The following is a 57,671-nucleotide window of genomic DNA, read 5'->3' as shown; positions in this document are numbered from 1 at the left end:
GGCTACAAGCGGTAAGAGCTAGTAGACAGACAGAGGCAAGTAGAAATTTTTTCATATATACTCCTTATAGGTTAATGGTGTTCGATCTTGTATGAAACAAGTTTTGAACAGGTTTCATTATACGATAAAAGTTTTAAAAATGAAAAAATATACAAAAATCTTCAAAATTTGCTTTTAAAAACACCTAAAATCAACAATTTTTATCTATGTGTTGAGTTAATATAAAAGGACAGAGTGTCTTCTTTTCTTCTCAGAAATAATACTAGTTGGAGACTACTGGGGCAAGGAATTCAGAAAATATATTACAGATTTATGACAAAATGTTACACAATTGTAACAAAGTTACAATGTTTTATCAGTTAGCCCTCTAAACTTGACATTCTGGCAATATTTCATTAAGATATTTTTAAGTAAATAATACAAACAGGGAGCAAAAGGTAAAATATACAGTTATCTGGCATTTTACTAATTCGTACTAAAATGTATTGTTTATGAAAAAAATATAAGGGTATCAGCCCAAAAGGAGAAACATATGGCTCAAATTAAATTAACTCCAGAAGAACTACGTCAATCAGCACAACGCTATGCACAAGGTTCTCAAGAAATCGATCAAATCCTTAACACTTTGACTCATGAACAACAAGTCATCGACGCAAACTGGGATGGATCTGCATTTGATAGCTTTGAAGCACAATTCAACGAATTGTCTCCAAAAATCAAACAATTCGCTCAATTGTTGGAAGACATCAACGCTCAATTGATCAAAGTTGCTGATATCGTTGAACAAACTGACCAAGATATCGCTGCACAAATCCACTAAGATAGTCTTGGAGGTGATCTTACTTCTTGTAGGTAGATCACCCTTTTGTCTTTTGATATATAGAAAATAGGGGTTAGATTTTTAATTCCTAACCCCTATTTTGTATCTATGAATTAGAAAAAGGAAAAGGTATGGAAGTTAAAAATAAAAAATGGTTAAAATACATCGGTCAGAGTGCGGTTGTGCTCCTTTTGATGGGATCTGTAGTGGGTCTTTATACGACGGTTCAAAAGGACCAAAAGCAAAACGAAGCCAAGACCGTGCAAACGACAGAAAACACCAAGCTCAACATTGCGGTTGTCAATGAAGACAAGGCGGTCAAACTGAATGATAAAGAATACAACCTTGGGGCTAGCTATGTAAAGAATATCGAACGGGATAATTCACAAAACTGGTCTGTACTCCCTCGTGGAGCCGCTGAGTCAGGGCTTGCAGATGGCAAGTACCAATTGATGATTGTCATTCCAAGTGACTTCTCAGAGAAGGTCTTGGAAGTGAACGCGGTTAATGCAGAGAAGACAACTGTGACGTATAAGGTCAATGCGGCTGGAAATTCTCAGGTTGAAAACGAGGCCAATAAAGTCGCTAAAGATATTGTTTCAGACTTGAATAGCCAGTTGGTTGATATGTATATGGTTAGCATTTTGAGCAACCTTTATACAGCTCAGAAGAACGTGGAAACAAGTAACAAAATCCAATCGACCAACATTGGTTCATACCGAAGCAACTTGCTGGATTCGGCCTTGGATTCCAAGAATATCTTTCCAAGTCTCTATAGCTTGTCTACGTCTTCTGTCGAGTCGAATAATGCCTTGAAGACAGTCCTTGAGTCTTATACACAGGCTTTTGATCAATTGACCCAATCTCAGGATCAGTACGGTCAAAACTTCGACACATTGATCAAGCAACGCTCTGAGGATAAGATCAGCCATGAAGAGTTCATGAACCAGCTGATGTCTATGAACCAGTCTGTTGTCAGTGAAAAGACCCAAGAGTTGTATAAGAATCTACAACAAAACCAAGAAGCAATTACCAAACAATTGAGTCAACCAACTGAAACAGAAGGAGATGCTTCAGGGACCAAGACCTATGCAGGCTTGACAAAAGATGTGAATGATCGTGTGGCAGACCTCGAAAAAGGGATCAAGGCAGAACGCGACAAATTAGATGAGCACGAAAAGAACATCGAGTCTTCTGTAAAAACGAAGATCCTTGACTATTATGGTCTAAAAGAAGGAGACAAAGTCACTCTTCGTACCTTGCTTGGAAAACCAAAAATCGAAACTATCAGCAAGGCTCGAGATAAAGCGGATGATGACATTCGTCAAGCGATTGAAAAACTTCCGTCTTTAGACCCTGCTAGTCTTAATCTGAATAAGTATGGGAATCTCAACGCAGCGATTAATTTTGATAGTGCTTTTGCTGGAACGAAGGCGCAAGCAAAAGGGAATGCCGATGAATTAAAACGATTGGCTGCAGAAGTGGATGCCAAATCAACGGCAGTTGCGGATGTCCTCAATGCTAAATCTGGAAAACAGAAGGTTAGCATCCAAGTGCCAGCAGGAGTCAAGGTTGATACTTGGACCTATGATGGACATACTTATGCAGGTAGCGGCGAGCAGGAAGTCGAACTGAAAGATGGCAAACAAATTCAAATTCACCTTGTTGAAGATGGAGGAGCTATGCCAAGCGCGATTGATGTTGAAGTCCTTGTGAATGGAGTTTCTTCAACCAGTGTGACCGTATCTGCAGAAGATTTGAAAACAGCTGTCGCTAACTATGCATCGAAAGCTAGTGAAATCGCCTTGGATTATCAACGCGCAGGAGCATTGATCGATGCCTACTATCCAGAAGATGAAAAGGGAGATCGTCATTCGCTCTATGATCCAATCGAAGATATGGATTTGACAAACGCTTTGGTCGACATCGTGAAGGCTGCTGTTTCAAGTAACATGAAGGACTACCGTAAGAGTATTGAAACGGATGAATCTGGGGATGCAACGAAGAGTGTGAAAGCCCAGTTAGATGGTACACTCCAACAGTTGCAAGACTTGGGACCACAATTGCAGGCCAATCTTCAAGCGATCGAAAACACCAACAAGGATCTAACCCAAAATATCAACGATCAATTGACGCAATATGCAGAGCTTCAAAAACGTTTAGAAGAGATCTCAAAATCACAAGAAACAGTGACACAGGCTCAAACCAAGACCGATGCAGATTTGTCAGCCCTTGGTTCTGAATACACGTCATTATTGAGCTCGACAGAAGGCGTTAAGAGCTCATCTCGTAGCAATGTAGAAGCTGCTAACTCTACCAATGAAATCTTTAGTCAATTGAACAAAGAATTGGAAAAAGCCCAAGGCAATACAGAGAAATTGTCTAGCAATGCAGAGAGCTTGATGGGTGAATTCGACAAGGAATTGTCTGAAAACGGGAACTTCGTCGAAGCCTTCCGTAAGGTCTTCAACAATGCCTATGAAAACGGAGTGCCGAATGAAGTCTTGCTTGACTTCTTGTCAAATCCAGTTGCAGAGAAATCGTCTTCTGTGAAAGCGACCATCAACGTCTACCGTCCATTTATCTGGATCTTTATGTTGGAAGTCTTGAGCCTCTTTACAGCTTATCTCTTTGCGACTCAGCCAATCATCCGTAAGGTTAAGGATCGTTTCAAATTGGATCGCTTGCAAGAATCAGATCTCTTGTCTGTCGGTGTCCTTGTGGGACTTTCTCTCATCCTTGGACTGGTGATCGGAATGATTTCAAGTATTCAACTCTCTGTTGGTCGTGAATATGTACCTTCATGGGTATTCTTAGCGGTTCTAGCAAGCTTTGTCTTGGTACAACTGCAATACCTTCTCTTGAAACACTTCCGTGTGATTGGAATGGGACTGGCCTTCTTCATGTTGATCAGCTATGTCTACCTATCAAGTGCGATCGGAACGACCGCGACCTTGTCAGGCCTTCCAGCACTGGTGAAAAATGTTAACCTCCTTTCTATTTTAGAAGGACAGTTTGCGGGTTACTTTGATGGACAAACAGCCGGTATCGGCGTCTTCTTCGGATTGTTGGTCTTCTTCGGACTTTTGGCGGTTGCCAATATCTTCATTCCAAAGAAGTTTACTCAAACAAAGGAAATTGAATCAAGCTTATGAAAAAAATGATGTATCTTCTCTTTGTCTTTAGTCTCATTCCAGTAGTTGCTGTTTCTGCAGATGATTTTATTGATAATCGTCTGCAGGTCAACAACTCACGTCTTGAGACAGAGAAGGAAAAGACACTTGGGGGCCAATTGGATGCGACTGAGTCTCTTTTCAATGAGAAGGATCAGAAAAAAATAGCAGATGAAAAACGCAAGCAAGAGAAACAATTGACCGATTCAGACGGCCAGTTGTTTTCTGCTATAAAGGGAAAGAAAAAAACAGGGCCTGAAGCGGACCTGTTCCAGCCTGAAAATCAAAAATTATCTAAATTTGAGTCCAATGTGGAGGACAATTCGGCTAGTTTGTCGGATTTTATTCCAGCCTTGCAAATGCTGGCTTGGAGTGTCCTTCTCTTTGGGATTGCTGGCTACATTTCCTATCGAATCTATAGAAAAGAGGCCTAAATGGACCAACATATCAATGTCACCTTCCGTATGAATGGTGCAAGCCATGACCTCCGAATCCCAACACGGATGGAGGTGCGACGCTTGATTCGGGAATTGGATCAGATCTTTGGGTCTGCCATGGAACCTAGAAGCAAGTATCAGTTGCGCGTGGTAAATAAGGGCATCTTGCTGGATGAAGGCAAGGTGGTACAAGAGTATCCGATCACGAGTGGTGATCTGATCGAGATTGAGGAGTGGTAAGGTGAAAGAAGAACAATTTACACTGGAAGAACAAGTCTTCCGTTTTGAAAAAGAAGAAACGAGCTGGCGGCTGGACCTTAAGCGTTCAGAAGTGGATAGCCAAGATTTACGCAATTTATGGATTTTGGATCTCCATCATCCCTTGTTTTTAGAGCAAAGCATGACAGCGGATCAAGACCAGATTCATCTGACCTATCAGACAGATGCGCTAGGCTTGAGTGCTGAAGAAATCAAGGCATTACCGGTTTCAGACCGTCTGCGTCTAGCTATCAATGTCTTGGATTTGGCGCCAGCCTTGGAGCTTCCGGTGACCTTTATGTTGCATCCTATCAATTTGTTTGTGACCAAGGATGCGCAAGTCAAGATCGCTTATCGCGGGGTGCCGGGAATGATGGTGCCACGCAAGTGGGATCAGGTTGAATTCTTGCGGCAGGCCAAGTGCTATGCGGTCACTCTTTTTGGGGACTGGGATTTCATGGAGCTCTATCAAGGCACACTTGAATTAGAAGATCTGCCTGATTTCTTGGTAGAAATCCGTGATGCTGCTAGCTTAGAAGAGATGAAAGCTCTCTTAGAGAAAGCCTACCAAGAACGCAAGGAAGAGGAAGAAAAGACCTTGACCTTGGTTTCAAGTCGTCAACACCGAATCTTTAAGTTGGCAACAGTATGGCTTTCAGCTGTAGTGGCCCTCTTACTCTTGCCCTTGATTTATTTGGTCTTTTTCCAAGCCCCCTTTAAAGAAAAGTTGCTTCAAGCGGATACTGCTTTTCTTAAAGTAGACTACACCGGTGTGATCGATGAGTTGGAGGGAGTGGCTCCAAGCAGTCTTCCAACGACACAGAAATACGAGTTGGCGACGTCTTACTTGCAAGGCTTGAATTTCTCAGAGGACCAAAAGAAGGTCATCCTCAACAACGTCACGCTCAAATCAGACAGTCTCTATCTCCACTACTGGATCTATATCGGCCGTCATGACTTTACCCAAGCGCTGGATACAGCCAAGCGGATCGACGATTCAGACTTGATCATCTATGCCCTTCGTAAAGAAATCAAGGCGACACGTGATAGCGAAAAACTCTCTGGTGAACAGCGCGAGAAGAAACTCTCTGAGCTAGAGGGCGAATACAAGAAATACTGGGATGCCCGTTCTAAACTCTTGGAAGCAGAGACAGATGAAACCAAATCTTCTACTAGCAGCTCAACAACGGCTTCATCTACGGAAGGTTCCTCAACAGAAAGCTCGTCTTCTACAACTGCAAGCTCGACTGAGTCTAGCGAACACAAGGAGTAGTCTATGAAAAAACGTATCATACTCTATAAAAAAGGTTTTCGCTATGAGTTAGCGCTAGAAGAGGGAAAGACAGCCACCGTATCGAATCAAGAAATAGCTCAGTTGACCCTTGCTTCGCAAGAAAATCCCCTTCATTTCCAATGGAGTCAAGGAGAAATCTTCTACCAGTATGGTGAAGACAAGGGTGTGCTTGGAAATAGCAAGATCCTTGGAGATGTGGTCTGCTACTTGGCGACAGGAGAAGTCCATACCTATGAACTGCTAGACAAGGAAGAAATTCTCGTAGCAGATGAAAAGGGTGCGGATGTGCGCTTGCACTATCCAGTACGCTTTCTCCTTGTGAGAAAAGAGCAGACTTGGACTTGCCAGCTCTTATCCGGAAAACTCTACCATAACCACAAACTAGTCAGTGAAGCAACGTTTCCACTAGCCTTTGGGGATGAGCTTGCCATTGGAGATGTGACCTTTAAGCTCTATCCGGAAGAATTTGGCGTGGAAGGGGCTGTCGAAGTGAGTCCTTATCTGGTGCCGCGTTTGCATTCACGCTATGACTTTTACAAGGACTATCCAGAGTACCACCGGTCTCCGCGGATCATCTACCGGAGTTCGGAAGACAAGATCTTGATCAATCCTCCGGGAGCGGAGCCTCAAAAGCCATCAGATGAACTCTTGAAGTTAATCATGCCACCCCTCATCATGGTTGGGGTGACCCTCTTGATCACCATTTTCCAACCGCGGGGGCTCTACATCATCGCGACAGTATCCATGTCTGTGGTTAGTGTGATCTTTTCGGTCCAAGGATTCTTCAAGAATCGTAAGAAATACAAAGAAGACAAGAAAGAGCGCGTGGAGCTCTACCATCTCTATCTCAAGGACAAGGCCAAGGACTTGGAACAGCTATCTCGTAAGCAGCGAGAAGGCATGTTTTACCATTTCCCAGCGATCGAAGATTTGACCAAGATGGTCAAACGCTATGACTCGCGAATCTACGAAAAAACACCGCTTCATTTTGACTTTTTGGCTTATCGTTTGGGCTTGGGCAAGGTTCCAACCAGCTATGAGCTCAAATATGGTCAGGAAGAGCGCAGTGGGAAGAAAGATGCCTTGGAAGAAGAAGGCTATGCTCTTTTCCAAGCTCATCAAAAGATCGACAATCTTCCGATTGTAGCCAGTCTTAATCGGGGACCTGTAGGGTACGTCGGTCCTCGTCCTATCGTGCTAGAGCAGTTGCAACTCCTGGTTTCCCAATTGGCTGTCTTTCACTCCTACCATGATCTGACCATTATTCCGATCATTCCAGAAGAAGAAAAAGAAAGCTGGGATTGGATGCGCTGGTTGCCTCATGCGACCCTACAAGACATGAATGTCCGTAGCTTTGTCTACAATCAGCGGACACGCGATCAGGTCTTGAACAGTCTCAACCAAATCCTCAAGCTCCGCAAGGCGCAAAAAGAGGAAGAAAAAGCCAATGATACCAAGATCTTCCACCCTCACTATGTGGTCCTCATCACTGATGAAACCTTGATTTTAGACCATGTCATCATGGAGTTCTTCCGTGAGGATCCGACAGAGCTAGGCTGTTCCATCATCTATGTGGCAGACGTGCTCTCATCTCTTTCTGAAAATATCCAAACGGTTATCTCTATCAAGGACCGCAACCAAGGGCAATTGCTCTTGCAAGAAGGGGTTCTTCGAGAACTTGACTTCCAATTGGATCACTTCCCAGAAGGCTATGATAAGGAAGCCATCTCGCGTGGCCTTGCCCCTCTGAAGCATATTCAACAGCTTAAGAGCTCGATTCCAGAATCGGTGACCTTCCTTGAAATGTACCAGGCGGAAACATTCAATGATCTTAAGGTCTTGAGTCGTTGGGAGAGCCATGCCCCTTACCAAAGTTTGGCAGTGCCGATCGGTCTGCGCGGGAAGGATGATTTGGTCTACCTCAATCTCCATGAAAAAGCTCATGGCCCCCACGGTTTGATCGCAGGGACAACCGGTTCTGGTAAGTCTGAGACTATTCAGTCTTATATCCTGAGCCTTGCCGTCAACTTCCACCCACACGATGTGGCTTTCCTCCTCATCGACTACAAGGGTGGGGGAATGGCCAATCTCTTCAAGGATCTGCCTCACTTGCTGGGGACCATCACCAACTTGGATGGTGCCCAGTCTATGCGGGCCCTAGCCTCTATCAATGCGGAGATCCATCGTCGTGAGCGGCTCTTTGGCCAATATGGAGTCAACCATATCAACCAATACCAAAAGAAATATAAACTGGGTGAAGCGACTGAACCGCTTCCTCACCTCTTCTTGATCAGTGACGAGTTCGCCGAACTCAAGGTCAACCAACCAGACTTCATCAAGGAATTGGTCTCTATCGCGCGTGTCGGGCGTTCCCTCGGGGTGCATTTGATCCTTGCGACGCAAAAACCTTCTGGGGTCGTGGATGACCAGATCTGGTCCAACTCCCGCTTCAAGCTAGCCCTCAAGGTGGCAGACCGTGGCGACTCTATGGAGATGCTGCGGACGGCAGATGCGGCTGAGATCACCCAGACCGGTCGTGCCTACCTCCAAGTCGGAAATAACGAAGTCTATGAACTCTTCCAAACAGCCTGGTCAGGAGCAGACTACCAGCCTGAGAAGGACCAGCTAGGGATCGAAGACCATACCATCTACTTGATCAATGAACTGGGCCAATACGAAGTCCTCAACCAAGACCTCTCTGGTCTGGATATGGCAGAAGAAATCAAGGAAGTGCCAACAGAGCTGGATGTCATCGTGCAGGAAATCAACCACTTGCACCAACAAGAAGGCATCGCAGCTGTGGCCCAACCATGGTTGCCACCACTCAAAGAGCGGATCACGCTGGATGAGTTGGACAAGGTCGTACCGATCGAGGCTTGGCAAAAACGGACAGCTCCAAGCGTCCTAATCGGGGTCGCCGATATTCCGCAAGCGCAAAAGCAAGAAGCTGTTGCTATCGATCTGTCAAAAGATGGGAATATCCTCCTTTACGGAAGTCCAGGTACAGGAAAGACCACTTTCCTCCAGACTGCCGCAATGGATCTGGCTCGCAAGCAGAGTCCAGAAAATCTGACCATGTATCTGCTTGATTTTGGAACCAATGGTTTAGCGCCCTTGACTCAATTGCCACATGTGGCCGATAGCCTCTTGCTGGATCAGACAGAGAAAATCCAGAAATTCATCCGGATCATCAACCGCGAGTTGGATCGCCGCAAGAAGCTCCTCTCTGAGCATGGTGTCGGCACCATCGCCCTTTACCGTGAAGTGACCGGCAAGCAAGAGCCAACCATGGTCATCCTTATGGATAGCTATGAGTCTATGAAGGACGAGCCTTATGAGACAGACCTCTTCAAGCTCTTCATGCGGATCTCCCGTGAAGGTCTCAGCATTGGTGTGCACTTGATCATCACAGCTAGCCGTCAGAACAACCTACGGGCTCAGCTCTATTCAAACTTCAAGCACCAGCTGACCTTGCCACAGAATGATATCTCTGAAGTCCGCGGTATCGTGGGAGCAACCCCACTAGCGTCTACGATGGAAGACATCAAGGGACGCGCGCTCATGAAGCGTGACGAAGTCGATGTCATCCAGTTCGCCCTACCAGTCGCAGGAGACAATGATATCCAAATCATCAACAACCTCCGCGACCAAGTCCAAAACCTCAAAGAGATGTGGACAGGCCAAACACCAGCAGGTATCCCAATGGTGCCAGATGAGTTGACAGAAGTAGCCTTCTATGGCCGTGAGGATGTAGCAGCCTTGTTGGATGAAGGCAAAGTCCCACTCGGATTGGATCTGGAAACAGTTGAGCCTGTGACATGGGATCTCAAGAAAGGCAACCTTCTCTATCTGACAGACAAAGAAGAGCAGATGACTCAATTCGTCAAACAAATTGCTCGTAGCAAGCAGAAGGTGATTGTGTTGGCGCCAGCCTATAATGAATTACCAGAGATGGAAGGTGTGACGATTCTCTCTACGAAGGAAGCCTATGTAGCTGGAATCAAGAAAATGGAAGAAAATATCCAATTGAGATTGGAACAGCAGAAATCGCAACATGAAGCAACGATTGTGCTATACAATCAGCTAGAACTTATGAATGATCTAAGTATGGATCTTCAATCTAGTCTGAACTATGTCCTTGAAAAAGGGGCGCGTGCAGGCTATGCTACAGTAGCCATGAGTGGTAGTCAGTTGAATCGAAAAATTGACGAAGTGTCAAAATCTATCAAACTCTATAAACAAGCGATCGTGGCCATGCGGATTACAGACCAAAGTGTCCTAAATGTTATCAATCGACCAGTTCGTGAAGAACCACTTGATAGCCAGGTGAACTACTATGTAGAAGATGGATTTGTAAGAAAAGTGAAAGTATTAATGAAATAGAAGGGAGATGAAATATGGGGAAAGCAGCCATAATTGCATCTATGAATGAAACAAGTCAAGCTATCTCAACACTAAATGCAAAAATTGCTAAATTAACTGAAATAAAAGGATCTTTAGAATCGTTTCCAACAACCGTCAACTATGTGTTAATTAACGATGAAAATATTAAAAGTAATTATAATATAGCAGGTGCGAAGTATTCAAAAGACACAAGTTTTGAACAAGATTTATTAAAGAACATTAAACGAGATTTTGATACAAAGATAGATAATGTTTCTGAGAAGGTGTCTAATAAGATTCATGAGTTAGAGAGTCAAAAGTTTGGATTAGAAAATAAAATGAATTTGTTACTTAATCAACTGTTGACGACAAAGGAGAAATAAAATATGAATGATGTTATTAAAGTTCATGATTTACCTGCAATAGGACGTTATGCAAAATCAATCCAACAATTTTCGAAAGAAGTTGAGGCGGCTGCCAGTGAAACAGAGAGGCAATTCAATTCTAAAACAGGAAATGGAAATGATGAGGCTTTAGCGTTAGTAGCTTTTTTTGAGCGTTTAAATATTTTGCAGAATCTAGTATTTCATAGATATCCGAAGTATATGGAAAATTTTGCAAGTAGTGTTTCTCACTTTGAAAGTAGTGTAAGCGGAGCAGGATTCGATAAAGAAGCTTGGACCAGTGGATCGGGTATGCAAGATTTAGTAAAAAAATTGACAGATGAGGGTTCAGATAGTCAGTTATACGCAATAAAGGATACTATTAAGCATCTACAAGAATTGTTTGATAGAGCAACTTCTGCTCTGGGGATTGAGAATGAAAGTTTAGAGGCAACAAAACAAGCAGCTGAAGGAGGTTTGGCAAGTTCTAAAGATTCACGACAAAAGACTCACAATCAGATTCAAACGTCGCATGATACTTTTAATGCAACATTATTTGAAGTTATGTCAGATTTAATGGGGATGAGCAAAGATATTGAAGAAGCAGAAGCAAAACTTGCTGTTGCACCGGATGTTGTGTTGGCTTCCATTGTCAACAAAACTCTTACATCTGATAAAGCTTACTACCTTGATGCGGTTCAAACTAAAGCAGATGCTGAAATTATGACCGTGATTTTAAGTGAAGGTGATGATAAAAAAGAGTTTTTCACGAAATTAGCAAATGTGAAGACGAAGGATTCTAGTTTAGAAGTGTCACAGATTATTGTAGAGCGTTTAATGTATGAGGTTAATCATCCAAAAGAAGATGGAAGTGTACCAAATTTATCGATTTTTATGGAGGTTCTGACTCAACGAGACCAAGAAAGTGTAAAGGATTATTCATTAAGATTGTCTGCAGCATCAGAAGCTACAGGAGGAGCTTACAAGGTTCAAGCTGACGATATAATGCCAAAATTTCCTCCGCAAGGTTCTCCACGAGAAGCTTATGATGAATATTTTAAAAAGAAGAATAGCAAAGAGGTCCGTAAGGCATTATTGTCTTTAAATAACAAGGTGGAATGGTATGAAAAACTAAATAGCCTTTTTATGTATACCGCTATTAATGAAATGGGGGAAGGTAAACCACAAACTCTTCAAGAACCTAAAATCAATGGTGGCTATGAAACTAAAATTTATCCCTCCTTACAAAAGGCTTTCTTTCACAAGGATAGTTTTAAATTAACAAAAGGAAAAGATGGTAAAGGATTCTCATTCTCTGTAACTCAAACACTTCCTGGTATTAAAAAGGTTAAAGCAGATATTATAGATGAAAAAACAGATTTGAATATTCAAGGGAATATAGATAAAATTAAAGATTTAACTCTTGAAAAAACAATGCTTTTTCCAAAAACAGTGGCTAATACAATGAAAGATTTAGCTAAGTTATATGCACCTGCTGGAGTTTTAATAGGAATTGTTGAGACAGGTATGAGTGAAGACAAAGATATCAAAAAGCTCATAGACAGTGGAGAAACAGTTTCTTCCTCAAAAATTTGGAATGATACGCCTGTAGATAAATACACTAGTAAAGCGGAGGGCGCTTTAAATATCTCTAAAAATATTTACGATTATTTTGATAAAAAAGAAAAATATGATAAAGAGATCAAAAATTTGAAGAACGACAGTGAGGCTGAGTTTTGGCAATATGGTGGGACATCATTCAAAGAGGAGGGGGCAAAGAGTAACAGTAGATACGTCAGCCCAAGCTTTGATGTGGAGGCCTATTTGAAACAACGAGATTTAGAGAAAAATGGCTTACGAACTTATATAGCTGAGACGGCTATGAAAAATGGGGAGGATCCGTATATTGCGTTACAGAATTTTAGTAAAGCAGTTAATAAGAGTAAGGCGAGTGGGGCGTATGATGCAGAACTGAAGGAACTTTTAAGTGGTGAAGGAGATCGTGATTATCAAATAGAGACAATCCCATTTAATAAGTTGTTCAGTGGATTAAAGGATGCAGAAAGCTCTATTAATGGTGGAAATAATTACGAAAATGGAAGTTCATATTTCACACGAGATTCCTATCGAAATTGGTCTTATTTAGATTATGTGACTGGAGTGGGTCAAGGAGGAAGTTGATATGAATAGAATAATAGAAAATAAACGAATATTTAAATTTATAGTCATTAGTTTGTTTTTGCTACTGTTAATTGTGATAAGCACATTAGCCTTTAAAAAAAATTATAAAAAACCTGAAAGTGCTGAATACTCAATTGAAAAATTTTCAAAGGTCGAAGATGCAGTTTACTTTTTTGGAAATCAACGGAAATATGTACTGTTAAATAATAACTCTGATTTTAATTTTGGTGGTGGGCGATTTGCTTATACGACAGAACGAAAAGTGATGACAAAAAAGGATGGTATCGATGTAACTGATGAAAAACGTATGCCAAAGTCAGATTATTGGAGACTTCGTCTATATGATTACAGCACAGAGAATTTAGCTGTTATACAAGTGGATTTGAACAAAGCAGTTGAAGAATATCGAGCAGATTTCTATCCTATTCGTTTTTCAATTTTTACCTATCATAATAATCCTAAAAACACTATTAATATAGATGTGAAAAATAAGAAAGGTATTTTTAAAACTTTCGTCTTGAATATTAATACTGGGAAAGTTGAAGGGGAGTTCAAAGAACGCTCAGATAAATATGATACCGTACCAAATTTTTATTACACAACATTAGGAGAGTATGTTAAAGGGAAGGGATATTTTGTAGATCATAATATTACCACTATTAGTGACTTTCAAAAAGAAGGTAAAAATTTGAATACAAATATCAATCTATTTAAGGACTATCCAGAAATTGAAGAGAAAATAAAAGATGATTGGATTTTTGAACCACAAGAACAATATGTGACACCAGAGGAGTGGTTTAATAAGGTCCTTTATTGGATGGCACCTCAGGGTGAAGAAAAGCTAACTATTTATGGTGTAGATAAAAAGGGTCAGGTATCAGATATTCCTATCACTACCTATGAGGAATACCAAGCTTGGATTCAAAAACAAGAATCGGAAAGGAGTAAGGATGAAGCGGATTAATCCAGAAAGAATTAAGAGTATCAAAGTGAGCATGAATTCATCCACAGATGAAATGTCAGACGGTGTTAAATCGTTAATTGAAGCTCCTGTAACAGGAAATTTTGAAGAATGCGTTAAGTTAACAAAAAAATCGATGGGTAACCTGGTCAAAACTGTAGATTCTTTGGATGCATATTTAAATAGTGTTGCCGATGCTTTTGCCAAAACGGATGCTAGTTTAGCAGCTTCAATTGATGGAGGGCTTTATAGTGTACCACCAAAGCAGACGTGGCAAGAGAAGCAAGAAAGCTATATTTCAGAGGGGAAAAATTTATCAGATAGATATAATCGTAGAAAATTAGTAGATGTTTATAATGGTCAATATAATGATTTTCCATCGTAATCAACCTTATGGATTACTAAAATAATCACATTATTGGTAAAATTTTTGTCTTTTTTAGGAGATTGATTTTTTAAAAAGAAATTTATTTTTTTGATTTAAACTTACTTTTTTCTCGTTTTGTTTTAAAGAATAGTAAGTAAAATGTGTAGAGCGAAAAATTACGTACAAGGGAAAACCACGGTTCTCTCTTTTAGAACGAAGACAAACGTCAATTTGATGTTTGTCTTTTTAAATCCAACTCAATCACAAAAGAAGGGAAATGATCCATGAAAAAGATGATGGTATTGCTGGCGAGTGTACTTGTTTTAACAGCCTGTGCTCAGCCTAAAAAAGAGGCCAAGGAGGCAACTGCAAGCAAAACGGAGCAAACTACAAAGGCTTCCCCGTCTGCTAAAGAGGAAAAGGGCTTGAAATTTGTAGTTGCACCTCAATATGAAGGAAAAACATCTGATTTGATTGAATTGGGTAAGAAGTTGGTTAAGGAGCATCCGGAAGTTGGCGATCAAGGGGATATCACTGTGTATTATACAGGGAACACCTATACTGTAGAGCAACAGGAATATGCAGTATTTATGTTGGTCAACAAAACGACAACGAATATTGACCATGATGCAACCTTTAAAATTAGCTGGAGTTATGATGGGAAATCTGTTTACCAAGATCAAGTAGTCCAGTATAGTCTATCGAACAACCCTAAGTTACCGACCCAATCAGCGACTCTCTTATTGCTTCCTTTGACGAGCGAACAAAGCTCGATCGTAGAGAAGATATCGGATGAAACGAAGATGAGTCTGAGTATCACAGACATTATGATGAAGTAGGTTTGGGGATGCCTGATATCAGAATACTTCTAGTCATTGCTGTGGCTGTTATTGGATTTCCTTTGTTTGTCGTACTCTTTTTTGGACATTTCTATAGAAGAGAAGTTAGGATTAAGACCCTCTCGTCAAAGAGCGTTGAGGGAGTGGTAGTTGGCTATAAGAGGGCACAAATTGTAGAATACATAGTGGATGGTCAGACCTATCATAATAGCCTGAAATATTATTGGGTGATGCGGGCAACCCTTCCTTGGAAAACGAATCAAGCGGCTAGCGACATTGATTTGATGGCGCAAAGGATAACTATTTACACCAATTCTACAGTCTCAAAGGGGAATCTTTTTCAGGATGCTTTTCCACTGGGATCGACCATGACGGTCTGGTATAATCCAGCCTGTCCAAAAGAATCATACGTTGAACGCTATAGTGGACTAGACAAATCTTATAAGCGGGAAATGTGGATTGGAATCTGGATGTTGATTTTATTGCCTATTTTAGCAGTTGTGGCTATTATCATGGGGATGAAGTATAAATGATGGATCAGCCCTAATTGAATAAAAGATGAAAAGAAATCACCGTCCTATCGGTGATTTTTTCGTCTTCACTTCCCCCTCGAATTAATCCTTAAATTGTGATAAAATAAGGGTTACGAATGTTTTTGAATGGTCTGTTTTTGCTTAGAAGTGGGCTACTCAAAAGCGAGCAAAAGAATCAAGATCAAGGGAGAAACAATGTCCAACACCTTTGAAATTTTAATGGATCAGCTGGATATGCCGCTGGATATGCGATCTTCCAGTGCCTTTTTGCATGCGGAGATTCAAGAAGTCGTGGTGCACAAGGTTAGTCGGGTCTGGGAGTTCCGCTTTGCTTTTGCGGAAGTCTTGCCGATTGCTTTGTTTAAGGAATTGCGCCAGCGCTTGAAGGATGAATTTTCAAAGACAGGAAACCAGGCGACCTTTACCATCCAAGTGGCCAATCAGGATTTTTCTGCGGATTTATTGCAGGCCTACTATCGTGAGGTCTTTGAGGAAGGTCCTTGTGCTAGTCAAGGCTTTAAGGGACTATATCAAGACTTGCAGGTGCGCGCGGAAGGGCAGGAATTGATCATCTCAGGGCCTTCTTCGGTCGATACGGAGCATTTTCGTAAGAACCATTTGCCCAACCTTGCCAAGCAGTTGGAAGCCTTTGGTTTTCCACATTTCACCTGTCGAGTGGAGTCTGATGATGCGCTGACAGAGCAAGAAGTGGCGCGCTTTGAGGAGGAAAATGAAAAGATCTTCCAAGCGGCCAATGAAGAGACCTTGCGGGCTATGGAATCCTTGGCCCAGATGGCTCCGCCACCAGTAGTTGAAGAAAAGCCAGTTTTTGACTTCAAGGCTAAGAAGGCTGCGGCTAAACCTAAGCTAGACAAGGCTGAGATCACTCCGATGATCGAGATCACAACAGAAGAGAACCGGATTGTCTTTGAGGGTGTGGTCTTTGACGTGGAGCACAAGGTGACGCGGACTGGTCGGGTCTTGATCAGCTTTAAGATGACCGACTATACCTCGAGTTTTTCCCTTCAGAAATGGGTTAAAAATGAGGAAGAAGCCCAGAAGTTTGACATGATCAAGAAGAACAGCTGGCTACGGGTGCGGGGAAATATCGAAATGAACAATTTCACGCGCGACTTGACCATGAATGTCCAAGATATCCAGGAAGTCGTGCATTATGCCCGCAAGGACCTGATGCCAGAGGGTGAGCGCCGGGTGGAATTCCACGCCCATACCAATATGTCGACTATGGATGCCCTGCCGGAAGTCGAAGAGCTGATCGCCAAGGCAGCTGAGTGGGGGCATAAGGCGGTGGCTATCACTGACCATGGCAATGTGCAGAGTTTCCCGCATGGCTTTAAAGCAGCCAAGAAAGCTGGGATCCAGCTGATTTATGGGATGGAAGCCAATATCGTAGAGGACAAGGTGCCCATCACCTATAATGAGGTGGACCTGGACCTCAATGAAGCGACCTATGTGGTCTTTGACGTGGAAACGACGGGACTTTCAGCCATCTACAATGACTTGATCCAGGTCGCTGCTTCTAAGATGTACAAGGGCAATGTCATTGAGGAGTTTGACGAGTTTATCGACCCGGGACATCCTCTGTCTGCCTTTACGACCCAATTGACAGGGATCACCAATGAGCATGTCCGGGGTGCCAAGCCCTTGGTGCAGGTTTTGAAGGAGTTTCAGGCCTTCTGTGAGGGAACCGTTCTTGTCGCCCACAATGCCACCTTTGACGTGGGCTTCATGAATGCCAACTATGAGCGTCATGGTCTTCCCAAGATCACTCAACCAGTCATCGATACCCTGGAATTTGCCCGTAACCTCTATCCAGATTTTAAACGGCATGGCTTGGGGCCATTGACCAAGCGCTTTGGGGTAGGCTTGGAGCACCACCACATGGCCAACTACGATGCGGAAGCGACGGGGCGCTTGCTTTTCATCTTTATCAAGGATGTAGCAGAAAAGCATGGCGTGACCAATCTAGCCAAGCTGAATTTGGATTTGATTAGTCCAGATTCCTACAAAAAGGCGCGGGTCAAGCATGCGACCCTCTATGTTAAGAACCAGACTGGCCTTAAGAACATGTTTAAACTGGTCTCTCTTTCTGGGACCAAATATTTCGAAGGAGTTCCACGGATTCCCAAGACCGTGCTGGACGCCCACCGCGAGGGCTTGATCCTCGGATCGGCCTGCTCGGAAGGGGAAGTCTTTGATGCGGTCATGTCGCAAGGTGTGGATGCGGCAGTCGAAGTGGCTAAGTACTACGACTTTATCGAGGTTATGCCACCGGCTATCTATGCACCCCTCATTGCCAAGGAGCAGGTCAAGGACATGGAGGAGCTCCAGACCATTATCAAGAGCTTGATCGAAGTGGGGGATCGTCTCGGCAAGCCTGTTCTTGCGACAGGAAATGTCCACTATCTGGAGCCGGAAGATGAGATCTATCGGGAGATCATTGTCCGTAGTCTCGGTCAAGGGGCTATGATTAACCGGACCATCGGGCACGGAGAAGATGCCCAGCCAGCGCCACTGCCAAAAGCGCATTTCAGAACTACCAATGAAATGTTGGATGAATTTGCCTTTTTGGGAGAAGACTTGGCGCGCAAGATTGTTATTGAAAACACCAATGCGCTCGCAGAGACCTTTGAGCCGGTCGAAGTGGTCAAGGGTGACCTCTATACGCCATTTATCGACAAAGCCGAAGAAACGGTTGCGGAATTGACCTATAAGCGAGCCTTCGAGATCTATGGTAATCCGCTCCCTGATATTGTCGATTTGCGGATTGAAAAGGAATTAACCTCCATCTTGGGGAATGGCTTTGCCGTGATTTATCTGGCATCGCAAATGCTGGTGCACCGTTCCAATGAGCGGGGCTACCTGGTTGGATCGCGTGGATCCGTTGGATCAAGCTTTGTCGCGACCATGATTGGGATCACCGAGGTTAATCCGCTTTCGCCTCACTATGTTTGTAGCCAGTGCCAGTACAGTGAGTTCATCACAGACGGTTCTTATGGATCTGGTTTTGATATGCCAGACAAGGATTGTCCAAACTGTGGCCACAAGCTCAGCAAAAATGGCCAGGATATTCCTTTTGAAACCTTCCTTGGTTTCGATGGGGACAAGGTACCCGATATCGATTTGAACTTCTCTGGGGAAGACCAGCCGAGTGCCCACTTGGATGTCCGGGATATCTTTGGGGAAGAATATGCCTTCCGGGCAGGAACGGTAGGTACGGTCGCAGCTAAGACTGCCTACGGCTTTGTCAAGGGTTATGAGCGGGACTATGGCAAGTACTACCGGGATGCCGAGGTCGAGCGCTTAGCTCTTGGTGCAGCTGGGGTCAAACGGACGACCGGTCAGCACCCGGGGGGAATCGTTGTTATTCCAAACTATATGGATGTCTATGACTTTACTCCAGTCCAGTATCCGGCAGATGATGTGACAGCTGAATGGCAGACCACCCACTTTAACTTCCACGATATCGATGAGAACGTCCTCAAGCTCGATGTCCTGGGACATGATGATCCGACCATGATTCGGAAGCTCCAGGACTTGTCAGGTATTGATCCAAATGATATCCCTATGGATGATCCAGGGGTCATGGCCCTCTTTTCTGGGACAGAAGTGCTAGGGGTAACAGCCGAGCAGATTGGAACACCGACAGGGATGTTGGGGATTCCAGAGTTTGGGACCAACTTTGTTCGGGGCATGGTCGAAGAGACTCATCCGACGACCTTCGCAGAGTTACTTCAGCTCTCTGGTCTTTCTCACGGTACCGACGTGTGGTTGGGAAATGCCCAAGACTTGATCAAGGCGGGCATTGCCGATCTATCGACCGTTATCGGGTGTCGGGACGACATCATGGTGTACCTCATGCACGCAGGTCTCAAGCCTAAGATGGCCTTTACCATCATGGAGCGCGTGAGGAAAGGGATGTGGCTCAAGATCTCAGAAGAAGAGCGCAATGGCTACATCCAAGCCATGAAGGAAAACAATGTCCCTGAATGGTACATCGAGTCCTGTGGAAAAATCAAGTACATGTTCCCGAAAGCCCATGCGGCGGCCTATGTTATGATGGCCCTTCGTGTAGCCTACTTTAAGGTACATCATCCACTTTATTACTACTGTGCTTACTTCTCGATTCGGGCCAAGGCTTTTGACATCAAAACCATGGGTGCAGGCCTTGAGGCCGTGAAAGCGCGGATGAAAGAAATCGCTGAAAAACGCAAGAACAACGAAGCTTCTAATGTAGAGATCGATCTCTACACCACCCTTGAGATTGTCAATGAAATGTGGGAGCGGGGCTTCAAGTTTGGCAAGCTAGACCTCTATCGCAGTCAGGCGACAGAATTCTTGATTGATGGGGATACCCTGATTCCGCCATTTGTCGCTATGGATGGTCTGGGAGAGAACGTTGCCAAGCAAATCGTGCGGGCGCGTGAAGAAGGAGAATTCCTCTCTAAGACCGAGCTCCGGAAGCGCGGCGGTGTTTCGTCCACCCTGGTTGAAAAGATGGATGAGATGGGCATTCTTGGCAATATGCCAGAGGATAACCAGTTGAGCCTCTTTGATGATTTGTTCTAGAAACAAAGGAGGAGAACATGAAGGTAGAAATTTTTGCAGAAGACAAACCAGCTGAAAAAGTCTTTGAGTACAAGCTAGAAGTGGCAGACAATGTGCTGCTCCTTTCCACCGCGATGATCTCAGGAGCGATTGCTCTAGCCGGCTTATTTTCAGCCTTGAAAGATTAACTGACAGCCTCTATTTTCCTTTTGAAAATAGAGGTTTTTCAGTCCTTTCAGATCTGATAAGTGTTTTCTTTGGCACTGGATTGTGTTACAATTTTTAGTGACAAGTGTTTATAACAAGTAAACAGAAAAACAATGGATGTTCTTCCAAAAAGAGGAAACAGAGGAGAAGCGTGTGGCAAGATATTTAGTAGGGCCTTACAATAATAGTTGGAATTTTATGGATGCGCTTGAAAAAGCGCAGGATGGTGATACCATCGAGTTTGAAAATGGGTATGTCTTTCAATGGCCGACAAATAAAGTGATCGAGATCGACAAGAACCTTCATTTTGTGGGGCATGTGGTCCCAAATCCAAATGGCAATGGGCGCATGTTTAACAACACGATTGAGGCTTCCTTCCGATTTGTAGAGGGAGCTCAGGTGACATTTGAAGATCTGTGGTTTAAAGTTGGTGGGAATTATACTGCCTTGCTCTTATGGAATAGCTCAGATATCACCTGTAAACAGGTCTATTTTGAAGCAACCACTCCGACAAATAGTGAATTTTTTATCTATATGGATACGCATTCGAAGTTGACACTGGAAGGAGTCGGGATGAAGGTTCCGGAAAAACACCAAAGTGCCATCGGTATGTCCGCTTCGGAATTGACTATTCGCAATTCAACGATTTTTTCTAAGATTGATCTGTCAGAAGGATCTAAATTGACCTTAGAAAATGTCCATATTGAAAAATTTGGGAATAATACGATCCATGCCAAGGACTCAGAAGTGATCGCAAAAAATTCAACGATTACAGGCGGGGATCTGGAAAAGGACTTTCCACCAGTTTGGTTGAGGAATGTCATCTGGGAGTCTGAAAACTGTAAAATTGAGTTGCCTACTGGTACTGGGGTCTGTCTTGATAATAATGTTCAATTCAATTCGGATTCGGATCATATGACCTCCATCAATTCATACAATAGTATGATCCGAGCTCATCAAGCTACATTTTCAGAATTTTTATGCGTCTATGAAGAATCCTTTGCTTCCCTGACTGGAGAAACAACCTTCTTGAATGAGAATGCTCAAACCATTTCATTTGGAGTTTTTGATGATGGTGTGCTGATGGCTGAGCATATGATTTGTCATAAGATTGCGGATCCCAATATACGGCTTCAAGGTGGAGCTTTTGCGAAGGTGGGCACCGTGACCTATAGGCAGGGCGATGCGCGTGATCTGACCAAGGAAATCGAGGATGACTGTGACTATCTTGTTGGCAGAGAAGTGGCGAAGGGCAATGCGCAAGTCGTTCCTACGGGACAGACGACGGATGCAACGGTGGCTCCAACCACCGCAAGAGACTCTGAACCAGAGAAGAAACAAGATGCTCTTCAAGAACTCAATAGCCTGATTGGTCTTGAAAAAGTCAAACATGAGATCAAGAAAATGATCAACATGGTGGAATTTAACAAGAAACGAATCGCCAGTGGCAAGGCTCCTGAAAAGCAAACCTTGCATGCTGCCTTTATGGGAAATCCTGGTACAGGGAAAACCACTGTGGCCCGTCTGTTGGGACAAGTGCTCTTTGATGCAGGTGTCCTCTCAGGAGAAGAATTCCGTTTCGTGGAAGCAACGGAGTCCGATCTGATCTCTTCAAATATTGGAGGAACAGCTGAACAGACCCAAGCCCTGCTTGAAAAAGCGCGAGGAGGCATCCTCTTTATTGATGAAGCCTATAGCTTGGATAAAAAGGACAGCGGTGCGGACTTTGGGATCGAGGCGATCAATACCATCCTCAAATTTATGGAGGACAATCGTGACGACATCATGATTATCTTTGCCGGCTATACCAAGGAAATGGAGGAGTTCTTAAAGACCAATCCAGGCCTTCGTTCTCGGGTACCAAATAATTTCATCTTTGAAGATTTTACAGGAGATGAGATTGTCCAACTAGGTGAAATGATCCTAAGCAAAGGAGACTACAAACTCGAAGACCGGGATTACTATGCGCGGCATGTTAAGCGGGCTTATGATGGCTCGCTAGATAAGAGCAATGGTCGCTGGATCCGTAACCTGGATGAACAATTGACCAAGACCATGGCAGATCGGGTGGTGGCCCAAGGTTCTGACGATATTGAGACCATCCTCAATAGCGATATCGATGCTGTTCTTAACCAAGGAAAGTATCAAGCCGGAGCCGACAAGGAAGAAGATGGAATGGCCGCCCTCAACCGTTTGGTTGGAATTGCTAAGGTGAAAGAGCAAGTCGAACAATTCGTAGCCATGGCTGAGTTCAATCAAAAACGAGCTGAACAAGGTGGCATCGTCGAAGACATGACCTTGCACTCCCTCTTTCTTGGAAATCCTGGTACAGGGAAGACCACCGTGGCCCGCATTTTGGGCAATATCCTCTTCCAAAAAGGGGTTATCAAGCAGAAGAAATTCATCGAAGTATCGCGGAGCAATCTGGTTGGAGGCTACCAAGGTCAAACAGCTTTGAAGACGCGCGAAGTCCTAGAAAGTGCACTGGGGGGAGTCCTCTTTATCGATGAGGCCTATACGCTCTATACCGGTTTAAATGACGATTTTGGGAAAGAAGCCTTGGACGAAGTCCTCAAATTTATGGAGGACCACCGCCGCGATATCGTTATTATCTTTGCAGGCTATACAAAAGAGATGCACGACTTCTTGCAGGTCAATTCAGGTCTGCAAAGCCGGATCCCGACTACATTTGATTTTGAAGACTACAGCCCAGATGAGATCGTCGAGATCGGTCTGTTGGGATTGCGCAAGCAAGGCTACCAAGTCAATGAAGCTCTTTATGGAGAGATCGTCAGAGGAAATTATATGCGTGCCAATGACCATAGTAATGGTCGCTGGGTCCGCAATCTCAATGAAAAACTCTTGCGCCAAGTATCGACGCGAGTAACCCGTGAAGGTAGTACGGATTACAATTCGATTTTGGATCAAGATTTGGAAGTCTTGAGGGAGAATGGCAATTCTGGGCATCCCCATACAGTGGATGATCAAGGCTATGTTCTTCCTTAAGCAAGAAGGAACAAGAAAAAGAGGCTGGGACAAAAGTCCTAGCCTCTCAATTATTTTTGGATTGTCGAGCAAGACGCAGTGGTTGAGTGGGCTCTACTACGCTGATTTCATCAGCTTTTACAGCCCTACTCAACTGTGCGGAGGTGGGACGACGAAATCGAATTCTAACGAATTACCGATTTCTGTCCCACTCTCTTTTTGCATGGACTTATGGTATACTAGAAGGAGATCATTCACTTATGAAGGAGAAAACAATGGTTTTACCAAATTTTAAAGAAAACCTCGAAAAATACGCAAAATTGTTGGTGGCGAACGGCATCAACGTGCAACCTGGCCATACCTTGGTCTTGAACATTGATGTGGAACAAAGAGAATTGGCCCACTTGATTGTGAAGGAAGCCTATGCCTTGGGGGCCCACGAAGTGATTGTCCAATGGGCAGATGATTTCACTACCCGGGAAAAATTCCTCCATGCACCGATGGATCGTTTGGACAATGTGCCAGACTACAAGATCGCGGAGATGAACTACCTCTTAGACCACAAAGCTAGTCGCTTGGGTGTACGCTCGTCTGATCCAGGTGCCTTGAACGGCGTTGATGCAGAGAAGCTTTCTGCTTCTGCCAAGGCTTTGGGCATGGCTATGAAACCAATGCGCATCGCCACTCAATCCAACAAGGTCAGCTGGACCGTTGCTGCAGCAGCTGGTTTAGAATGGGCGAAAAAAGTCTTCCCAAATGCGGCGAGCGATGAAGAAGCAGTGGATCTCCTGTGGGATCAAATCTTCAAGACCTGCCGGGTGTACGAAGAAGATCCAGTCAAGGCTTGGGAAGAGCATGCTGCTATTTTGAAGAGCAAGGCAGATACACTTAATAAAGAACAATTCTCAGCCCTTCATTACACAGCTCCTGGGACTGATTTGACTCTTGGCTTGCCGAAAAACCACGTCTGGGAATCTGCCGGAGCCATCAATGCCCAAGGTGAAAGCTTCTTGCCAAATATGCCGACAGAAGAGGTCTTCACAGCTCCTGACTTCCGTCGTGCAGAAGGTTATGTCACTTCCACAAAACCGCTTAGCTACAATGGGAACATCATCGAAGGCATCAAAGTGACCTTTGAAAATGGAGAAATTGTGGATATCACAGCAGAAAAAGGCGATCAAGTCATGAAAGATTTGGTCTTCAAAAACAAGGGAGCGCGTGCCTTGGGTGAATGTGCCCTCGTCCCAGATCCAAGTCCAATTTCCCAATCAGGCATTACCTTCTTTAATACTCTCTTTGATGAAAATGCCTCTAACCACTTGGCCATCGGGGCAGCCTATGCAACCAGCGTAGAAGGTGGCGCAGAGTTCACAGAAGAAGAACTCGAAGCAGCCGGCCTCAATCGCTCAGATGTCCACGTCGACTTCATGATCGGCTCAAGCCAAATGAATATCGACGGCATCCGAGAAGACGGCACCCGCGTCCCAGTCTTCCGCAACGGAGATTGGGCAATATAGGGAGCAAAACAGAAATCAGTGACTCGAAGAGTTTGATTTCGTAGTTTTGCCCCCGCACAGTTGATTAGGAAGTACAAGTACCGTAGGTAGGAGTAGTTCCAATCAACCACTGCGCCGAGAGACAGAAATCAGTAACTCGAAGAGTTTGATTTCTACCTCGCTTTTCGGTTTTAAGGCTCGGGCAAAAAAGCTCCACAGGACCTTTTTAGTACCCCCGCCCAGTTGATTAGGAAGGGGCCTTGCTTCGCAATCCCTATCTGCCACCTCAAAACAGTGTTTTGAGCAATCAACCACTGTGCCGAGAGACAGAAATCGGTAGATGCAGTCTCGTAAAAAAAGTAAGGTAGTAGTGATGATTCACTACTACCTTACTTTTTTGTCATTTACCCTATTCTAATATCAAAAGTCCTTCTTTGATTTCAAATGGGTTGTTTGGGTTAATGCGGTCATAGAACATGATACCGTTGGTGTGGTCGATTTCATGTTGAACGACGATGGAGTTGTAGCCTTTGAGTTTGATGCGTTTCTTTTCCCCATCTTTTGTGAAATACTCAACAGTCACGCGGGCATGGCGAACCACATATCCTGGGACGTTGCGGTCTACTGAGAGACAGCCTTCCCCGTCGCCAAGAGCTGCATCTTGCACAGAATGGGCGACAACCTTTGGATTGTACATGACTTCTTGAAGGCTATAGGCTTCTTTTGGTGGGTTGCCATCGGCATCTTCTGGATTGGGAACCAAAACAGCGATGATTCGTTTAGAGATATCCAACTGTGGTGCTGCGAGTCCCACTCCTCCACGGAGGCCAAGTTTTTCAGCCATAACAGGGTCTTGAGAATGGTGCAAGAATTGCATCATTTTTTCACCCAGGATAATTTCCTGATCAGACAAAGGGAAGGTCACGTCTTCTGCAACAGCTCGAAGTGTTGGATTTCCTTCGCGGATAATGTCATCCATATCAATCAAATGGGACGCTCTTGTAACTTTTTCAATTGCTTTCATCGTTTTACTCTCACTTTCTTTCTACCCTCCATGATAACACAAAAGAGCCTAAAATTAAAGTTATCTGTCGACGGTTTCCGCATGTTTAATGGACAAATCATTCATCCTTTTTGCATCTAAAATCGTATAGATCCGTCCTTCTCTTTGGACTAAGCCCTCTTCGATCATCTGCTTGATGACGCGGCTAAGGTGGCGGTAGCTGATTCCAAAACGCAGAGCCAGCTGATTCATCTTGGGCTTGAGGGTCCCATTTTCATCGCAATGCTCCAGAAAATGTGTAGCGAGGCGTTCCTTGACCGAATAATGAAAGTTAGCAGGAGCTAAATAGTTGATCTGGTGCAATTTCTCAGCCAAGGTCTTGGCCGTAGAGCGCAAAAAGGTTGGATCAAGCAGGAGGCGCTTCTTAAAGTGCTGGGCTGGGAGCTGAACGACTAGTGAGTCTTGGTCTGCAATGACCGATGTGATACAGACCCGATCGAGCAGGAGCTCAATCTCTCCTAAGAGTCCAGGTTTTTCTTGGATTTCAAGGATGGTGTCGCTGCCGTTTTCAAGACTGTGGACGATCTTGAGCCGACCTTTGAGAAAATAAGGAATGACATCTTGTTCAGAACCTTGGCGGCAGATATAATCTCCAGTCTGGTAGAGAACGAGGTCCAGCTGGCTGAGGCAGTCGCCCGGAAAGATCTGGTCCAATTGGTAGTCCGTGATGATTTCCTTGAGTCTTGTAGATGGGGAAATTTTTTTCATCTTAATCTCCTAAAATAGGACAAATGTCCTGTTTTTCTATTTCTAAATTGATTATACTAGGATTCTATTGAAAATACTAGTTTGAATCTTTTCTGAAAAAACTAGTGAAATCAAAATGTTACCAGTAAAGTGTAGGAAATAAAAAATGAAAAAAACAATGGAAAGAATCAGTCTCTTGAGCTTGTCGCTCATGCTGATCTCATCTTTTTCAATTACAGCCGGTTTGCCGGCTATGAAGGCTTATTTTAGCCAATTTGGCTATACAGCAAGTCAGGTAGAACTCTTGGTTTCCCTGCCAGCCTTTGCGGTCGTAGCCATGCTCTTTTTAAATAGCATGATCGAGCGGTGGATGAGTGAGCGCCAGATGATTGTCGTAGGGCTCTTGCTCTTTTCAACTAGTGGCCTCTTGCCTTTGGTCGTGCAGGACTATCCTCTCATCTTTCTAAGTCGTTTGCTCTTTGGCTTGGGGACAGGAATGATCAATGCCAAGGCTATTTCAATTATCAGTGAGCGCTACTCAGGCAATGATAAGACTCGGATGCTGGGGTATCGGGGCTCTGCTGAAGTGGTGGGTTCTGCCATCTTGACCTTTATCGTGGGCCAACTCTTACCCCTAGGCTGGCCAGCGATCTTTGCCGTATATGGTGGTGGTTACTTGATTTTACTCCTCTATCTCCTTTTTGTCCCTTATCCTAAGGAGAAAAAACAGGCTAACTTGAAGGAGAAAAAGAAAGGTTCCGCACGCCTTCGCTCCCCTCAATGGCGTTTTAGTCTAATGCTAGCCGTGATTGCTGGTATCATCATTTGTTTCAATTCCATCATTAGCCTGCGCGTGCCGGATATCATCGTTGATGCTCGTATGGGAACGGCGACAACAGCTGGAACCGTCTTGAGTCTGATGCAATTGACAGGGATTGTAGCAGGAGTGGGCTTTGCTAGTTTGACACATGTTTTCAAAAAGAACTTGCTCATGATCATGTGCTTTGGTTTTGGACTAGCTCTGGCCTTGATTGGCTTGTCCGGACAGCTGTGGAGCCTGGTTTTAGGAACCCTTTTAGCAGGATTTACCTACAGTACGGGAGTCACCAGTATCTTCTATCACCTATCTGAAAAAATACCGACCAATCTCCTGAACCTTGCGACCTCGCTGGTCTTGATCGGCTGCAATCTCGGATCAGCCCTCTCTTCTTTCTTTATCCAGTTGGTGACGCCACTAGCTCCTACCAATCACCTGCTCTTTGTCTGGATTGGTGCTTTGATGGTTGGAACGGGAGTCTTCGCCTCACAATTACTAGCACGAACGAAATGATGGAGAAATCATTTCGTTTTTTTAATTCAATCTATTGCGTCCTGTTACTAGCTCGTGTTATTATAGGAGGAGTGTGAAAAAAAGATTAGTTTAAAGGATAGAATAATGAAAAAAATCATGGAGAAAGTGAGTATTCTCGCGCTTTCATTTATTTTGACGACCTCGTTTTCGATTTCGAGTGCGCAGTCGGCCATGTTTGCCTATTACAAGGGAATTCCTCACAGCATGATTGAGCTCTTGGTCTCGCTTCCTTCAGCAGGGATCATGGTTTCGCTCATCTTCAATAAATGGATTGGACGTCTATTTTCAGAGCGTCAGATGATTGTGACGGGCCTAGTTGCTTACGCCCTATGTGGCTTTATTCCCTTAATCAGTCCAGCTTATCCGGTTGTCTTTTTGTCTCGGATTATTTTCGGGATGGCGGTTGGCTTGCTCAATGTTTCTGCCATTGCCATTATCAGTGAGCGCTATAAAGGAAAAGAACGCGTCCAAACCCTTGGCATTCGTGGTTCTGCAGAGGTTGTTGGGACGGCTGTTTTAACCTTTGGAGTCAGCCTTTTGATTCGTTTTGGCTGGCAGGCTGCCTTTCTCGTATACGGTATCAGTATTCCTATCTTACTTTTGTATCTCTTATTTGTGCCCTATGGATCTACGACGGATGCAGTGGAGGAAAAACACCGGGATGTGAAGATGACGGGGGGACAATGGCGGACTGCGCTCGGCTTAGCGGTCGTTGCGGCAGCTATCGTCTTGTCCAATGTCATGATCACCGTTCGGATTCCAAGTGTGGTAGAACAAGTTGGACATGGCACTGCCCAAACTGCTGGGGTTATTTTAGCAGCCATGCAATTTGTTGGGATCTTAGCAGGTTTGGCCTTCTCGCCCTTGACCCAACTATTCCGCGATCGTTTATTATTAGTTTCGGGAGTAGCTTTTGGTGTGGCCCAAATGTTGATCGGGGTCTCTCCAAATCTCTTGATTCTTGCCCTTGTAACCATTGCTTCTGGCTTCGCCTACAGTGTAGCTTTGACAACAGTTTACAATGTCTTATCTGATAAGATGCCAGCAGGGGTCTTGAGCCAGGCAACGTCCATGGCGGTTTTGGGATGTAGTACAGGTTCGATCGCAACGACCTTTGTCCTTAGTCTATTAGGGACGATCTCATCTGCTCCAATCTTCATTTTTGGATTTTCTGGTATCCTCTTGATCCTGGTTTCCTTTTTTGGTCTTTGGATTGTGCGAAAGAGCGGGAAGTAAACATGCGCCTAGATAAATTTTTAGTGGATTGTGGCGTGGGGAGCAGGACCGAGGTCAAGCAACTCCTCAAGCAAAAGAAAATCGCAGTAAATGGAAAAAAAGAGACAGCAGGAAAGCTGCAGATTGATCCAGACAAGGATCAGGTGACCTTTATGGGGGAAGACCTGGTCCATGAAACCTTCGTGTATTATCTGCTTAATAAACCAGCTGGGGTTATCTCAGCGACTGAAGATGATCACCACCAAACTGTGCTGGATTTATTGGATGAGACAGCCCGTCAAAAGGAAGTCTTTCCTGTCGGACGTCTGGATATCGATACCCATGGCTTGCTACTTTTGACCAATAATGGCAAGCTCGCCCATGCCATGCTTTCGCCGAAAAAGCATGTGTCGAAGATCTACCGTGCCCAGGTGGCTGGGATCATGGATGAGGCAGATGTAGCCCGTTTTGAAGCAGGCATTGCCCTCAAAGACTTCACGACCTTGCCCGCGAGATTGCAGATCTTAGAGGTGAATGAGGCAAATGCCAGCTCCTACGTCGAAATCGAAATCGCTGAAGGAAAATTCCATCAGGTCAAGCGCATGGTCGCTGCCTGTGGCAAGGAAGTGGCAGATTTAGAGCGGATCTCTATGGGTCCTCTAACGCTAGATCCAAGCCTGAAATTGGGAGAATGGCGGAGACTTCATCCTTCTGAACTCAAGTCCCTAGAGGTCTTCGGAGTTCCCTTATAAGCAAAAAACAAGCAGTCTGATTCTTACAGGTTGCTATTTTTTATTTGTATCAAGAAAATGTACTGAAAAGACAAAAAATGAATTTAATTGCTTGTACTATCAAAGCAAATTGTTTATAATGAAAAAAGATAGGTTGTGTATAAATTCACAATATGTAGTGATAATTTTTCGACTCACATACCTTATCTAGTAAACGTAGAAAAAGGAGAAAAATCGTTTATGAAAAAGTGGCTCTATTCTGTTGTGACAACAGTTGCCCTATTTTTACTAGCAGCTTTAGGATTTGCCAAACCCAATAGTCCAGCTAAAGTCCATGCAGATACGATCAATGATGTTGTGACATCTGTAAACATCTCGAAATCAACTGGTGGAGCGATTACAGATCCACTCGGTGTTTGGGAAAGTTTTCAAGTTGAAGCAAACTTTGTGTTGCCGAATGGACGTGTAAAAAAGGGAGATCAGACCGTTATCCAACTTGGAGATGACTTTAAGGTCTTTGAAACGGACACCATTGACCTGCTGGATCCAAGTGGTCAAAAAGTTGCGACAGCAACGGTAGATGATCAAAGAAAGGTCATCACCGTAACCTATACAGACTATCCTGAAAGAATGGCCAATGTGACAGGGAAACTGCGTTTCTTTGCGCGTGTAGACCACCAAGTCGTCAAAGGACAAAAGACACTTGATTTTACTCTTACGATCGATAAGAAAGTGATTTCGGGTGGGAATATCGATTACAAAGGGGTCAATCCAGGTGAGAATCCTCCTACTCCAGAAGTCTTTAGCAAATGGGGGTGGACCAACTCAGATGATAAATTAAAATTGACCTATACCTTGAATATCAATCAAGGCCATACAGCCCTTCATAATATTGACATTAAAGACCAATTGGCCTTTACAGATGGAAAAATCAAAGCAGATTCTGTCAACATCCATACAGGAACTTGGCAGGTCAGTGATGAAGATGGGGCTTATCATTTAAAAGATACCACAAACGTCACCAAGAATTATTCCCCTGTTGTCAGCGCTGATGGTCGTTCTCTAACGGTTCATATTGGAGATCTAGCTCCTGAACAAGGGATGACTGTTCGCTATGATGTCTATCTGGACAAGGTTCCAGCTATCAATACATCCTTTAAAAACAATGCTAGCATGACAGCTACAGAAATCAAGGAACAAAATAAGGTTGCAGACATTCTGTATCAGTTCCTTGATGGAGACTTCAATGGTGAGAAATATTCCTTCACCATTCACAAAAAAGGTGAAAATGGTCAAGCTCTTGCAGGTGCTGTCTTTGCTGTGACAGCAGATGATACAGGTGAGCAAGTGGGAACCATTACGACAGATGAGAATGGTGTTGGCACCATTACGGGCTTGATCAAGCAGGCTTATACAGTTCAAGAGATCAAGGCTCCAACAGGCTATGTGCTCTCTGAAGAACCTATCAAGATCAGCAAGGATGATTTTGGAAATGACCTCGCGATTTCTCGTGATGTCGTAAACCAAAAAGAAAAAACAAGCGTTGCTGGTCAAAAGACATGGAATGATAATGATAACCAAGATGGCAAGCGTCCATCAAAAATCACCGTCAATCTCCTAGCAAATGGAGTTAAAGTTGCTTCTAAAGAAGTGAAACCAGATGCTGCAGGAACCTGGGCTTATCAGTTTGATAATCTCGATGTGGTCGATGATGCTGGTAATGTCATTGCCTACACTGTTTCAGAAGAAGCTGTTGAAGGCTATGAAACAACTATTGAAGGAAGTAATATTACTAACACTCGGACACCAGAAGTTGTTGAGATTCCAGTAACGAAAGTTTGGAAAGACAATGACAACCAAGATGGCGTTCGTCCTGACAAGGTCACTGTTCGTCTCCTTGCGGATGGTCGAGAAGTAGCTAGCCAAGAGCTCAGTGAAGCAACTGATTGGAAGACAGTCTTTACCAATCTTCCAAAATACAATCACGGTAAACAAATTGTCTACACAGTCACAGAAGACACAGTAGCCAATTACTCTGCTGCGATTGATGGAACAACCATTACCAATAGCTACAAGCCAGGTAAAACCAGCGTCACTGTTACAAAACGTTGGGAAGACAACAATGACCAAGATGGCAAACGTCCAAGCGCCATTAAGGTACAGCTCTATGCAGATGGCAAAGCTCAAGGAAAAGAAGTGGAACTTTCTGCTAAAAATAACTGGACTCATACCTTTAGCAATTTGCCTCTAAAAGCGAAAGGCAAAGAGATTCAGTACCAAGTGAAAGAAGTTGGAACAGTCAAAGGCTATACTAGTACGGTCGATGACAGTAACAAGGGAAATGTAGTGATTACCAATAGCCGCACACCAGAAGTAACAGAAGTAGCGGTCAAGAAGATCTGGGATGATGCAGACAATAAAGATGGTCTTCGTCCTGAAAAAATCACAGTTCGTCTCCTTGCGGATGGTCAAGAAGTAGCTGTAAAAGAAATCACAGCTACTGATAATTGGCAGGCAAGCTTCACGGATCTACCTGTATACAAGGAAGGTAAGAAGATTGCCTACACGATTACAGAGGATCCAGTAGCAGGTTATACAAGCAACATTGATGGTTTCACGGTAACCAACCGTCATACGCCACCAACAACACCTCCTACCACACCACCAAGCACACCGCCAACGACTCCTCCTACAACCCCACCAACGACACCGCCAACAACACCGCCAACAACACCTCCTACAACTCCACCGACGACACCACCAACAACGCCGCCAAGCACACCGGAAAAACCAGAAACTCCAACTACACCAAAAGAAGGAAAGAAAAAAATTCTTCCAACAACTGGTGAAGTTGTTGCTTACGGGTTGACCATACTCGGTGCCCTCTTAGCAATTTTTGCTTTGGCTTTGCTCTTGCGTGGTAAACGGAAAGAGAAATAAGCTTCATACCGATAAAAGGCAAATATCCTAGAGATATTTGCCTTTTTGTATACGTTGATTGAAGAGTGATCCATCAAACCGTCCAAATTCTCAAGGTTCTTTTTAGAAAAGAGAAAACTCATCTTGAAGGAAACATAAGTGTTTGACAGAAAGATGAAATCTTGGTAGAATAAGAAGGTCGAATAGACAACTAACTCTTTCTTGGTAGCAGGATATGCCAAACCTGCCACTCGGATAGAGCATAAAGAAAAGGAGCTTATCATGGCAATCTCAAAAGAGAAAAAAAATGAAATCATTGCACAATACGCACGTCACGAAGGTGACACTGGTTCAGTAGAAGTACAAGTTGCTGTCCTTACTTGGGAAATCAACCACTTGAACGAACACATCAAACAACACAAAAAAGACCACGCTACTTACCGTGGTTTGATGAAGAAAATCGGTCGCCGTCGTAACTTGTTGGCTTACCTTCGTACAAACGACGTTAACCGTTACCGTGAGTTAATCAACTCTCTTGGACTTCGTCGTTAATCTGCTCTATTTTCCACTTACGCTGCGTTGTCACCTTGCCTCGATATACTCGAGTATAATCTTCGGCTACGGTTCCTAGCATCGTAAGGTAAAATAGACCAGAACTATCTCCCTTCGGGGAGATTTTTTGTTTTCACTAGGATTTTAGCCCGAGCTCAAAACAGCTCTCTGAATTCAGAGGGCTGTTCTTTTTTGCCAAGTGCTTAGGCCGTGTTCAATTGAATACAAAAAAAGTTACTCTATTATAGGGTGGCTTTTCTTTTTCACTAGAATTACAGTACAATCTTCGGTTCATCGCCTTGTCTAGAAACGTTTTTATCCAGCAAGAATGGAGCTCTCTGAATTCAGGGGGCTGTTTTCTTGTCTTTTCCTTATCAAACGAGATCCATTATTCTGAGGAAGTCGTTTTGTTTGACAGATGTAATATATAGAGTTACAATTGATGCATCTTAAGAAATAGAGGTTATCGATATGATTGATATTACATATCTAGACGGTGCAAAACAAGAAAGAGTCATGCATTTTGATTCCTACGATGAGTTTGAACGCTCCCAACAAGCCTGCTTGATTGGGGTAGCAGATTTTTATCCTGTTGTGAAACTAACCTATAATGGTCATGAATTGGATTACCAAGGGACTTACGGAGATGTCTTCTTCTATTTAATGAAGCAAGATTTGACGCAGTACCAAAACTAAAGGAGAAAGAAAATGACAAAAGCAATTACAGATGCAACATTTGAAGCAGAAACCAAAGAAGGCTTGGTCTTGGTAGACTTTTGGGCAACCTGGTGTGGTCCATGTCGCATGCAAGCTCCTATTTTAGAAAAATTATCGGAAGAACTTTCGGAAGATGAGTTAAAAATCCTAAAAATGGATGTGGATGAAAATCCAGAAACAGCGCGTGCTTTCGGCATTATGTCCATTCCAACCTTGCTCTTTAAAAAAGATGGGCAGGTTGTTAAACAAGTAGCAGGAGTGCATACCGCAGCACAAATTAAGGCCATTGTGGCAGAGTTGAGTTAAAAAGCAAAAAAGCTAAAGAGGAATGAACCTTCTTTAGCTTTTTTTGAATCTTATTCTCCCAATTCTGCACTGTAAGCAATAATTTGATCGACAGTGTCTGAAAGGAATTGGATGGTATCACGAAGTGGTTTGTCAGTTGAGATGTCTGCTCCGATGATCATGGCTGACTCAAGTGGCGTCTTGCTACCACCTGATTTAAGGAGGTCCAGCCAATCTTTGGCTCCGTTTTCGGAGTTCTTCAAATGCAGGTAACCCGCTGTTGAGATAACCAAGCCAGCTGAGTAGGTGTAGCTGTAAAGCCCCATATAGTAGTGGCTTTGGCGCATCCAGGTCAAAGCCGCGTCATCATCGATCTCAACGGCGTCACCCCAGAATTCTGTCAAGACTTCCTTCATGATGCTATTGAGCTTGCTAGCACCGAAGGTACCACCTTCTTCGATCAGGGTGTAGACCTTGCGTTGGAAGGCTGCTTCCAACAAGTGGGTGATGAAGTTGTGGAAGTAGGTGTCTGTCAAACGGTGAGCCAAGGCAAAACGTTTTTGACGAGGATCGTCAAACTGGTGTTCCAAATAGTCGCTGAGGAGGAGCTCGTTAAAGGTAGAAGGAGCTTCCACATAGTAGGTCGACATGTGGGCGTTGAAGTAGCTTTGGTTGTTGTCTGAGAAGATGAATTGACCAGAGTGTCCGATCTCGTGGATCAGAGTGTAGACATCGCTCATCCGTCCTGTCCAGCTCATGAGGACATAAGGATGGACGCGGTATGGATCGGCCGCATAACCACCAGAATCCTTGCCTTCATTGGCCGCAAAGTCAACCCAGCGTTCAGTTTGGTAGCGGGCGATTTCGCGTGAGTATTCTTCTCCAAGAGGTGCTACAGATTTCATAACCAAATCATAAGCGTCATCAATGGTAACGTCAGGGTTGAGTGCACTGTCCAAGTCCAGCTTCCAATCAGCAAAGGTCATTTTTTCAAGGCCGTTGACCTTGGCCACGTGTTTGAGGAATTTTTGAGCGACCGGAGCAAAGTCCTTCATGATCAGGTCAATCTGACGATCAAACATGGCACGATCTACTTCCTGCTCAGCTAGGAGATAGTCAAAGACAGAATCGTAGCCTCTCATATCTGCAATCAGTTTTTCAGACTTGACTTGAGCTAGATAGGTAGCAGCAGCCGTGTTTTGGTGCTTGCGGAGACCTTCTGAGAAGGAACGAAAGGCTTTTTCACGAACTTCCGCATTCTCATGGTTTTGGTAGAAGTTTTCATAGGTAACAAAGCTATTCTTGTAGACTTTTCCATCCACTTCAAAATCAGCCATTTCAAAGTCACCTGCCCGCATCTTGGTATAGATGTCTTGAGGTCCGTAGAAGACTTCACCCAGGTTGGTCAAGGTCTTTTCCACATCAGCTCCCAAGTAGTGAGCTTTTTTAATTTTAGCCTGACGAATGGCAAAAGTGAGGTGAGGGAGTTGCCCCAGGCGTTCGAGGACTTCTTCATCCGCTTCTACCAAAGCATCATCAAAGAAGGAAAGTTCGACGCTTGCCCAAGTTTCGAAATCCATCCCTGCTTGGGCAATCTCTGCGAAAGCTTCATCACCAAAGTCAGTGGTTTGGGGCATAAAGCTGTAGTTGCCAATGTGGCTGAGTTGGATCTGAATTTGTTCAAAGACCGCAAAGGCAGCTTCAAAGTCTTCAAAGGTGTGGAGGTTGCCTTTGTAGTTACGGACAAATTCATTGATTTCTTCACGTGTTTTTTCAATGGCGCGCAAGAAGTCTTCCTGGTCTTGGTAGAGGGCTGTGAGATCCCAGAGTTCGTTCTCAGGAAATTCAGAACGTTTTTTTAATTCCATAATTTTCTCCTTTTGATCGGTGTTCTTCCTTAAGTATAGCAGAAAACAGGATAGAAACATAGAGGGAGAGGGGAAAATGCTTGTGTAAAAATCTTGAAAAGAGCTGGAAAAATTGACCATTTTTGATATACTAGGATAGATATGAGGAGGTTTTTATGAAAAAGGTTATGATTTCACTACTGGCGGGTGCGTCCGTTCTAGCTCTGGTGGCTTGTACGCCCAAACGCTATGAACGCCAAAGTAAACCAAAGACAGCAACGTCATCATCGGTTAAAAAAGAAAAGAAGGATACGGGTCAAAAGTATTATCAAGAGGTTTTGGAGCGGTATGCTAAGTATGATACTGCTCTTAAAAATGGCGATAAAACAGGCCTCTTTGAGGAATTAGGTAAGATAAAATCTGGCTCAGAAGAAAGCATCTATCTGGATGCCTTGGAACGCTTAGGAACTCCGGTAACTTTCCAATACGCTTTTACAGACTTGAACAAAGATGGTGTGGATGAGCTCTTGGTGACCAATCAATACACTGGAAACAAACAGTATGTTTCTGCTATCTATTACCTCAAGGGTCAAAAAGCTGAATTGCTCCATACAGCTTATACAGCTGCGGTGGGCGGTTATCGCTCCAGTTTAGATGTTTTTGACAATGGGCAAATCGTCTATGCGACTTGGCAATCTGTGAGCCCAGACCGGGAATTGACCCTTTATTCGCTAGGAAAAGGGGAAGCCAAGGAAGAAAAGAAAGCAACCATTCAAATTGGTGGGGACCAAACAGCAGAACAAGCTCTTGGAATTTCAGCCAAGAAGTTGGATCTTAGTAAGCTAGACTGGAAAACCTTTGACGGTTCAGGGAATTCCAAATCAACAGCAAAAACAGAAGAGAAAAAATCGGAAAGTTTCCAAGTGCAAGTCAGTGTGTCGGATCTTCGTATTCGAAAAGAACCATCTACTTCAGCTCCCTCTGCAGGAATGATCGCAAAAGGAACTCACACCATTACGGAAACAGTAGAGGCAGACGGCCATACCTGGGGCAAATTGGAATCTGGACAAGGCTGGATCGCCCTTGACTTCACAACGCGGGTGGATGGTTCTAAATCAGCAAGTTCAAGTAAGAAAAGCAGCGGAATGAACATTCAAGAAATTCAGAACGGTGATTTTTCAAGTATTGCAGGGACTTGGAGAAATGGTCTAGGTTGGGTTCTGGAATTTGATAAAGATGGTTTGACAGGAAAAGGATTTGTAACAGATGGTAGTGGAGTTGTTGATAGAATTAATCCCGATCACGGCTATATTAGTGGGGGGATCCATAGTTCAAAACCAAATACAGCTGGTGGAGCTGCGATCTCATTCTTGCCAGCTGGAACACCTATGAAGCCAGATAGCAATCAAAATAGTGATCCATCAGATACATCAAAAGACCGTATATGGGTTGGGCAACAATATATTTGGGATACTGACTCGTTCTTCTACCGTGTGGACTAAAGGAGTGCTACTATGAGAAAATTGATGATTACGCTATTAGCAGGTGCATCCGTGCTATCTCTAGTGGCTTGCACGCCCAAACGTTATGAACGCCAAAGTAAACCGAAAACGGCAAGCTCTTCGTCGGTCAAAAAAGAGAAGACGGATACAGGTCAAAAGCACTATCAAGAGGTATTGGAGCGGTACAAGGCTTATGCAACCGCAATTAATGCCAAAGATCAAACGGCTTTACAAAATGAACTGAAGAAGATCGAAGCAACTTCAGAAGAATATGCCTATGTCTTTAACCTTCAAACACTTGGGAGTACCAATGAGTGGCAATATGCTTTTGAGGATCTTAATCGTGATGGTTATGACGAGTTACTGATTGGGGATGGCAAAACGATTGCTGCTGTGTATTATTTGAAAGATAAGCAGCCAACCTTGCTCCACGTAGCCTATGTGGCTTCTGCAGGTGGTTATCGCTCTAGTTTAGAAGTTTTTGACAATGGGCAAATCGTTTATGCTACTTGGCAATCCCTTAATCCAGAAATGGAATTAACCCTTTATTCGCTAGGAAAAGGGGAAGCCAAGGAAGAAAAGAAAGCAACCATTCAAATTGGTGGAAAGGAAACAGCAGAACAAGCTCTTGGGATTTCAGCTAAGAAGTTGAACCTCAGTAAGCTAGACTGGAAAAAATTTGATGGTTCAGGGGATTCCAAATCAACAGCTAAAGCAGAAGAGAAAAAATCAGAAAGCTTCCAAGTACAAGTTACCGTAGCCGATCTTCGTATTCGAAAAGAACCGTCTACTTCAGCTCCCTCAGCAGGAATGATCGCAAAAGGTATTCACACCATCACGGAAACCGTAGATGCGGATGGCCATACCTGGGGCAAATTGGAATCTGGACAAGGCTGGATTGCCCTTGACTATACAACGCGAGTGGATGGAAATGCCGAATCAGCTCCTGCCCCTGCCAAAACAAGCACTGGGATGAATCTGGATGAAATCAAAGCTGGAAATTTCTCAAGTGTAGCGGGAGTTTGGAAAAATAAGTACGGTACGAGCATTGAGTTTGATGCGCAAGGAATTGTGAAGGTCAATGGTAGTGCTGTTAATGGTGTTCAATTTTCTGGTTTTTACTTCAAGGAGGGTAATCTACACGGAGTTAGTCGGATGCCTGGGGCAACGAATGAAACGCCTATTCTTTTCATTCCTTCAAGAGAAGGTGGCAGTGAATCCATTTACTGGAGTAAGAGTGATGCTACGAATGGGAACGATTTGTACTACCGTGTGAACTAAAAAATAAGGAGACAAACTTGAAAAAAATTGGAACATATTTGCTGGCTACAGCCCTCTTGCTTTCCCTAGCAGCTTGCGCCCCAAAACGCTATGAGCGTAAGCACAGTCCGGTAGGGGCTTCATCGGTAAAAAAATCATCTGACAAGGCCCAAGAAAAAGAGCAAACAGAAGAAGCTAAGTCAGATGAACATGACAAAGAAGCCATTGGGACCTTATCAAAAGCAGACCAAGCGGATATCTATTCGATTATTGAAAACAGTGCGTCTTTGACTTATTCACTTCAGGTGCAACCGACTCGTTTGCTGGAGTTGAACAATAATCACAGTGCAGTTGAAGGCTACTCGCAAGACATGTTCATTGATTACTACAATACCTACACGCCGGGAACTTATAATTTGCAAGATGTCATTGATAAATTGAATGCAGAAGAGACATCGGACTCTATCCGTAGTCTGTCACAAGACCAGCTGATCCAACTGACAAACGAAAAGAAGGACGGCTGGATCTATTCGACAAAAGACAAGGCCTTCTACGAAATTGTAGCTGGTGGTCGTGGCGGAGCGATGCCACCGATGGAAATCCCTTCACCGGATGAATGGGTGGTCAATGAAGATTCAGTTGAAGTGACAACGACTATCCAAGGAACTTCCGACCCATACAGACGTTTTGTCTTGAAACGCAACAACAAGAACTACAAGGGTGGAACCCACAAAACACGCTTTTATGTCGACAGCACTGAATTCGTGAAATCGTAAAAATAATCAAAAGCTATATCTAGCTCTAAAATTTTTATATAGAACTTGCGGAAGATTCACAGAAAAAGGCCCTCAAAGCCTTTTTCTTTTGGGCTTGAATATGTTAAAATAAAAGGTATACGTGCTTGGATACAAAGATGAGGATATAACAAATAGATGGGCTCTTGAAATTCCTATCTCGTTGAGTTGGGCGATCTTGGTATCTTGAGAATTGAATTTTGGCCTCATTTCTTAGGAAAAAAGATCAGCTTCCTAGCACTCATCGAGTGCGGCGTCACCTTCCTATTTTTCTACAGAAATGTTCGGCAAGCCGAACCGTCCAAAACATCTTGAGTAATTGAACCCGGCCGAAAAGCTGTGTAAAAAAGATAAACTGTCTTGTCTTCATCGAAGACTTCGCCAGTTTCCTATTTTTACTTTGCTTTTTGTGGCCTTAGTATCTTGATAGTTGAACACGGGCTAAATCCCTAGTGAAAAAGATAGATTTCCTGGTGTGCGTGGCACACTGCGTCAATCTCCTATTTTCATACGGGATTCTTCACGCCCTTTGTATCCTGATGAACTGAATTTTGGCCTCATTTCTTAGGAAAAAAGATAAGCTTCCTAGCACTCATCGAGTGCGGCGTCACCTTCCTATTTTTCTACAGAAATGTTCGGCAAGCCGAACCGTCCAAAATATCTTGATCTTTGTAGGCAAGTCGTATAATTTTATCAATCCAAAGGGGATTACAATGACAAAACAAGTGTTTCAAACGACTTTTGCGGGTCGTGAGTTAATCGTAGAGACTGGTCAGGTTGCCAAGCAAGCAAATGGCTCTGTTGTCGTACGTTATGGGGAGTCAACTGTCTTGACTGCTGCCGTTATGTCTAAGAAAATGGCAACTGGGGATTTCTTCCCACTTCAAGTCAACTACGAAGAAAAAATGTATGCGGCTGGGAAATTTCCTGGTGGCTTTATGAAACGGGAAGGTCGTCCTTCTACAGATGCGACCTTGACAGCGCGTTTGATTGACCGTCCAATCCGTCCGATGTTTGCGGAAGGTTTCCGTAACGAAGTGCAAGTTATCAACACAGTCCTTTCTTACGATGAAAATGCATCTGCCCCAATGGCAGCCATGTTTGGTTCATCCTTGGCCTTGTCTATCTCAGATATTCCGTTTGACGGACCAATCGCTGGGGTACAAGTAGGCTATGTCGATGGGGAAATCATCATCAACCCAACGCAAGAACAAGCAGAGCGCTCTCTTCTTGAATTGACAGTAGCTGGTACCAAGCATGCTATCAACATGGTAGAGTCTGGTGCCAAAGAATTGTCAGAAGAAATCATGTTGGAAGCTCTTCTGAAAGGGCACGAAGCCGTTAAAGAATTGATTGCCTTCCAAGAAGAAATCGTTGCGGCAGTTGGGAAAGAAAAAGCAGAAGTGGAATTGCTTCATGTAGATGCTGACTTGCAGGCTGAAATCATCGCAGCCTACAACAGCGACCTTCAAAAAGCAGTTCAAGTTGAAGAAAAATTGGCGCGTGAAGCTGCGACTCAAGCAGTGAAAGACCAAGTAACGGCTGTTTACGAAGAAAAATATGCAGACCACGAAGAGTTTGATCGCATCATGCGGGACGTGGCTGAAATCTTGGAACAAATGGAACACGCAGAAGTGCGCCGTTTGATCACAGAAGACAAGGTTCGTCCGGATGGTCGTAAGGTCGATGAAATCCGTCCTTTGGATGCACAAGTCGACTATCTTCCTCGTGTGCACGGTTCAGGTCTCTTTACGCGTGGACAAACGCAAGCCCTTTCTGTCTTGACATTGGCACCAATGGGTGAAACGCAAATCATCGATGGTTTGGATCCAGAGTACAAGAAACGCTTTATGCACCACTATAACTTCCCACAATACTCTGTAGGGGAAACAGGGCGTTACGGTGCACCTGGTCGTCGTGAAATTGGTCACGGTGCTCTCGGTGAACGTGCCCTTGCCCAAGTATTACCAAGCTTGGAAGAATTCCCATACGCCATCCGTTTGGTAGCAGAAGTATTGGAATCAAATGGTTCTTCATCTCAAGCATCTATCTGTGCGGGAACACTTGCCCTTATGGCTGGTGGTGTGCCAATCAAGGCCCCAGTAGCTGGTATTGCCATGGGTCTGATCTCAGATGGAAACAACTACACCGTATTGACAGATATCCAAGGTTTGGAAGACCACTTTGGAGACATGGACTTCAAGGTTGCGGGGACTCGTGACGGGATTACCGCCCTTCAAATGGATATCAAGATCCAAGGGATCACTGCAGAAATTTTGACTGAAGCACTTGCTCAAGCCAAGAAAGCTCGTTTTGAAATCCTTGATGTCATTGAAGCAACCATTCCAGAAGTGCGTCCAGAATTGGCACCAACTGCTCCAAAAATTGATACCATCAAGATTGATGTCGACAAGATTAAGATTGTCATCGGTAAGGGTGGAGAAACCATTGATAAGATCATCGCTGAAACAGGCGTTAAGATTGATATCGATGAAGAAGGAAACGTATCTATCTATTCTAGCGACCAAGATGCCATCAACCGTGCTAAGGAAATCATTGCTGGTTTGGTTCGTGAAGCGAAGGTGGATGAAGTCTACCATGCCAAAGTGGTTCGGATCGAGAAATTTGGTGCCTTTGTCAACCTCTTTGACAAGACGGACGCCCTCGTTCACATCTCTGAAATGGCTTGGACGCGTACCAACCGTGTCGAAGACTTGGTAGCGATCGGCGATGAAGTCGATGTCAAGATTATCAAGATTGACGAAAAAGGTCGTGTCGATGCTTCTATGAAGGCACTATTGCCACGTCCGCCAAAACCTGAACATTCAGAAGAAAAAGGTGAAAAGGGTCCTCGTCATGGCGATCGTCCTCGTCACCACAATAAAGACCACAAACCTAAAAAAGACTTTACCATTACACAAAAAGATTCAGAATAAGCATTAGAAAAGGAGGAGCACGGTATGGGATGGTGGCGTGAAACCATCAATATTGTAAAAGAAAATGACCCAGCAGCGCGTACCTCGCTGGAGGTCCTTTTGACCTATCCGGGAGTCAAAGCACTGGCAGCTCACCGTGTTTCCCACTTTTTGTGGAACCATGGTTTTAAGCTCTTGGCGCGGATGCACAGCCAATTCTGGCGTTTTTGGACCCAGATCGAGATCCATCCAGGTGCGACCATTGCTTCTGGTGTCTTTATCGACCATGGAGCCGGCCTCGTTATCGGGGAAACAGCCATTGTTGAAAAAGGCGTCATGCTCTACCACGGGGTGACCCTTGGGGGAACAGGGAAGGATGTCGGCAAACGCCATCCAACGGTTCGTGAAGGAGCTTTGGTCTCCGCCCATGCCCAAGTCATTGGCCCGGTGGAAATCGGAGCCAAGGCCAAGGTCGGAGCAGGGGCTGTTGTGGTCTCAGATGTACCAAGTGATGTGACCGTTGTCGGTGTTCCTGCCAAGATTGTACGGGTACACGGTCGAAAAGACGAACCAGTCATTCACCAAGAAGAAGAAAAACGGGAATACTACATGAACAAGCTGGAGCATGCTAAGGAAGCTAGCCATCGATCTTCGAGCTTGTAAGGAGATCGCTACGTGATTCAATCAACCAATACATTGAATGACCACCAACTACTGGAAGCAAAGGCCCTTATTGCCATTTGTCAGAAGTATGACGGAACGTTTCGGGATCCTTATCTCTCCAATATGCTCAATTTTGATCCCGATATGCCGGCCTTTTTCCTTTATTATGAAAAAGGTGAACTTGTTGGCCTATTAACTATCTACGCGGATGACCAAGATGTGGAAGTAGCGATCCTGGTCCACCCCAATCACCGTCGGCAGGGAATTGCGCGTGCTTTGTATAGAAGTTTTGAAAAAGAAACGGCATCTTATCCAATTGAGTCTGTGACTTTTCAGACAGAGCGTGTTTTTCTAGAGAATCATCCTGATTTTGCCAGCAATTGGGGACTGGTCGAGGATGAAGAGACAGAAACCTGGTTAGGACGTGATCGAACTGCTTATACATTAGATTCCCGTTCGGATGTCGATGTGCTCTTGGCGGAACCTTCTTATCTTGAAGCCATTGCCCAGCTCCACCACCAAACCTTCTCAGATGAAGTGGAAGCACCGGAAGTGAGCCACAGATACATTTCAGAGGCCTTGAAGGATCCTGATAGTCTGCTGTACATATTACTCAAAGAAGGTCAAGTGATTGGCGTTTGTACGGTCGATGTATCTGGAAAATGCAATTACCTTTATGGACTTGCGATTGCTGAAGTCTATCGTGGGCAAGGTTACGGAAGCTATCTAGCAAAATCCCTCGTCAACCAACTGATTGAGCAAAATGACAAGGAGTTTCAGATTGCCGTGGAAGATAGCAATGTAGGTGCCAAACGTTTGTATGAAAAGATTGGCTTTGTCAAACAGACCCAGGTGGTTTACTTGAAGCCAAAAGAGTAGAAACAGAAAGGAAATGAAGCGTGTTAAAAATTTATGATACCATGTCTCGTGATTTGCGAGAATTTATCCCCATCGAGGAAGGAAAGGTCCGCATGTATGTTTGTGGGCCAACGGTTTACAACTATATCCACGTAGGGAATGCCCGCTCAACGGTGGCCTTTGACACGATTCGTCGCTACTTTGAGTATCGTGGCTACGAAGTTGCCTACATTTCCAACTTTACAGATGTGGATGATAAGATTATCAACCGTGCCAAAGAAGAAGGCATCACACCACAGGAAGTAGCAGACAAGTACATCGCGGCCTTCCGTGAGGATGTGACGGCTCTTGGCGTGAAGCCTGCAACCCGCCACCCTCGTGTGGTTGAGTTTATGGATGACATCATTCGTTTTGTCGCCGACTTGATCGAAAAAGGCTATGCCTATGAGAGCCAAGGCGATGTCTATTTCCGTGTGGAAAAATCCCACAACTATGCAAAATTAGCGAATAAAACCTTGGAAGACTTGGAGCTAGGAGCTTCTGGTCGGACAGATGAGGAAACAGCTCGCAAGGAAAATCCAGTCGACTTTGCCCTTTGGAAAGCTGCTAAACCAGGTGAGATTTCTTGGGATAGCCCATGGGGACCAGGTCGCCCAGGCTGGCACATCGAGTGTTCGGTCATGTCGACGGGGATTTTAGGCGATACCATTGATATCCACGGTGGTGGAGCCGACCTTGAGTTTCCGCACCATACTAATGAAATTGCCCAGTCTGAAGCTAAAACAGGCAAGACTTTTGCCAATTACTGGATGCACAATGGCTTTGTCAATATTGATAATGTCAAGATGTCCAAGTCCTTAGGCAACTTTATCACCGTGCATGATGCATTGAAGACTATCGACGGCCAAGTGCTTCGCTTCTTCTTTGCGACCCAGCATTACCGCAAGCCCATTAACTTCACAGAAAAAGCGGTGCGCGATGCGGAGACCAACCTCAAGTATTTGAAAAATACCTATGAGCAACCGTTCACAGGAGAAGTGGATACAGCAGAATTGCAAAGCTTTGTGGACAAGTTTATCGCGGCTATGGATGAAGATATCAATGCGGCAAACGGCATCACCGTCGTCTTTGAATTGGCTAAATGGATCAATTCAGGTCACTACAACCAAGACGTCAAGGATGCCTTGACCAAGATGTTAGAAGTCTTTGGAGTGGTCTTTGTCGAAGAAGTCTTGGATGCAGATATTGAAGCTTTGATCGCTGAACGTCAGGAAGCGCGGGCTAAGAAAGATTTTGCGCGAGCAGATGCCATTCGCGATGAATTGGCTGCACAAGGAATCAAGCTCTTGGATACAAAAGAAGGTGTAAGGTGGACACGTGATTGATGTCAATCTAATCAATGGGATTGCCCTTGCCTTTGAGGGAGATGCGGTCTATTCCATGTATATTCGCAGACACCTGATTTTTCAAGGGATGACCAAGCCCAATAAGCTTCACCAGGCTGCCACCCGCTATGTCTCTGCTAGAGCTCAGGCTAGCTTGATTGAAAGCATGTTGGAGCAAGAAATTCTGACGGAAAAAGAGTTGGAGATCTACAAGCGCGGTCGCAATACCAATAGCCATACCAAGGCCAAAAATGCGGATGTCGTGACCTATCGCATGTCGACGGGCTTTGAGGCTGTCATGGGCTATCTCCATATGACGGGGGAGCTCTCTCGTTTGGAAGAGCTGATTGACTGGTGTATCCAGCAAGTAGAAGAAGGAAGAAAGCAGTGAAAAATATCAGAGAGTGGTTTCCTCATGCAGAGGTGACGGATCAAGCCAATCCACCAGCTGGTTATGTAGCCATTCCCCTTCAGGCTCATCAATGGCTGCTGCTGAAGGAAGAAGAGCTAACCGAGCGAGAAAAACAATTGATTTCCTGGTTGGGCGGTGAAGAAGAGGTTGCCCCTAATCCTTGGTACCAGTACCTGATTGATGGAAAGGGAGAAGCCCCTCAAGTCATCAAAAAAATGCAGCTCGTCTATTGCCACATCTCGCATTCAACAGCGGAAGGGACGGTTTCTTGGCTAGAGATGATGCAGACACTCTTACCCAATTTCCGAGCAACCTTGCAACTGAGTGGGCAGGACTATGTGCTCATTCTGGACCAAGACCAGTCTTTACCTGTGGCCGATATCTTAAAAGATACTGTCTCTGCCATGGAGTATGACTTTACTATTCGCTTATCCATTATGGTCGGGCAGGTATGGACAGAGTCGAAAGATGGAAAATTGTCTCCTGTCATCCGAGCAGAATGGGCAGCCTTTAGAGCCTGGATCCGAGAAGGACACCAAGGCGTCTACCGCTTTTCTCAACTCTATCTCTGGGGAATCGAGCAGGCAGATTTAGATCTCCATCCTATCAAAGAAGCTTTGCATCAGTTGATCGGGAGTCAAGACCAGTTGCAGGATATCATTGTTGCACTTTGGGATAACGGAGCAGTTGTGACCAAGGCGGCTCAGCAACTTTATCTCCATCGGAATTCCCTTCAATACAAGATTGACAAATGGGAAGAGCTAACGGGTCTCCAACTGAAAAACCTGACAGATCTAGCTCTTTGTTACCATTTGGTTCTACAGGATGTGATGTAACGGAATAAATAGAGGGTTTTGTGCAACTTGCACAAAACTCTTTTTCTTTTTTGTAAGACTTGCCATAGCTTTGTAAAACGTTTTCATTTACAATAGAATTATAAAAATCAAAGGAGTACCATCATGGTAGAATTAAATCTTAAAAATATTTACAAAAAATATCCAAACAGCGAACACTATTCAGTTGAAGACTTCAACTTGGACATCAAAGACAAAGAGTTTATCGTTTTCGTAGGTCCTTCAGGATGTGGTAAATCAACAACTCTTCGTATGATCGCTGGTCTTGAAGACATCACAGAAGGTGAATGTTCGATCGATGGTGTCGTTGTAAACAACGTGGCACCTAAAGACCGTGATATCGCCATGGTATTCCAAAACTACGCTCTTTACCCACACATGACTGTGTACGATAACATGGCATTTGGTTTGAAATTGCGTAAATATAGCAAGGAAGATATCGACAAACGTGTACAAGAAGCAGCTGAAATCCTTGGCTTGAAAGAATTCTTGGATCGTAAACCAGCTGACCTTTCTGGTGGTCAACGTCAACGTGTGGCCATGGGTCGTGCCATTGTCCGTGATGCAAAAGTGTTCTTGATGGACGAACCTTTGTCAAACTTGGATGCTAAACTTCGTGTATCCATGCGTGCTGAAATTGCGAAAATCCACCGTCGTATCGGTGCTACAACCATCTACGTAACTCACGACCAAACAGAAGCGATGACATTGGCTGACCGTATCGTTATCATGTCTGCTACTAAAAACCCTGCAGGTACTGGTACAATTGGACGTGTAGAACAAATCGGAACTCCACAAGAAGTGTACAAAAACCCAGTCAACAAATTCGTAGCTGGATTCATCGGAAGCCCTGCAATGAACTTCATTAACGTGAAATTGGAAGGTGGATACATCGTTGCCAATGGCTTGAATTTGAAAGTTCCAGAAGGTGCTTTGAAAGTTCTTCGTGAAAAAGGCTATGATGGTAAAGAAATCATCTTTGGTATCCGTCCAGAAGACGTGAATACAGAAGCTGCTTTCCTTGAAACATTCCCAGAATCAGTAGTAAAAGCAACCATCTCTGTATCTGAATTGCTTGGTTCAGAATCTCACTTGTACTGCCAAGTTGGTGACAACGAATTCATCGCTAAAGTGGATGCGCGTGACTACCTTGGAACTGGTGCAACCATCGAACTTGGATTTGACTTGAACAAAGCTCACTTCTTCGACAAAGAAACTGAAAAAACAGTATACTAATACCTACTGACACTATAGAGACTGAGACAATTTGTCTCGGTCTCTTTCATTTTAAGGAGACAAAATATGGAAAAAGACTGGTGGAAGGGGAAGGTTGCTTACCAGATCTACCCAAAAAGCTTTAAGGATAGCAATGGCGATGGTGTTGGGGATTTAAACGGAATCACGGAGAAACTCGATTACCTTCAAGACTTAGGGATTGATATTCTCTGGCTTTCCCCTATTTACAAGAGTCCGTTTATTGACCAGGGCTATGATATTTCAGACTATTATGCCATTGATCCCCTCTTTGGGACTATGGAAGATATGGAAGAGTTGATTGCGGAAGGTAAGAAGCGGGGCATTTCCATCATTATGGACTTGGTGGTTAACCACTGTTCCAGTCATCACGAGTGGTTCCAAAAGGCTTTAGCAGATCCAGATGGTCCTTATGCGGATTACTTTTATTTTATCGAAAGTGACAAAGAACCCAACAACTGGGAAAGTTACTTTGGGGGCAGTGTTTGGGAGCCGGTTCCTGGCACCAATAAGTACTATCTCCATTCTTTCCACAAGGACCAGCCAGACCTCAATTGGCAAAATCCTGTCTTGCGCGAAGAAATTTACAAGATGATCAACTGGTGGTTGGACAAGGGAATTGCGGGCTTCCGGATTGATGCTATTATCAATATTAAAAAAGATTTAGAATGGCGTTCGCTTCCGTCTGATCGTGACAATGGCCTAGTCCCAGTGCCGGAATCGCTGGTCAATGCGCAACCGATTGAACCTTTCTTGCAAGAGTTAAAGGAGCGGACCTTCGCCAAGTACAATGCCTTCACAGTAGGGGAAGTGTTCAATGAAACTGACGAAGAATTGCATTTCTTCATTGGAAAAGATGGTGTCTTCTCTTCCATCTTTGACTTCAAACAAACCATGCTGGGTCAGGAAGGAAAAGGCTGGTTCGACCATGCTCTTCCAACTGCAGATGAACTCAAGGAAAGTATTTTCCAAGCCCATGAGCGCGCGGATAGCATTGGGGTTCTATCGACCATCATTGAAAACCACGACGAACCTCGTGGAGTGTCCCATTATATCGCAGAAGGTCAAGTCAACGACACCAGTAAAAAAGCCCTAGGAACTATTCAGGTTTTGCGCAAGGGAATTCCGTTTATCTATCAAGGCCAAGAAATTGGAATGGAAAACCAAGTCTTTGAATCAGTAGAGGACTTTGATGATATCGCGACCATCAATGGCTATCATGTGGCTAAAGAAGCTGGTTTGAGCGAGGAAGAAGCCTTAGCAGTGATTGCCAACTACAGCCGAGACAATGCGCGGACACCGATGCAGTGGACAAGAGAGCCAGGTCTGGGCTTTAGCGATGGACCAGCCTGGCTGATCAGTCCCAAACCAGATTATTCCATTAATGTGGAAGACCAGGAAAAGGATCCAGATTCTATTTTGAATTATTACCGCCAGCTGACGGCCTTGTATCGCCATCCCCTCTATGGAAATACCATCCGGTTTGGAGATATGATCCCAGCGTATCGGGACCGTGAGAATATCATTGCCTTTGAACGCCGTGGGGACAAGCTTCTCTTGGTTGTCAGCAATTTCCAAAATCGCCAGGCTAGCTTGGAGTTGCCAGCTCCGATTAAAACGGTAGTTTTAAATAATACAGCAGGATTATTCCAAGAAGGAGACCAAGTGCTCGAATTGACCCCTTACCAAACTGTTGTGCTAGAATTAGCAGAATAGAAAGAAACTTTGTATTATTGTTAGATTTAAGATGTAGAATAGTATTTTCATTAAAAAATCTGGAGAAATTTATAAAAGTTATCTATACTTTAGAATCAGTCAAGTATAAACTGAAACTTTCCGCCGTGAGAAAAGTGCCTGAAACAACTGTGTTTCAGGCACTCGGGAGTTTTGAGACCTTAGGCTCAAAACTAAGTCATGGAACTTCGAAGAAGTTCGCTGACGTCCGTACTCACCTAAGGAAAGTTTTGAAAGATATTTTATCTCCAAAAAGAACCTTCGCGTCTGCGAAGGTTCTTTTCGTGTCATCCAAGTCTAAACCTGGAACTTACTCAACTTCTTTCTTTTTCAAGAGGAGGAAGCCTCCGCTAACGGCTAACAAGAAGCCTGAAAGAATGAAGTGTGCGGTTGTGTCTTCTCCAGTTTGTGGCAATTGTGCCTTAGCTGGACTTTCTTGGAAGCTTTGTCCTACTTGGTAAGTCAAAGCTTGCACGCTTTCTCCATTTTCCACAGTTGTTTCTTTTTGTGGAAGGAGCACTTTAGGAGTGTCCTTCTTGGCCAAGATTGGCTGTGGATTGCTTGTTTGGTTATGAATTGGAACTACCACTTGATCTGGTTCTTTAGCTGGAACGTAATCCATCAAGCTTGCCAACTTGCTGCCAAAGATCGCATTGGTTACCCAGCGGAAGAAGTGGACAGGGTGTTGACGGTTGGTTGGATTTCCTGCATAGACAAAGAGTGGTTGTCCCATCAGTTCTCCAGAGATGGCCATGACTTTGTTAGCCAGAACATCGTTATGTGGCCACCAACCTGCAATATAATAATCGCTTGGAGCGATGCTCATCAAGGTCTTGAAATGCTCTGGAACCTTTTCAATCCAGTTTCCTGAGTTGGAGTAGAAGAGGGTATTCTTCTTGTATCCGCTGGTCAATGGATCCTGATCATCAATGATCGCTTTCATCAAGCCTTCGTAGTCACTACCGCCTTTTAGTTTTTCAGCGTCAAATCCTGTAAGAACTCCCAATTTTTCCAATTTTTGCATGGCTTCCCCGCCAATGACAAGGGTTGGTTTCTTGCCAAAAATGGAAGCGTCAAAGCGATTGCTTTCCAAAATAACAACATCCGCTTCTTCTGGCGTATTGACGATTTGGAAGCCTAATTTTTCAAGGACCAAACTAGTATGAGCAGGCGCATCTACTCCAGCCCAATTATAGTGGTAGTTTGGAGAGTAGACCTTCATCGGTTTCAAGGTTGGGCCACTAGGCACCTTGTAGAGGGCATCACCATAAATGGCATAGTTTGGTAGGAGCGAAGCAAAGGTATCGCGGTCAACGATGTAGCCATCATCTGTTAGGTAGACAGATTTTCCTTGTGCAATAGCCTGGTTGACAGCTTTAACGGCACTGGCTGAGGTATTTGCGATCACATAGTAAGGAGCTTTTGGATCGATCTCAGAGGTACGAGTGGCGCGGGTGGTGGTGACTTCTCCTAATTTTCCGTTGAAAAGACCATCCGCAAAGACAGGTTCGGACTTGAACCCTCTCATATCTGGGAAGTTTACCAGCAACTCTGCGTACATAGCAGCCCAGGCAGATTCGTTGGAACCCTTGTAGAGAATGTGGTTAGCATAGCCACGTTTGGCTTGGGCCATGTCAATGACTAAGTCCCCTTTTTTATAGTTGCCAATATCTTCTTTGAGTTCCTTGACGAGGACACCATTGCGTTTGAAGTAGTCGATCATATTGAAGGCTTCTTGGGCATCGTTGTCTTTGTCGAGGCTCATTGGGATGACGTAGTAGTCTGGGAAGAATTTCGGACGACCATTTTTCACACGTCCAACGATTTCTCCATTTGGGCCGACCAGTTCATTTTCGGCTTTTGGATCTTCGGTTTTATTGAGACCGCGCAGGTAGAAGTTGAGACGCATCTCAAGGAGACGGTCCGGATCTTGGTTGAGGAAGTCAATCCCTCCTAGGACAGCATTGCGACCTGCTTTGTAGGATTCTTCATTTCCTTCCGGAATTTCGATAGTATGGCCTAAGATACCATGGTAGACAGCATAAACTCCTGTATAGCCAGAGAAGGAGTCATCCCAGCCATCGCCCCAATCCAGTTTTGGAATGATGTAACTATCGTATTTAGAATTGGCAACTCCTGCCCGTCCCATATGATGGGCATTTTCTAGCATCAGATCTGACAGAAGATCGTATTCGAAGTTCGGATCATGTGGTGGAGTTGCAGGTTCGATCAAGAATTCTTTGACAAAACCGTGTAAGTCGTAGAGAGCGATTGGATTCCATTTGTTGATCATTTGGATAACCGTGCGAACTTCAGGGTTGGTTTGGTAGCTGGCATCCCGGTTTGGATCGAGCCCGTTTGCTAGGGCCCGCAGGTTGAGAGCATCCCCATCTGGGTTTTCCGTGAAGTCAAATAAGAAGATGAATTTATTGAGCAAGCTTGGAATATCTAGCGTGACTGTTTTAGCATTTCCAGCTTCATCGGTGGTGTTAAAGGTCACCTTTTCCTTGGTCGCAAAAGTATTGAAGAGGCCTGTGATGATATCAATGCCTGGTTGTTCATCCGCGTGGGTGTTGTGGACTAAGACAGGTAATTTGTAATCCAAGGTCTTGTCCTTCAGAGCTGCCAGCATTTCGCTTGGCTTGGTCAAGGCTGTAGGGTTGGTACTAGAAAGGTAGTGATCAATGCTAGCTTGGTCCTTGCTCACGATCCCCATCTTCATATCCCGGCCTTGGGCACTCTTACCAAGGGTTTCCAGCTGCACCAAACGATCGGGTTTCGCTTCTTCCTTGGATTTTTCGATAGCAGCTAGCATCTCTTCATGTGTATGGTAGTCTTGGTAAGGTCGAAAAACAAGGGTCTTATTGATGGTGATCCCTAAGTCTGCATTGGTTCCGACTAGCTCATGGTTGCCGATGTAATTGCGATAAGTCCGGCGAATATTATTTGGGCTACGAAGACTGAGATCTTCACCAAAGAGATCCTTCACGTCAATGTGGAGATCCAGATCATTGCCGTTTGCGGTCTCTGTGATCGTAAGGAATGGATCCTTGCTCAGTGTTCCTGTCTCCATATCCCAAGTTTTCCACTCAGAGAGAGGCTTATTGTCTAAGGTCCAGTTGATCTTGCCAGCAGCTTGAGCTTTTTCTTGGACTTTGTCATCAATCGTACTCTTTTCAGAGAGATAAATGGTGCTATCCGCCAATCGAGTCGCTTGGTCAGCGGTTGTTGTAGCACGGTTAGTGCTTGGACTAGCGGCTGGCGCAACTTCTGTAGTAGAAGCCACATCAGAAGTCGCTGCTGTTTCTGCAGGACTAGCAGGAGTTACTTCTGTGGCTGTAGCCGGACTGGCAGTATCAGCTGTCACAGGTGGCTCAGTAGTAGGTGTCGCTTCAAGGACCGTGCTTGGTTCCGTTTGAGGCGCTTCTACGCTATCGGCTGAAGCTTGGCCATGACCGATAACGGAAAGCAAGACAGCAGCGGAGAGGCTGAGTGTTGTAGTGTACAAATGTTTCTTATACGAAGACTTCATATAGAAGACCCTCCTTAAAAAGTTATTTTCCAGTTCTAGTATACCATTTTAGGAAAGCGTTTACAACAACTGCCTGAATAAAAAAGCCTTTGCATCTTGCAAGGGCTTCTTTGTCTATTCTGTTTCCTCATGGAATTGTTGGTAAAAATCAACCTTAACCTGGATAAAAGTTTCTAAGTCTCTTAAGAGTTGGAGCAAGGTGGCGCGTGTTTCGAATTCTTCACGGGTCTTAGGAAGAGGGCGTTCGCGAAAGATCGCTAAATACTGACTAATATCATCAAGAAGATCTTGGGCAGGATTTTCCTGACTTAACTGTTGGGCTGTCTTCTTAAATAGTTGTGCTAGGATTATGCTTTCACTCGCCGCTAACTGACAACGGTTGACGTTTTCTGCCATATCCCGCAGAATATCGTTTTGGCGCTTGCGCATTTCGAAGTAGTGAATATGGTAGTTGGTTTGGTGAAAGAGGTGGTTGGAATGGTCCAGATAAACTAGCTTCAAAGCGTCCTTTAGGATACCATCCAACTCCTTAATCAAGCGAGCATCATTGCGACCATCCCCTTTACCAAGTAATTCCGCAAAACGACCAAGGATCTTTTTCAGTTGGTCTTCGACAACATCATGGTAATGATCGATCGCTCCCTGATTAGAAGGCATATAGAGATTGGCCAGCAGGGCAAAGCTGGTCCCGATTAAAAAGAGAGCAAGTTCATTGAGCAAGAGCCCCCAGGAGGTAGACTGCTCAATCAAGAGGTGGGTAACCAACACCGTACTAGGGGTGATACCGATCTGCCAACCCAATAGAAAGGCACCAGGAACATAGAGAGCGATAAAAACTCCCAGTGCCCAGAGGTTGAATCCAAAAAAGGAAAAAGCGAGACTTCCGATAGCAAGGGCTAGCAAGGTTGACATAAAGCGCTGGTAGGCCTGCTTGATGGTACTGCGACGCGTATCAGAGATACTCAAGATGGCAATGACGCCAGCTGAGATGGCATAGGTCAAGCCCAGAGCATAAGCAAGGGCAGCTGCTAAACAGGTGGCCAAGGTGAGCTTGATGGTTCGTTGAAAAAGAGGCATGGCTTCCTTTCTAGTTCTGTTTGTTCATTGAGATAGATTTGATTTCATTATATCATGAATTGGCCTCTTCCTCCTTTCTTGTGGTATACTAGTTCTATGGAAAATAACGATATCGTATACGGTGTTCACGCAGTCACCGAGGCTTTACAAGCCAATACAGGCAATAAATTATATATTCAAGAAGACCTCCGAGGAAAAAATGTCGACAAGATCAAGGCCTTAGCAGCTGAGAAAAAAGTGTCGATTTCTTGGACGCCAAAGAAAACCCTGCAGGAAATGACGGAAGGAGCTGTTCACCAAGGTTTCGTTCTTCGAGTGGCAGCCTTTGCTTACACAGACTTGGCAGCGATTCTGAAACAGACAGCCCAAGAAGAGAACCCACTTTTGTTGATTCTCGATGGTTTAACAGATCCGCACAATCTTGGATCTATCTTGCGGACAGCTGATGCGACCAATGTATCAGGAGTCATCATTCCTAAGCACCGGGCAGTCGGGGTAACCCCAGTGGTTTCTAAAACTTCTACCGGAGCAGTGGAACACATTCCCATTGCGCGTGTGACCAATCTTAGCCAAACCTTAGACAAGCTAAAGGAAGAGGGTTTCTGGGTCTTTGGAACCGACATGAACGGCACGCCATCGCACCAGTGGAATACGGCAGGCAAGTTAGCCTTGATCATTGGCAATGAAGGAAAAGGAATCTCAGCCAACATCAAAAAGCAAGTCGATGAGATGATTACCATTCCCATGAATGGTCATGTGCAAAGCCTCAATGCCAGTGTGGCAGCAGCCATCCTTATGTATGAGGTCTTTCGCAATCGACTATAATCCTAGAAAGGCAATGATATGAAACGAAAAATCTTATTGGTTGACGGCTATAATATGATTGCCTTTTGGCAGGAGACCCGCCAGCTCTTTCAAAAAAGTGAGCTCGATGCAGCCCGCAATATCCTCCTGCAAAAACTGAGCCACTATGCTAGCTTTGAAGGGATCGAAGTCATCTGTGTCTTTGATGCCCAGTATATGCCAGGAGTGCGGCAGACCTATGAGGAGTTCAATGTTCAGGTGGTCTTTACCGGTGAGGATGAGACGGCAGATGACTATATCGAGCGCTTGGCGGCAGAGCTTAACACGCCCCTCCACCAAGTATCGGTAGCAACCAGTGACTTAAATGAGCAATGGACCGTCTTTGCTCAAGGAGCCCTTCGGGTATCTGCCAGAGAGTTAGAAAAACGGGTCGCAGTCGTCAAAGGAAACCTTAATCAAGCGCAGCGAGTGGTGAACGATCAAAAACCACCCATGCGACCACTCGATCACGAAGTATTGCGACAATTACAAGAAATGATGGGAGACAAGTAATGACATTTGCTATTTTGACAGATTCGACCGCAGATTTAGACCAAAACTGGGCCAAGGAACATCAGGTGACCATTCTTGGCTTGACCATTGAGTTAGATGGGACGGTTTACCAGACAGTAGGCCAAGCTCAATTGACCAGCCCTGAGCTTTTAGAAGCCATGAAAAATGGGGCCAAACCGACAACCAGTCAGGTCAATGTGGGCCAATTTCAGGAGCCCTTTAAGCACTTTGCAAAAGATGGAAAAGCTGTACTTTATGTAGCCTTTTCATCTGTCTTATCTGGGACCTATCAGAGTGCAGTCATGGCACGAGACCTGGTTTTAGAAGACTACCCGGAAGCCGTGATCGAGATTGTCGATCCGAAGGCTGCTGGGATTGGAGAGGGTTATCTGGTCATGCGAGCAGTAGCTGCGCGTGATGCGGGCCGTTCATTAGCAGAAGCCAAGGAAGAAATCATGGATCTAGCGCCAAAACTTCGGACCTATTTCCTGGTCGATGACCTCTACCACCTCATGCGTGGCGGTCGCCTTTCAAAGAGTGCCGCGATCATGGGAAGTCTAGCCAGCATCAAACCCATTCTCTGGATAGATGCGGAAGGAAAATTAGTTCCTATCAGCAAGGTTCGGGGGCGCAAAAAAGCTGTCCGAGAATTACTGGAGTTGATCAAAGCCGATATCGGTGGAAGCACAGCCTTGGTGTCTTATACCAACGATCTAGAAGGAGCAGAAGCACTGAAGCAAGAAATGCTTGCACTTGAAGGCATTGATGAAGTCCTCGTGATGCCTCTTGGACCAGTTATTTCAGCCCACGTTGGCCCGAATTCCTTGATCGGATTTGTCATTGGAAAAGAAAATCGTAAATAATTTTCCAAATCGGTTGACTTTTATCTTAGAATTTTGATACAATAGTAGGCGGTATTGTTTACCCCATTTGTAAGGCCCCGGAACCTTTCAAATAACTCGCGGACCGGAACATCCGCCCTGTAAACAAAAACGACATTCATATAGGAGAAATCATGAACAAAACTACATTCATGGCTAAACCAGGCCAAGTAGAACGCAAATGGTACGTTGTTGACGCAACTGATGTACCTCTTGGACGCCTTTCAGCAGTTGTTGCTAGCGTGCTTCGCGGAAAAAACAAACCAACATTCACACCTCACACTGATACAGGTGACTTCGTAATCGTTATCAATGCTGAAAAAGTTAAATTGACTGGTAAAAAAGCAACTGATAAGATCTACTACACTCACTCAAACCACCCAGGTGGATTGAAATCAATCTCTGCTGGTGAACTTCGTTCTAAAAATGCAGTTCGTTTGATCGAGAAATCAGTTAAAGGTATGCTTCCACACAATACTCTTGGCCGCGCTCAAGGTATGAAATTGAAAGTATTCGTTGGAGCTGAGCACACTCACGCTGCACAACAACCAGAAGTTCTTGATATTTCAGGACTTATCTAAGGAAAGGAACAATAAAGTATGTCACAAGCACAATATGCAGGTACTGGACGTCGTAAAAACGCTGTTGCACGCGTTCGCCTTGTTCCAGGAACTGGTAAAATCACTGTTAACAAAAAAGATGTTGAAGAGTACATCCCACACGCTGACCTTCGTCTTGTAATCAACCAACCATTCGCAGTTACTTCAACTGCAGGTTCATACGACGTTTTCGTTAACGTTGTAGGTGGTGGATACGCTGGTCAAGCAGGAGCTATCCGTCACGGTATCGCTCGTGCCCTTCTTCAAGTAGACCCAGACTTCCGCGATTCATTGAAACGCGCAGGACTTCTTACACGTGACTCACGTAAAGTTGAACGTAAG

General features: G+C 44.4%; 45 protein-coding genes (1 of these 45 running past the window's edge). 39 read left to right on the top strand and 6 right to left on the bottom strand.

The features are described 5' to 3' along the window. Positions 1-55, bottom strand: the 5' end (the start) of a protein-coding gene (locus WKT08_RS09095; protein ID WP_049473082.1) for a hypothetical protein. The gene continues 497 nt to the left of window position 1, outside the view; the window shows 55 of its 552 coding nt (coding positions 1-55); it begins with the start codon at positions 53-55; its stop codon lies off the left edge, out of view. A 477-nt stretch (positions 56-532) separates the two neighbouring features. Between WKT08_RS09095 and WKT08_RS09090 the strand changes: the two genes are divergently transcribed. From WKT08_RS09090 to WKT08_RS09015, 16 genes are all read left to right on the top strand, one after another. Further along, positions 533-820, top strand: a complete 288-nt coding sequence (locus WKT08_RS09090) for a WXG100 family type VII secretion target (RefSeq protein WP_031576577.1) — start codon at positions 533-535, stop codon at positions 818-820. A 131-nt stretch (positions 821-951) separates the two neighbouring features. Beyond that, positions 952-3,975, top strand: a complete 3,024-nt coding sequence (gene esaA, locus WKT08_RS09085; RefSeq protein ID WP_340281553.1) for a type VII secretion protein EsaA — start codon at positions 952-954, stop codon at positions 3,973-3,975. Further along, complete coding sequence (essA, locus tag WKT08_RS09080; RefSeq protein ID WP_340281551.1) at positions 3,972-4,427, top strand: type VII secretion protein EssA; 456 nt, start codon at positions 3,972-3,974, stop codon at positions 4,425-4,427. The genes esaA and essA overlap by 4 nt, the downstream gene beginning before the upstream one ends. After that, positions 4,428-4,670: an EsaB/YukD family protein gene (locus WKT08_RS09075; RefSeq protein WP_003013697.1), complete on the top strand. Its 243-nt coding sequence runs from the start codon at positions 4,428-4,430 to the stop codon at positions 4,668-4,670. 1 nt (position 4,671) lies between these two features. Beyond that, the gene (essB, locus tag WKT08_RS09070) at positions 4,672-5,961 is read left to right on the top strand and encodes a type VII secretion protein EssB (RefSeq protein WP_340281550.1); all 1,290 of its coding nucleotides are present in this window, start codon (positions 4,672-4,674) and stop codon (positions 5,959-5,961) included. A 3-nt stretch (positions 5,962-5,964) separates the two neighbouring features. Beyond that, complete coding sequence (gene essC, locus WKT08_RS09065; RefSeq protein WP_340281548.1) at positions 5,965-10,365, top strand: type VII secretion protein EssC; 4,401 nt, start codon at positions 5,965-5,967, stop codon at positions 10,363-10,365. Between the two features lie 14 nt (positions 10,366-10,379). Further along, positions 10,380-10,748 (top strand): hypothetical protein, encoded by a 369-nt coding sequence (locus tag WKT08_RS09060; RefSeq protein WP_118397317.1) that lies wholly within the window; start codon positions 10,380-10,382, stop codon positions 10,746-10,748. A gap of 3 nt (positions 10,749-10,751) precedes the next feature. After that, positions 10,752-12,929 (top strand): hypothetical protein, encoded by a 2,178-nt coding sequence (locus tag WKT08_RS09055; protein ID WP_118397320.1) that lies wholly within the window; start codon positions 10,752-10,754, stop codon positions 12,927-12,929. Position 12,930: 1 nt separating this feature from the next. Then, positions 12,931-13,893 carry a hypothetical protein gene (locus tag WKT08_RS09050; RefSeq protein WP_118397323.1) on the top strand — a complete coding sequence of 321 codons (963 nt, stop codon included), beginning with the start codon at positions 12,931-12,933 and terminating at the stop codon, positions 13,891-13,893. Next, complete coding sequence (locus WKT08_RS09045) at positions 13,880-14,275, top strand: hypothetical protein (protein WP_118397326.1); 396 nt, start codon at positions 13,880-13,882, stop codon at positions 14,273-14,275. Before WKT08_RS09050 ends, WKT08_RS09045 begins: the two co-directional genes overlap by 14 nt. Positions 14,276-14,541: 266 nt before the next feature. Then, positions 14,542-15,096 (top strand): hypothetical protein, encoded by a 555-nt coding sequence (locus tag WKT08_RS09040; protein ID WP_340281542.1) that lies wholly within the window; start codon positions 14,542-14,544, stop codon positions 15,094-15,096. A 143-nt stretch (positions 15,097-15,239) separates the two neighbouring features. Next, a complete protein-coding gene (locus WKT08_RS09035) occupies positions 15,240-15,629 on the top strand; it encodes a DUF3592 domain-containing protein (RefSeq protein ID WP_422664237.1) in 390 nt (129 codons plus the stop codon). 195 nt (positions 15,630-15,824) lie between these two features. After that, positions 15,825-20,219, top strand: coding sequence for a PolC-type DNA polymerase III (locus tag WKT08_RS09030; RefSeq protein WP_340281539.1), 4,395 nt, complete (start codon positions 15,825-15,827; stop codon positions 20,217-20,219). Between the two features lie 17 nt (positions 20,220-20,236). Then, complete coding sequence (locus tag WKT08_RS09025) at positions 20,237-20,386, top strand: hypothetical protein (protein ID WP_118228571.1); 150 nt, start codon at positions 20,237-20,239, stop codon at positions 20,384-20,386. Positions 20,387-20,558: 172 nt separating this feature from the next. Next, entirely contained in the window at positions 20,559-23,411 is a 2,853-nt protein-coding gene (locus tag WKT08_RS09020; protein WP_340281535.1) for an AAA family ATPase, read from the top strand. Positions 23,412-23,665: 254 nt separating this feature from the next. Then, complete coding sequence (locus tag WKT08_RS09015) at positions 23,666-24,907, top strand: aminopeptidase (protein WP_150905266.1); 1,242 nt, start codon at positions 23,666-23,668, stop codon at positions 24,905-24,907. Positions 24,908-25,295: 388 nt separating this feature from the next. Here the strand turns inward: WKT08_RS09015 and def are convergent, their stop codons facing one another. Further along, complete coding sequence (def, locus tag WKT08_RS09010) at positions 25,296-25,910, bottom strand: peptide deformylase (protein WP_003004253.1); 615 nt, start codon at positions 25,908-25,910, stop codon at positions 25,296-25,298. Positions 25,911-25,970: 60 nt separating this feature from the next. Next, positions 25,971-26,657, bottom strand: coding sequence for a cyclic nucleotide-binding domain-containing protein (locus tag WKT08_RS09005; protein ID WP_340281530.1), 687 nt, complete (start codon positions 26,655-26,657; stop codon positions 25,971-25,973). A 145-nt stretch (positions 26,658-26,802) separates the two neighbouring features. Between WKT08_RS09005 and WKT08_RS09000 the strand changes: the two genes are divergently transcribed. The 7 genes from WKT08_RS09000 (at position 26,803) to trxA (ending at position 34,427) form a co-directional block, all read left to right on the top strand. Continuing rightward, a complete protein-coding gene (locus WKT08_RS09000; RefSeq protein WP_340281528.1) occupies positions 26,803-27,966 on the top strand; it encodes an MFS transporter in 1,164 nt (387 codons plus the stop codon). Between the two features lie 105 nt (positions 27,967-28,071). Beyond that, the gene (locus WKT08_RS08995; RefSeq protein WP_340281526.1) at positions 28,072-29,223 is read left to right on the top strand and encodes an MFS transporter; all 1,152 of its coding nucleotides are present in this window, start codon (positions 28,072-28,074) and stop codon (positions 29,221-29,223) included. A 2-nt stretch (positions 29,224-29,225) separates the two neighbouring features. Then, complete coding sequence (locus WKT08_RS08990; protein WP_340281524.1) at positions 29,226-29,954, top strand: pseudouridine synthase; 729 nt, start codon at positions 29,226-29,228, stop codon at positions 29,952-29,954. Between the two features lie 219 nt (positions 29,955-30,173). Then, on the top strand, positions 30,174-32,873 hold the full coding sequence (locus WKT08_RS08985; RefSeq protein WP_340281521.1) for a Cna B-type domain-containing protein: 2,700 nt from the start codon (positions 30,174-30,176) through the stop codon (positions 32,871-32,873). Between the two features lie 261 nt (positions 32,874-33,134). Continuing rightward, on the top strand, positions 33,135-33,404 hold the full coding sequence (gene rpsO / locus WKT08_RS08980; protein WP_003004251.1) for a 30S ribosomal protein S15: 270 nt from the start codon (positions 33,135-33,137) through the stop codon (positions 33,402-33,404). A gap of 471 nt (positions 33,405-33,875) precedes the next feature. Beyond that, on the top strand, positions 33,876-34,100 hold the full coding sequence (locus WKT08_RS08975) for a DUF4649 family protein (protein WP_024054957.1): 225 nt from the start codon (positions 33,876-33,878) through the stop codon (positions 34,098-34,100). A 12-nt stretch (positions 34,101-34,112) separates the two neighbouring features. Then, the gene (gene trxA / locus WKT08_RS08970; RefSeq protein WP_070665117.1) at positions 34,113-34,427 is read left to right on the top strand and encodes a thioredoxin; all 315 of its coding nucleotides are present in this window, start codon (positions 34,113-34,115) and stop codon (positions 34,425-34,427) included. 50 nt (positions 34,428-34,477) lie between these two features. On the opposite strand, the gene pepF is transcribed toward trxA, so the two are convergent. Further along, positions 34,478-36,274, bottom strand: coding sequence for an oligoendopeptidase F (pepF, locus tag WKT08_RS08965; protein ID WP_041818432.1), 1,797 nt, complete (start codon positions 36,272-36,274; stop codon positions 34,478-34,480). A 155-nt stretch (positions 36,275-36,429) separates the two neighbouring features. Between pepF and WKT08_RS08960 the strand changes: the two genes are divergently transcribed. The 11 genes from WKT08_RS08960 (at position 36,430) to WKT08_RS08910 (ending at position 49,866) form a co-directional block, all read left to right on the top strand. After that, on the top strand, positions 36,430-37,755 hold the full coding sequence (locus WKT08_RS08960; protein ID WP_340281516.1) for a DUF6287 domain-containing protein: 1,326 nt from the start codon (positions 36,430-36,432) through the stop codon (positions 37,753-37,755). A gap of 12 nt (positions 37,756-37,767) precedes the next feature. Then, positions 37,768-39,036, top strand: a complete 1,269-nt coding sequence (locus WKT08_RS08955; RefSeq protein WP_340281514.1) for a DUF6287 domain-containing protein — start codon at positions 37,768-37,770, stop codon at positions 39,034-39,036. 17 nt (positions 39,037-39,053) lie between these two features. Next, on the top strand, positions 39,054-39,791 hold the full coding sequence (locus WKT08_RS08950; RefSeq protein ID WP_049507032.1) for a hypothetical protein: 738 nt from the start codon (positions 39,054-39,056) through the stop codon (positions 39,789-39,791). A gap of 731 nt (positions 39,792-40,522) precedes the next feature. After that, complete coding sequence (gene pnp, locus WKT08_RS08945) at positions 40,523-42,745, top strand: polyribonucleotide nucleotidyltransferase (RefSeq protein ID WP_021154408.1); 2,223 nt, start codon at positions 40,523-40,525, stop codon at positions 42,743-42,745. Between the two features lie 24 nt (positions 42,746-42,769). Further along, complete coding sequence (gene cysE, locus WKT08_RS08940; protein WP_003018264.1) at positions 42,770-43,387, top strand: serine O-acetyltransferase; 618 nt, start codon at positions 42,770-42,772, stop codon at positions 43,385-43,387. A 12-nt stretch (positions 43,388-43,399) separates the two neighbouring features. Beyond that, positions 43,400-44,266, top strand: a complete 867-nt coding sequence (locus tag WKT08_RS08935; protein WP_340281509.1) for a GNAT family N-acetyltransferase — start codon at positions 43,400-43,402, stop codon at positions 44,264-44,266. Positions 44,267-44,286: 20 nt separating this feature from the next. Further along, a complete protein-coding gene (gene cysS, locus WKT08_RS08930; RefSeq protein WP_070590470.1) occupies positions 44,287-45,630 on the top strand; it encodes a cysteine--tRNA ligase in 1,344 nt (447 codons plus the stop codon). Then, positions 45,623-46,021, top strand: coding sequence for a Mini-ribonuclease 3 (locus WKT08_RS08925; RefSeq protein ID WP_003004765.1), 399 nt, complete (start codon positions 45,623-45,625; stop codon positions 46,019-46,021). The genes cysS and WKT08_RS08925 overlap by 8 nt, the downstream gene beginning before the upstream one ends. Then, the gene (locus tag WKT08_RS08920) at positions 46,018-46,878 is read left to right on the top strand and encodes a helix-turn-helix domain-containing protein (RefSeq protein WP_223325184.1); all 861 of its coding nucleotides are present in this window, start codon (positions 46,018-46,020) and stop codon (positions 46,876-46,878) included. The genes WKT08_RS08925 and WKT08_RS08920 overlap by 4 nt, the downstream gene beginning before the upstream one ends. 123 nt (positions 46,879-47,001) lie before the next feature. After that, positions 47,002-48,132, top strand: a complete 1,131-nt coding sequence (locus tag WKT08_RS08915) for an ABC transporter ATP-binding protein (RefSeq protein WP_340281500.1) — start codon at positions 47,002-47,004, stop codon at positions 48,130-48,132. A 66-nt stretch (positions 48,133-48,198) separates the two neighbouring features. After that, a complete protein-coding gene (locus WKT08_RS08910) occupies positions 48,199-49,866 on the top strand; it encodes an alpha-glucosidase (RefSeq protein WP_340281498.1) in 1,668 nt (555 codons plus the stop codon). Positions 49,867-50,194: 328 nt separating this feature from the next. On the opposite strand, the gene WKT08_RS08905 is transcribed toward WKT08_RS08910, so the two are convergent. Both WKT08_RS08905 and WKT08_RS08900 read right to left on the bottom strand, forming a co-directional pair. Next, a complete protein-coding gene (locus WKT08_RS08905; RefSeq protein WP_151191314.1) occupies positions 50,195-53,416 on the bottom strand; it encodes an LPXTG-anchored zinc carboxypeptidase in 3,222 nt (1,073 codons plus the stop codon). Positions 53,417-53,530: 114 nt separating this feature from the next. Beyond that, positions 53,531-54,493, bottom strand: a complete 963-nt coding sequence (locus WKT08_RS08900) for an aromatic acid exporter family protein (RefSeq protein ID WP_134974610.1) — start codon at positions 54,491-54,493, stop codon at positions 53,531-53,533. Positions 54,494-54,589: 96 nt separating this feature from the next. Between WKT08_RS08900 and rlmB the strand changes: the two genes are divergently transcribed. The 5 genes from rlmB to rpsI form a co-directional block, all read left to right on the top strand. Beyond that, on the top strand, positions 54,590-55,318 hold the full coding sequence (rlmB, locus tag WKT08_RS08895) for a 23S rRNA (guanosine(2251)-2'-O)-methyltransferase RlmB (RefSeq protein ID WP_049498028.1): 729 nt from the start codon (positions 54,590-54,592) through the stop codon (positions 55,316-55,318). An 18-nt stretch (positions 55,319-55,336) separates the two neighbouring features. After that, on the top strand, positions 55,337-55,849 hold the full coding sequence (locus WKT08_RS08890; protein WP_003004212.1) for an NYN domain-containing protein: 513 nt from the start codon (positions 55,337-55,339) through the stop codon (positions 55,847-55,849). Next, positions 55,849-56,712, top strand: a complete 864-nt coding sequence (locus tag WKT08_RS08885) for a DegV family protein (protein ID WP_340281492.1) — start codon at positions 55,849-55,851, stop codon at positions 56,710-56,712. The genes WKT08_RS08890 and WKT08_RS08885 overlap by 1 nt, the downstream gene beginning before the upstream one ends. Positions 56,713-56,864: 152 nt before the next feature. Then, positions 56,865-57,311 (top strand): 50S ribosomal protein L13, encoded by a 447-nt coding sequence (gene rplM, locus WKT08_RS08880; RefSeq protein WP_002876943.1) that lies wholly within the window; start codon positions 56,865-56,867, stop codon positions 57,309-57,311. A gap of 18 nt (positions 57,312-57,329) precedes the next feature. Further along, positions 57,330-57,671, top strand: a 342-nt coding sequence (gene rpsI / locus WKT08_RS08875) for a 30S ribosomal protein S9 (protein ID WP_340281489.1), incomplete at its 3' end; no start/stop codon positions are given.

Source organism: Streptococcus sp. HCA-5024 (assembly GCF_037890265.1).
In the GTDB taxonomy this organism is placed as follows: domain Bacteria; phylum Bacillota; class Bacilli; order Lactobacillales; family Streptococcaceae; genus Streptococcus; species Streptococcus lingualis.
The sequence above is the reverse complement of the archived record's forward strand: the minus strand, read 5'-3'. Positions and strand labels throughout refer to the sequence as shown.

What these genes read in the sequence shown, in the direction of transcription:
- WKT08_RS09060 (WP_118397317.1), top strand. Translation starts at nt 10,380, where the DNA reads ATGGGGAAAGCAGCCATAATTGCATCTATGAATGAAACAAGTCAAGCT.
- WKT08_RS08905 (WP_151191314.1), bottom strand. Translation starts at nt 53,416, where the DNA reads ATGAAGTCTTCGTATAAGAAACATTTGTACACTACAACACTCAGCCTC.
- WKT08_RS09025 (WP_118228571.1), top strand. Translation starts at nt 20,237, where the DNA reads ATGAAGGTAGAAATTTTTGCAGAAGACAAACCAGCTGAAAAAGTCTTT.
- cysE (WP_003018264.1), top strand. Translation starts at nt 42,770, where the DNA reads ATGGGATGGTGGCGTGAAACCATCAATATTGTAAAAGAAAATGACCCA.
- essA (WP_340281551.1), top strand. Translation starts at nt 3,972, where the DNA reads ATGAAAAAAATGATGTATCTTCTCTTTGTCTTTAGTCTCATTCCAGTA.
- pnp (WP_021154408.1), top strand. Translation starts at nt 40,523, where the DNA reads ATGACAAAACAAGTGTTTCAAACGACTTTTGCGGGTCGTGAGTTAATC.
- esaA (WP_340281553.1), top strand. Translation starts at nt 952, where the DNA reads ATGGAAGTTAAAAATAAAAAATGGTTAAAATACATCGGTCAGAGTGCG.
- WKT08_RS08990 (WP_340281524.1), top strand. Translation starts at nt 29,226, where the DNA reads ATGCGCCTAGATAAATTTTTAGTGGATTGTGGCGTGGGGAGCAGGACC.
- WKT08_RS08995 (WP_340281526.1), top strand. Translation starts at nt 28,072, where the DNA reads ATGAAAAAAATCATGGAGAAAGTGAGTATTCTCGCGCTTTCATTTATT.
- WKT08_RS08955 (WP_340281514.1), top strand. Translation starts at nt 37,768, where the DNA reads ATGAGAAAATTGATGATTACGCTATTAGCAGGTGCATCCGTGCTATCT.
- WKT08_RS09040 (WP_340281542.1), top strand. Translation starts at nt 14,542, where the DNA reads ATGAAAAAGATGATGGTATTGCTGGCGAGTGTACTTGTTTTAACAGCC.
- WKT08_RS09045 (WP_118397326.1), top strand. Translation starts at nt 13,880, where the DNA reads ATGAAGCGGATTAATCCAGAAAGAATTAAGAGTATCAAAGTGAGCATG.
- WKT08_RS09055 (WP_118397320.1), top strand. Translation starts at nt 10,752, where the DNA reads ATGAATGATGTTATTAAAGTTCATGATTTACCTGCAATAGGACGTTAT.
- WKT08_RS08960 (WP_340281516.1), top strand. Translation starts at nt 36,430, where the DNA reads ATGAAAAAGGTTATGATTTCACTACTGGCGGGTGCGTCCGTTCTAGCT.
- WKT08_RS09050 (WP_118397323.1), top strand. Translation starts at nt 12,931, where the DNA reads ATGAATAGAATAATAGAAAATAAACGAATATTTAAATTTATAGTCATT.
- rpsO (WP_003004251.1), top strand. Translation starts at nt 33,135, where the DNA reads ATGGCAATCTCAAAAGAGAAAAAAAATGAAATCATTGCACAATACGCA.
- WKT08_RS08915 (WP_340281500.1), top strand. Translation starts at nt 47,002, where the DNA reads ATGGTAGAATTAAATCTTAAAAATATTTACAAAAAATATCCAAACAGC.
- WKT08_RS08985 (WP_340281521.1), top strand. Translation starts at nt 30,174, where the DNA reads ATGAAAAAGTGGCTCTATTCTGTTGTGACAACAGTTGCCCTATTTTTA.
- pepF (WP_041818432.1), bottom strand. Translation starts at nt 36,274, where the DNA reads ATGGAATTAAAAAAACGTTCTGAATTTCCTGAGAACGAACTCTGGGAT.
- rlmB (WP_049498028.1), top strand. Translation starts at nt 54,590, where the DNA reads ATGGAAAATAACGATATCGTATACGGTGTTCACGCAGTCACCGAGGCT.
- WKT08_RS08890 (WP_003004212.1), top strand. Translation starts at nt 55,337, where the DNA reads ATGAAACGAAAAATCTTATTGGTTGACGGCTATAATATGATTGCCTTT.
- def (WP_003004253.1), bottom strand. Translation starts at nt 25,910, where the DNA reads ATGAAAGCAATTGAAAAAGTTACAAGAGCGTCCCATTTGATTGATATG.
- WKT08_RS09090 (WP_031576577.1), top strand. Translation starts at nt 533, where the DNA reads ATGGCTCAAATTAAATTAACTCCAGAAGAACTACGTCAATCAGCACAA.
- trxA (WP_070665117.1), top strand. Translation starts at nt 34,113, where the DNA reads ATGACAAAAGCAATTACAGATGCAACATTTGAAGCAGAAACCAAAGAA.
- WKT08_RS09030 (WP_340281539.1), top strand. Translation starts at nt 15,825, where the DNA reads ATGTCCAACACCTTTGAAATTTTAATGGATCAGCTGGATATGCCGCTG.
- WKT08_RS09075 (WP_003013697.1), top strand. Translation starts at nt 4,428, where the DNA reads ATGGACCAACATATCAATGTCACCTTCCGTATGAATGGTGCAAGCCAT.
- WKT08_RS09000 (WP_340281528.1), top strand. Translation starts at nt 26,803, where the DNA reads ATGAAAAAAACAATGGAAAGAATCAGTCTCTTGAGCTTGTCGCTCATG.
- WKT08_RS08975 (WP_024054957.1), top strand. Translation starts at nt 33,876, where the DNA reads ATGATTGATATTACATATCTAGACGGTGCAAAACAAGAAAGAGTCATG.
- WKT08_RS09005 (WP_340281530.1), bottom strand. Translation starts at nt 26,657, where the DNA reads ATGAAAAAAATTTCCCCATCTACAAGACTCAAGGAAATCATCACGGAC.
- WKT08_RS09015 (WP_150905266.1), top strand. Translation starts at nt 23,666, where the DNA reads ATGGTTTTACCAAATTTTAAAGAAAACCTCGAAAAATACGCAAAATTG.
- essC (WP_340281548.1), top strand. Translation starts at nt 5,965, where the DNA reads ATGAAAAAACGTATCATACTCTATAAAAAAGGTTTTCGCTATGAGTTA.
- WKT08_RS08910 (WP_340281498.1), top strand. Translation starts at nt 48,199, where the DNA reads ATGGAAAAAGACTGGTGGAAGGGGAAGGTTGCTTACCAGATCTACCCA.
- WKT08_RS08885 (WP_340281492.1), top strand. Translation starts at nt 55,849, where the DNA reads ATGACATTTGCTATTTTGACAGATTCGACCGCAGATTTAGACCAAAAC.
- rplM (WP_002876943.1), top strand. Translation starts at nt 56,865, where the DNA reads ATGAACAAAACTACATTCATGGCTAAACCAGGCCAAGTAGAACGCAAA.
- WKT08_RS08900 (WP_134974610.1), bottom strand. Translation starts at nt 54,493, where the DNA reads ATGCCTCTTTTTCAACGAACCATCAAGCTCACCTTGGCCACCTGTTTA.